Origin of the sequence: Pseudomonas peli (assembly GCF_900099645.1) — a bacterium.
GTDB classification, from domain to species: Bacteria; Pseudomonadota; Gammaproteobacteria; order Pseudomonadales; family Pseudomonadaceae; genus Aquipseudomonas; species Aquipseudomonas peli.
This window is the reverse complement of sequence record NZ_FMTL01000003.1, coordinates 170,079-227,749: the sequence shown is the minus strand read 5'-3', so window position 1 is coordinate 227,749 and position 57,671 is coordinate 170,079. Positions and strand designations below refer to the sequence as shown.

Below are 57,671 nucleotides of genomic sequence, written 5' to 3'. Positions count from 1 at the left end.
GATTGACCAAAGACTTTCACTCTTGCGGTATTAGGTCAATGCCTGCGCAGTCGGCAGTGCGCACAATGGCCAGGCTGATAAAACCTATAACAAGGAAAACCCCATGAAACGCACCCTGACTGCCCTGGCTCTGATCGTCGCGGCCTCTGCCGCCGGCGCTTACTGGTACATCGACAGCAAGCAGCCGCAACGTGACGGCGAGCTGCAACTGAGCCACCTCCAGGCCGCAGTCACGGTGGATTACGACGAACGCGGCGTGCCGCATATCCAGGCGCAGAACGAGGCCGATATGTACCGCGCGCTCGGTTATGTGCACGCCCAGGACCGTCTGTTTCAGATGGAAATCCTCCGGCGCCTGGCCCGTGGCGAGCTGGCCGAGGTGCTCGGCAGCAAGCTAGTCGACACCGACCGCCTGTTCCGCACCCTGGGCATCCGCGAACACGCCGACCGTTACGCCGCGAAGATGGACATGAACGCCCCAGCCAGCAAAGCGCTGCAGGCTTATCTGGATGGCATAAACCAATACCAGGCCAACCACCCGGCGCCGATCGAGTTCGATGTGCTGGGCATTGAAAAACGCCCGTTCAACGTCGCCGATACCCTCAGCGTCGCCGGCTATATGGCCTACAGCTTTGCTGCCGCCTTCCGCACCGAGCCAGTGCTGACGCACATCCGCGATCAGCTGGGCGCCGATTACCTCAAGGCCTTTGACCTCGACTGGCACCCGCAGGGCGTGGTCGGGCAAAACCTCGCTGCCGGCGACTGGCAGGACCTCAATGCCATCGCCGAGTTGAGCCACGCCGCGCTGCTGGATGCCGGCCTGCCGCAGTTCGAGGGCAGCAACGCCTGGGCGATCTCCGGCAGCCGCACCGCCAGCGGCAAACCGCTGCTGGCTGGCGACCCGCATATCCGCTTTGCCGTGCCGTCGGTGTGGTACGAGGCCAACCTGAGTTATCCCGGTTTCAGCCTGTACGGCCATCACCAGGCGCTTAACCCAGTGGCCTCACTGGGCCACAACCGTGACTTTGCCTGGAGCATCACCATGTTCCAGAACGACGACCTCGACCTGATCGCCGAGAAAACCAACCCGGACAACCCCAACCAGGTCTGGTACCGCGGCCAGTGGGTCGAGCTGCAAAGCCGTGAGGAGCTGATCAGCGTCAAGGATGCCGAGCCAGTGCGCCTGACCATCCGCCGCTCGCCGCACGGCCCGATCATCAACAGCGCCCTGGGTGAAACCGTCGGCAGCACGCCGATTGCCATGTGGTGGGCCTTCCTCGAGACCGAAAACCCGATCCTCGATGGCTTCTATCAGCTCAATCGCGCCACCACGCTGGAGCAAGCACGTGTCGCCGCTGAGCACATCGAAGCGCCCGGGCTTAACGTGGTATGGGCCAATGCCACAGGCGATATCGGCTGGTGGGCGGCGGCGAAACTGCCGCGCCGCCCGGCCGGGATCAACCCGAGCTTTATCCTCGACGGCAGCAACGGCGAAGCGGACAAAGACGGCTACTACCCGTTCAGCGCCAACCCGCAGGAGGAGAACCCGGAACACGGCTATATCCTCTCCGCCAACTACCAGCCCGTGTCACCGACCGGCATGGCGATTCCGGGTTACTACAACCTGGCCGATCGCGGCCAGCGCCTGGACGAACGCCTGCGCGACGACAGCGTGAAATGGGATGTGCATAACAGCCAGGCGCTGCAACTGGAGCCCGGCACCGGCTACCCGCAACGCCTGCTCGCCCCGCTGGCAGCTGACCTGCAGGCCGCCGCCACTGGCAGCGAAGAGCAGGGGCTGGTCGAGCAGCTGCTCAGCTGGGATGGCCAGCACAACCTCGACGCCACTGCCGCCACGCTGTTCAACCAACTGGTGTACCAGCTGGCACGTGAAGCCATGGCCGACGAGCTGAGCGACGCCTTCTTCGCCAACCTGCTGCAAACCCGCGCGCTCGACAGCGCCCTGCCGCGCCTGGCCGCCGATGCCAGTTCGCCCTGGTGGGACAAACGCGGCAGCGATGCCGTGGAAAGCCGCGCCGATACCGTCAAAGTCGCCTGGCAGGCCAGCCTTGCCCACCTGCGCAGCACCCTCGGAGACGATAGCGCGAAATGGGCCTGGGGCAGCGCGCACACCCTGACTCACAGCCACCCGCTGGGCCAGCAGAAACCGCTGGATAAACTGTTCAACGTCGGCGCCTTTGCCGCACCGGGCGGCCATGAAACGCCGAACAACCTCTCGCAACCGGTCGGCCCTGCGCCCTGGTCGGTGGTGTACGGCCCCTCGACCCGCCGCCTGATCGATATGGCAGACGCCAACACAGCCCTGGGCATCAACCCGGTGGGCCAGAGTGGCGTACTGTTTGATCAGCACTACAAGGACCAAGCCGAACGCTATATTCGAGGTGAGTACGTGCCGATGCACCTGGATGCCGAAGCGATCAAAGCCAACAGTCGCAGCCAGCTGATTCTGCGCCCATAAGCCAAGGAGAACGGCGATGAAACGTCTGTTACTGCTTCTTCTGCTCATCCTGCTCGGCCTGGTAGCCGTGGTGGTCGGCCGCACCCTGCTGCTACCGGCTGCCGCATTCAACAGCGCGCCGGTCAGTCTGCCCGAAGGGCTGGATGGTCAACGCGCTGCCGAAAGTCTGGCGGCTGCCATTCGTCTGCCGACCCTGTCGCATCAGATCGGCGCACCGGCCAGCAAACTGGCCACCAGCGACGCCGCGTTCGCCGAGCTGCGCGAATGGCTGGCACAGCGCTACCCACAGGTCACCGCCAACACCGAGCCGCTCGCCACTGGCAGCCCGAGCATCCTGCTGCGCTGGCCGGGCAAGGACGCTCAATTACCCGCTGCCCTGCTGATGGCGCACCAGGACGTGGTGCCCGTCGCACCGGGCACTGAAGCGCTGTGGACCCATCCGCCATTCTCCGGGGCGATTGCCGAGGGTTTTGTCTGGGGCCGTGGCGCCATCGACAGCAAAGGCTCGATGGTGGCGATTCTCGAAGCGGTGGAAACCCTGATCGCCCAGGGTTTCCAGCCACAACGCGATGTGCTACTGGCCTTCGGTCACGATGAAGAAATCGGCGGCCACCAGGGCAACCGACGCATCGCCGCGCAGTTGCAGGAACAGGGCAAACGCCTGGCTTGGGTCAGCGATGAAGGCGGCTTTGTGGTGCGCGGGCAAATCCCCGGCGTCAGCCAGGACGTAGCTGTGGTCGGCATTGCGGAAAAGGGCTACGTCAGCCTGACCCTGCAAGCCAACGCCCAGGGTGGTCATTCCTCACAGCCGCCCGCCTTTGATGAAACCGCCATCGGCCGTCTCAGCCAAGCCCTGCAACGGGTGGGCGATGCGCCCTTCCAGCGCGGCTTCGACGGCCCCACTGGCGACCTGCTGGCCAGCTTCACCCCAGCGCAATCCTTCGGCTACCGACTGATCTTCGCCAACCTCTGGCTGTTCGGCCCGCTGGTGGAACAACAACTGGCCGCCTCGCCGGCCGGTGCAGCGCAGCTGCAAACCTCACTATCGCCGACCCTGCTGCGCGCCGGGATCAAGGAAAACGTACTGCCGCCCAGCGCCCGCGCCACCCTCAACCTGCGCATCCACCCGCGCGACAGCATCGCCAGCGTGGCCGAACATGTACGCAGCGCCGTGGCGGATGAACAGATTCAGGTCAAAGTCATGCCCGGCGGGCGCGAGCCTTCGGCGGTATCCGATGTCAGAGGCGAGGCCTATCAACAGTTCGCCGAGGTGATCCGCCAGAGTTTCGGCAATACCCTGGTCAGCCCCAACCTCACCGTCGGCGGCACTGATTCGCGCTATTACGAGCCGCTGACCGACAACGTCTTCCGCTTCAGCCCACTGCTGATGGAGCGCGACGACCTACCGCGTATGCACGGCACTAACGAACGCGTGGCGATCGATACGTTGGCCAATGCCAGCGGCTTCTACTACCGCCTGCTGCAAAGCCTGAACACCTCGGCCAACTAGACCCAGACCACACGAGGGGCGCAATGCCCCTTGCACGTGCGTTAGGGCGGACAACGCGAAGCGAGTCCACCTTATGCTCACTTGAGCCCCCCAGTGGATACAGGCAGACTGCCGGCAGGACACTGCCACCCAGCGGGGCACGATATGGACGTTGTAAAAAGCCTCAAACCCGGCAAGAACGGCAGCAAACACTTTGTCGAACGCTACGACGCCGAACAGCAGTTCAGCTACACCACCGTCGAACTGATCGTCGAACGCAAACATAAACCACCCAAACCCGCACCCAACCGCCCAAATAACCAGCGGCGTTGGTATTCGTGCGCGTCGGTTTTCACGAGAAAGATATGCAATTGGCGGTAAAGCAGGCCGGTGGTAAGTGGCAGCCTGAACAGAAAGCCTGGTTGCTGAGTTACAAAGCAGCAGTCGAGCCTGGGCTACAAGAACGGATCATCAATCGCTGATGGTCAGATTTGGATACTTATTGCCAGCGGTGGAAACAGTGTGCAGATATGGTTATGTCGTCTAATTGTAGTTATGCCCTCATTTAAAAAATAACCGCCACTTAACGCACTTAAAAGGAACTCAAGTGAAATATTTAAAAATTTCTCTAATAGCAATAACAGCAAGCAGCACTCTTGGCTGCGCATCAAACAAAAACATAGATACGAGCCACTTGGTTCTTGTAAAAGAAAATCATGCGACAATAGCTAAACACGGCAATAGCTACACCCTTGACAGTTACATCATATTATTTCAGCAACCGTACTATATCACTGTCAAACGCAACGACAAAAAACCAATTTCTTTGGCCGAAGCATCCGAAATAGCAGAAGAATACATTCAGCCAAGGGGATGCACTGAGCCAATTGCTCGTCGCCCCGACCTTAATAAATCAAACGCCGATAAAACCCAATGGCTTATTGGAGTTGAATGCTAACGGATATTGAACGCATAACAAATGGTTCAAACCGTTAGCTTCGCTCACTGGGACGGGCTATAAGCCCGCCCCTTAACCAAACGTTAGACTTCATAATTATCGACACCTAGAAAACTCATGAAAATTTATCTTTTACATTTAGCCGCTCTTATTACCTCATGCACTTCAATGACAACCACAACTGGCGAGCCAGGAATTTCAATGGGGGACAGTTACGAAAAGGTGCTTGCAAGTCTCAAACCAAACAATAATATAACGAAAACCATCGAAGGCGGCGGCATTCGTGCAGAAGGCTATTCGACAATGACAAAAGACTGCAGAGTTAAATATTTTATTTTTCAAGGTGACGACGGCTTACAGCAAGTTAATTATGAGCCAGCGCAAAACCTTTCAGTGGCAAACAAATGTCGCTAACAAATAACTCTTCGTGGCCGATTGCAGAACTTACTTGCAATGCAAGCCTAACAACAGGTTAAAATCGCTCGCTTCGCTCACTGTGATCCTCTCAATTAAATACCCGCGAAGACAATGAAATTTAGCGCATCTGAAAAATACAAACAGCAAGAAAAGCGAAAGACTATTTACGCCACGATATTTGTCTTTGCTTTAATAGCAGTGTTTATATTCATGCTAACGAACAGTGACGACTTATCAAACAAGGTCATCGCTGTAATCGGCATATTCTTTCTTGCTAAACATTTACCGCACGCGTATCGAGGCTTAAAAAATAAAGATACTTCATACCCCGATGTAGAAATCCTTGAATCCCAACAGAAACTCGAAATATCGCACAAAGGCTCTGTTGTGAGCATCCCGCTAGCGGATATCGAAAGTCTTCGAGTTCAGAGCATTAAAGGCAATGTCAAATCGCTGCTGCTGACCACACGCTCTTTCAGCAACCTACGCTTTGAAGGGTATGAAAATTTAGCGAAAATGGCTGAGATTCTTAAGAAATACACGCCGGTAGGCAAAATCAAAAACGCCACGTGGTATCACCGCTAAAAACTGCATCAAACCCTTCACCGCCTCAATGAGATGATTTAAAGCTCAGCCATTGAGCAAACGTATGGGGCTGCATGCCTGACCGATCAGCAGTGCAGGCTGCAGCCACCACCACTTCCCGCCGAAAACCCGGATAATGACCGCCATTCGTTTAGTCCGTATTCTGGTAATCCCGCATGGAAATCAAGGTCAAGTTTCTCGACAACCTCCGACTTGAAGCCAAGTTCGATGACTTCACGGTGGTGGCTGACCAGCCCATCCGCTACAAGGGCGATGGCTCGGCGCCGGGGCCGTTTGATTACTTCCTGGCCTCCTCGGCGCTGTGTGCCGCTTACTTTGTGAAGCTGTATTGCGATACACGCAACATCCCCACCGACAACATCCGCCTGTCGCAGAACAACATCGTTGACCCGGAAAACCGCTACCAGCAGATCTTCAAGATTCAGGTCGAGTTGCCGGCAGATATCTCCGAGAAGGATCGCCTGGGCATTCTGCGCTCCATCGACCGTTGCACGGTGAAGAAGGTGGTGCAGGCCGGGCCAGAGTTCGTGATCGAGGAAGTGGAAAACCTCGATGCCGATGCCCAGGCATTGTTGATCCCAGCGCTGACGGCCGGTGAAGGCACGCGCATCCTCGGCAAGGACCTGCCGCTGGAAGAAACCATCGCCAATATGTCGGGCATCATGGCCAAGCTCGGCATGAAGATTGAGATCGCCTCGTGGCGCAATATCGTGCCCAACGTGTGGTCGCTGCATATCCGCGATGCGCATTCGCCGATGTGTTTTACCAACGGCAAAGGCGCGACCAAGGAAGGCGCACTGGCGTCGGCGCTGGGCGAGTTTATCGAGCGGCTGAACTGTAACTTCTTCTACAACGATCAGTTCTGGGGCGAGGAGATCGCCAATGCGGCGTTCGTGCATTACCCGGACGAGCGCTGGTTCAAACCGGGGCCCAAGGATGCGTTGCCAGCGGAGATTCTCGACGATTACTGCCTGGCGATTTACAACCCGGACGACGAGCTGCGCGGCTCGCACCTGTACGACACCAACTCGGGCAATACGCTGCGCGGCATCTGCTCGCTGCCGTTTGTACGTCAGTCCGATGGCGAGGTGGTGTACTTCCCGTCCAACCTGATCGAGAACCTGTTCCTGAGCAACGGCATGAGCGCCGGCAACACCCTTGCTGAGGCGCAGGTGCAGTGCCTGTCGGAGATTTTCGAGCGTGCAGTTAAACGCGAAATCCTCGAAGGTGAGCTGTGCCTGCCCGACGTGCCAGCCGAGGTGTTGGCCAAGTATCCGGCCATCGTCGCCGGTATTCAGGGCCTCGAAGCTCAGGGCTTCCCGGTATTGGTGAAGGACGCTTCCCTGGGCGGCGAATTCCCGGTGATGTGTGTGACCCTGATGAACCCACGCACTGGCGGCGTATTCGCCTCGTTCGGCGCGCACCCAAGCTTTGAAGTGGCGCTGGAGCGCAGCCTGACTGAATTGCTGCAGGGCCGTAGCTTCGAGGGCCTGAATGATCTGCCGCCGCCGACCTTTGAAAGCCAGGCGCTGATGGAGCCGAATAACTTCGTCGAGCATTTCATCGACTCCAGCGGCGTGGTGTCGTGGCGCTTCTTCAGCGCTAAAGCCGATTACGAATTCGTCGAGTGGGACTTCTCCAGCGAAGGCGAACAGGCCAACGCCGAGGAAGCCGCGACCCTGTTCGGTATTCTCGAGGCCATGGGCAAAGAAGCCTATATGGCGGTGTACGAACACCTGGGCGCCACGGCCTGCCGCATCCTGGTGCCAGGCTATTCCGAGATTTACCCGGTTGAGGACCTGATCTGGGACAACACCAACAAAGCGCTGCTGTTCCGCGCGGACATCCTCAACCTGCACAGCCTGAATGATCGCGGCTTGAAATCCCTGCTGCGCAATCTGGAGAACACTGATGTCGACGATTACACCGACATCACCACGCTGATCGGGGTCGAGTTCGACGACAACACGGTGTGGGGCCAGCTGACCATTCTTGAGTTGAAGCTGCTGATCCACCTGGCACTGAAGAAGTACGACGACGCCAAGGAGCTGACAGAGACCTTCCTGCAGTACAACGACAACACCGTCGAGCGCGGCCTGTTCTATCAGGCGCTGAATGCCGCGCTGGAAGTGCAGCTGGACGATGAGCTGGAGATGAGCGACTTCGAACCGAACTTCCGCCGCATGTTTGGCAATGAGCGCATCGACGCGGTACTCGGCTCGCTGGATGGCAGCGTGCGCTTCTACGGCCTGACGCCGACCAATATGCAGCTGGAAGGGCTGGACCGTCACCTGCGCTTGATCGAAAGCTACAAGAAGCTGCATGCCGCGCGGGCCCAGGCAGTGCAGGGCTGACAGCTTGAATAACCTGCAAGGTGGCGCAGCTCGCGGAGCTGCCCGACGTGCTCAGACGGATTGAGGTGCAAGATGCTGCAATCAGCAGATGAGGTGTCACGGGTGATCGAGATGGCCTGGGAAGATCGCACCCCATTCGAGGCCATTGAGGTGCAGTTTGGCCTGCCCGAAGCGCAGGTGATCGCCTTGATGCGGCGCCACCTCAAACCGAGCAGCTTCAAGCTATGGCGTGAACGGGTCAGTGGTCGGCAGACCAAGCACCTGCAGCTGCGTGACCCGCAGGTGTCACGGGCGTATTGCCCAAGCCAATACAAGCCGCGTTAACGCCTAACCAGCCGCCTTAAGGGGCCGCGGCCAGCATGGCCTGGTTACGCCCAGCGTGCTTGGCCTTGTAGAGCAGGCGATCAACCTGTTCGAGGAAGGCCTGGGGCGCGTCGACCGGGCCCGGTGTCAGGGTGCCTACACCGAGGCTCAGGGTCAGCCATGCACTGACGCGCGAATGCGCGTGGTGAATCTGCTGCTCATGAATCAGCTGGCGGCAGCGCTCGGCAACCTGGGCAGCCGCCTGGGCATCGGTTTCCGGCAGCAGCAGAACAAACTCCTCACCGCCATAGCGGGCCATCAGGTCACGCGGGCGCACAGCGGCGGCGCTCAAGGCCCGAGCAACGCCTTTCAGGCAATCATCGCCCTGGATATGCCCGTAGTGATCGTTGTATTCCTTGAAGTAGTCGATATCCAGCAGGATCAGTGACAGCGGCTGACCGGTGCGCTGCGCGTTGCTCCACTCCACCTGTAAGCGGCTGTCGAACATGCGTCGGTTGGCCACGCCGGTGAGGCCGTCGAGGTATGACAGCTCTTCCAACTGTTGCTGCAATTGCTGCAGCTGCTGTTCGGTCTGCTTACGCTCGCTGATGTCGAACATAAAGCCAATCAGCGACTCGACCTCACCCGCGTCATTACGCAGCACATGCACCACATCGCGAATCCACACATAACCGCCATCTCGGGTCAGGGCGCGGTAGTCGGCCTCATGGTCGGTGCCCGCCTGGGACTGCGACACACAAAAGGCCACAACGCTGTCGCGGTCTTCAGGATGCATACGCTCTGCCCAGTCGTTGGCACTGACCCAACTGGCCTGCGGCCAACCGAGCAGGGTTTCGATCTGCGGGCCGATATAGGCGAAGGTCATGCTGGCCCAGTCGATCTTCCAGGGGATGGCCTTGGTCGACTCCAGCAGGGTCTTGTACACCGCGCTTTCGGTGCTGTTCGAGTCGGTCATGGCAGGCAATCCGGACGGCTGATGGCTGAGGTTTTAACCAAGATCAGCGGGCGGCGCAATACTGGCCGGACTGACTGGTCAGTGCTGCCGCAGAATGCACAAGGGCCGCTAATGCGGCCCTTGTGGGTTACTCCGAGGTGCGATCAGGCATGCACCTGGGATGGGTCACGACGGCTGTCGGGGCCGTTCATCAACGCGGCACCGGTGGTTTCATCCATCGCCTGCTGCAGGGCCTTCTTGCGCTTCTCTTCGGCACGGTGGGCGAAGAACCACACCAGGAAGGTGGCGAAGGACACCGCCAGCAGGATCAGGCTGGCCACGGCGTTGATTTCCGGCTTCACGCCCAGACGCACGGCAGAGAAGACTTCCATCGGCAGGGTGGTCGAACCCGGCCCGGAAACGAAGCTGGCGAGTACCAGATCGTCCAGCGACAGGGCGAAGGACATCATGCCGCCGGCCGCCAACGAAGGCGCAATCATCGGGATGGTGATCAGGAAGAACACCTTCCACGGTTTGGCGCCCAGGTCCATGGCCGCCTCTTCGATGGACAGGTCCAGCTCACGCAAGCGCGACGACACCACCACGGCCACATAGGCAGAACAGAAGGTGGTGTGGGCGATCCAGATGGTCAGCACGCCACGCTCGGCAGGCCAGCCGATCAGCTGGGCCATCGCCACGAACAGCAGCAACAGCGACAGACCGGTGATCACCTCAGGCATTACCAGCGGCGCGGTGACCAGGCCACCGAACAGCGTGCGACCCTTGAAGCGGGTGACGCGGGTCAGCACGAAGGCGGCCATGGTGCCCAGCGCTACGGCGGCAATCGCGGTGTAGCAGGCGATTTCCAACGAGCGCATGACCGAGTTCATCAGCTGGGTGTTGTCCAGCAGCCCCATGTACCACTTCAGCGACCAGCCGCCCCACACCGTTACCAGCCGCGAGGCGTTGAACGAGTAGATGACCAGAATCAGCATGGGCAGGTAGATAAAGGTCAGGCCGGCCCACAGCATGAAGTTGGAGAAACTGAAACGCTTCATGGTCGACCCTCCATCTCTTTCGCTTGGTTACGGTTAAACAGGATGATGGGCACGATCAGGATCGCCAGCATCACCACCGCCAAGGCAGAGGCTACAGGCCAGTCGCGGTTGTTGAAGAACTCTTGCCACAGCACCTTACCAATCATCAGGGTTTCAGGGCCGCCCAGCAGTTCCGGAATCACGAACTCACCCACCACCGGGATAAACACCAGCATGCAGCCGGCGATGATGCCGTTCTTGGCCAACGGCACGGTGATTTTCCAGAAGCTGTTATAGGTGCTCGAACCCAGATCCGCGGCCGCTTCCAACAAGCTCTGGTCGTGTTTCACCAGGTTGGCGAACAACGGCAGAATCATGAAGGGTAGGTACGAATAAACGATACCGATGTACACCGCCAGATTGGTGTTGAGGATCTGCAGTGGCTCGTTGATCAACCCCAACCACATCAGGAAACCATTGAGCAGGCCGTTGTTGCTGAGAATACCCATCCAGGCGTACACGCGGATCAGGATGGCCGTCCAGGTCGGCATCATGATCAGCAGCAACAGGACCATCTGCTTGTCCTTGTCGGCGCGGGCAATCGCATACGCCATCGGGAAGCCGATGACCAAACACAACAAGGTGCTGACCGCAGCCATTTTCAGGGAGCCTAGGTAAGCAGCCAGGTACAACGCATCTTCGCTGAGGAAGATGTAGTTACCCAGGTTGAGTACCAGGGTGAATTTGTTTTCCACCCAGGTGTACACGTCGGTGTACGGCGGGATGGCCACGTCGGCTTCGGCGAAGCTGATCTTCAGAACAATGAAGAACGGCAACATAAAGAACAGGAACAGCCAGAGGAACGGCACCCCGATAACCAGGTGCCGGCCCTTGGGCATACGGCGGCTGATGCTTCGGATAATGTTCATGAGCGCAATGCCACCCCGCTATCGTCCTCCCACCAGACGAACACTTCATCGTCCCAGGTAGGTCGGGCGCCACGCCGCTCGGCGTTGGCAACGAAGGATTGCACCACTTTGCCGCTTGGCAGCAGCACGTGGAATACCGAGTGGCCGCCGAGGTAGGCGATGTCATGCACGGTGCCGCGCGACCAGTTGTATTCGCAGGTCGGTTGCTCGGTGGTGACGATCAACTTCTCCGGACGAATCGCGTAGGTGATGCTCTTATCCTGCACCGAGGTGCTGACGCCGTGGCCAACGTAGATGTTGCGTTCCAGATCCGGGCTGGCGATCAGTGCATGGCCTTCCATGTCCTCGACCACCTGGCCTTCGAACAGGTTGACGTTGCCGATAAATTCGCAGACCAGGCGGCTGGTCGGGGTTTCGTAGATGTCCACCGGGCTGCCGATTTGGGCGATCCAGCCCAGGTGCATGATGGCAATGCGCTGGGCCATGGTCATGGCCTCTTCCTGGTCGTGGGTCACCATGACGCAGGTTACGCCGACGCGCTCGATGATCTCGACAAGCTCAAGCTGCATCTGCGAGCGCAGCTTCTTGTCCAAAGCACCCATAGGTTCGTCGAGCAGCAACAGTTTCGGGCGCTTGGCCAGCGAACGGGCCAGAGCCACACGCTGACGTTGACCACCAGACAATTGGTGCGGCTTGCGCTTGGCGTACTGGGTCATGTGCACCAGTTTGAGCATCTCGTCGACGCGGGCGTCGATTTCAGCCTTAGGCAGTTTGTCCTGCTTGAGACCGAAGGCGATGTTGTCAGCCACGCTCATGTGCGGGAACAGCGCGTAGGACTGGAACATCATGTTGATTGGCCGCTCGTAGGGCGGCAGGTCGGTGATGTCGACACCGTCCAGAATGATGCGCCCTTCTGTCGGTCGCTCGAAGCCGGCGAGCATGCGCAGCAGGGTCGATTTACCCGAGCCGGAGCCGCCGAGCAGGGCGAAGATTTCGCCTTTGTTGATGGTCAGCGAAACGTCATCAACGGCGATGGTTTCATCAAATTTCTTGGTTACGCGCTCGATCTTGACCAGCACCTCTTTCGGTTGCTGATCACCCTCGAGAACCTTTTTATAGGCACTGGAAGCAACTGCCATTACCAAAACTCCCGCAAATAATGGGTCGTGGACCCGAATAAAATCTGCCGCGCATCACGCAGCGGGCCGTACGGTCAGGCAAAGCCTGCCGTACGCTGTGTTTCAGCTTCCGCTTACTGGCCTGACTTGATCTTCGACCAGGCGCGCGTCATCGCACGCTGGATCTTCGGAGGCAGCTCAGCAGAGATATAGAGACGGTCCAACACGGCTTGCGCTGGATAGACCGACGGATCATTACGCACTTCCTGGTCCATCAGTTCGCCCGCCTTGAGGTTCGGGTTGGCGTAACCCACATAGTCACTGACCTTGGCGATCACCGCAGGGTCCAGCAAGTAGTTGATGAAGGCATGCGCTTCCTTGACGTTCTTCGCATCGGTCGGAATGGCCATCAGGTCGAACCACAGGTTGGCGCCTTCCTTGGGAATACTGTAGGCAATCTCGATGCCTTTACCGGCTTCTTCAGCGCGCGCCGCTGCTTGGAATACATCGCCGGAATAACCGAACGCTACACAGATGTCGCCGTTGGCCAGGTCGCCAATGTACTTCGAGGAATGGAAGTAGGTGACGTAAGGACGCACGGCCATCAGCTTGGCTTCGGCTTTCTGATAGTCCTCAGCATTGGTGCTGCGTGGGTCAAGGCCCAGGTAGTTAAGGACGGCCGGGAACATCTCGTCGGGCGAATCCATGAAGGCCACGCCGCAGGCGTTGAGCTTCTTCAGGTTCTCTGGCTCGAAGAGCATGGACCAGGAGTCGATCTCGTCGACGCCGAGTACTTCTTTGACCTTGGCCACGTTATAGCCAATGCCATTGGTGCCCCACAGGTACGGCACCGAATACAGGTTGCCAGGATCGTTGACCTCCAGCTGCTTGAGCAGCGCGGGATCAAGATTCTGCCAGTTCGGCAGCAGACTGCGGTCGAGCTTCTGGAACGCGCCCGCCTTGATCTGCTTGCCGAGGAAATGGTTGGACGGCACCACGATGTCGTAGCCGGAACGGCCCGCCAGCAGTTTGCCTTCCAGGGTTTCATTGGAGTCGAACACGTCATACATGGCTTTGATGCCAGTAGCCTTCTGGAAGTCGGCCAGGGTGGTTTCGCCGATGTAGTCAGACCAGTTGTAGACATTGACTACGGGTTCAGCGGCTTGCACGGCGCTGATGCTGACGGCGGCGGCCAGCAGGCCAGCCAGAAGTGGGGTACGACGCATAGAAGCTTCCTTATTGTTGTGGGTGAATGCGGCGGAGCAACCCGCCGCACACCGTTAGGGCTATGGCATTACTTACCCGATTTGATCTTGGTCCAGCTGCGGTTCATCGCGCGTTGCGCGTTAGCTGGCAGATCCGGGAAGGTGTAGATCTTGGCCATGGTGGCCGCGTCCGGGTAAATGCCCGGGTCGTTGCGCAGCACTTCGTCAACCAGCGGGGTGGCCGCCGCGTTGCCGTTCGGGAACTGCACGAAGTTGGTGATGTTGGCCATCACGTCTGGCTTCATCAGGTAGTTGAGGAACACGTGAGCGGCTTCGACGTTTTTCGCATCAGCCGGGATGGCCATCATGTCGAAGAAGCTACCAGCACCTTCTTTCGGGATGCTGTAGGAGATGTTCACGCCGTTCTTGGCTTCTTCAGCACGGGACTTGGACTGGTACAGGTCGCCCGAGTAGCCGATGGCCACACAGATGTTGCCGTTGGCCAGGTCACCGATGTACTTGGAGCTGTGGAAGTAGGAGGTCGAGGAACGGATCGAAAGGAACAGTTCTTCGGCTTTCTTCAGCTCGGCAGCATTGGTGCTATCGGATTTGAAGCCCAGGTAGTTGAGGGCAGCAGGGAGGATTTCGGTCGGTGAATCGAGGAAGGACACACCGCAGTCTTTCAGCTTGGCGATGTTTTCTGGTTTGAACACCAGGTCCCAGGAATTGACCGGTGCGTCTTCGCCCAGGGCCGCTTTAACCTTGTCGACGTTGTAACCGATGCCGATGGTGCCCCACATGTAAGGGATCGAGTACTGATTGCCCGGATCGCTTGGGTCGAGGGCCTTGAGCAGGCTCTTGTCGAGGTTTTCCCAGTTTGGCAGCTTGGACTTATCCAGCTTCTGGAACACACCGGCCTTGATCTGCTTGGCCAGGAATGGGTTGGACGGTACCACGATGTCGTAACCGGAGCTGCCGGCCAGCAGTTTGGCTTCCAGGGTTTCGTTGCTGTCAAAGACGTCGTAGACGACCTTGATACCGGTTTCCTTCTGGAAGTTGTCGAGGGTGTCTTCTGCGATGTAGTCGGACCAGTTGTAAACGTGCAGGACCTTGTCATCCGCGTGTGCGGCACTCACTACGGCCCCAGCAAGGGACAACGCGAGAAGGGTTTTGCCGAATGTGTTCATGCGTACAGCTCCTGTTGTTGTAGTCGTTTTCCGGAAGATGCGCAGCCATCTGCAGCACCTTCCGGTGAGCCTGAGCTACGCATTGGCGCAGTCTGGCAAGGTCACCACCCGTTGACAACTTTCAGACGTAAGCATCTGAAACCAAAGGTAATTGAACCTTAAACCAGCACCTCTGCGGCAGTCAGGTCGAGGCATTTACGGGCCTTTTCAACCAGTTCGTCGATTTCCGCGTGGCTGATTACCAGCGGCGGCGAGATGATCATGGTGTCGCCCACGGCGCGCATGATCAGCCCGTTATTAAAGCAGTGACCGCGGCAGATCATGCCAACGCCGACATCTCCGGCAAAACGTTGACGGCTGGCCTTGTCCTGCACCAACTCAATGGCGCCCAACATGCCAACGCCACGCACTTCACCCACCAGCGGGTGATCAGCCAGTTCACGCAAACGCTTTTGCAAATACGGTGCCGTTTCTGCCTTGACGCGCTCAACAATCTTTTCTTCGCGCAGAATGCGCAGGTTTTCCAGCGCCACAGCCGCCGCAACCGGGTGCCCGGAATAAGTGAAGCCGTGGTTGAAGTCACCGCCCTGGTTGAGTACCTCGACGATATCGTCGCGCACGATCAGCCCGCCCATGGGGATGTAGCCACTGGTCAGGCCTTTGGCGATGGTCATCATGTGCGGCGTATTACCGAAGTAATCGCTACCGAACCACTCGCCGGTACGGCCAAAACCGCAGATCACTTCATCGGCAACAAACAGAATGTCGTACTTGGCGAGGATCTCGCGGATACGCGGCCAGTAGCTGTCCGGCGGGATGATCACGCCGCCCGCGCCCTGGATCGGCTCGGCAATAAAGGCGGCGACATTCTCTTCGCCGACTTCGAGGATCTTCTGCTCCAGCCGGTCAGCGGCCCAGATGCCGAACGCTTCGGGGCTCATATCGCCGCCTTCACCGAACCAGTACGGCTGCGGGATGTGCACGATGCCCGGAATCGGCAGGTCGCCCTGCTCATGCATGTACTTCATGCCGCCCAGGCTAGCGCCAGCCACGGTGGAGCCGTGGTAACCGTTAACCCGGCTGATAATGACCTTCTTGTTTGGCTGCCCCTTGATCGCCCAGTAATGGCGCACCATCCGCAGCATGGTGTCGTTGCCTTCCGAACCTGAACCGGTAAAGAACACGTGGTTCATGCCGGCCGGAGCCAGCTCAGAAATCGCCTTGGCCAGCTCCAGCGCGGGCGGCGTGGCGGTCTGGAAGAACATGTTGTAGTAGGGCAGCTCTTGCATCTGTTTCGCAGCCGCGTCTGCCAGTTCCTTGCGACCATAACCAATCGCCACACACCAGAGCCCGGCCATGGCATCGAGGATTTTGTTGCCCTCGCTGTCCCACAGGTACACCCCGTCGGCCTTGGTGATGATGCGCGGCCCATTTTCCGCCAGCTGTTTGAAATCGCTGAACGGCGCGAGGTGGTGTTCGCGGCTCATGGCCTGCCACTCGCGGGTTTTCGGGTTGGTCACTTGACTGTTCATAACAACACCTTGATTACACAGGCTGCGTATTGCCGCAGCCTCAGAAAATTCTTGGTGGCGGCTTGCACAGGGATCACCCACGCCAGCCGCCTGAGGGTTACACCGACAGCAGCAGGAACTCACGTTCCCAGGAGCTGATGACCCGCTTGTAGTTTTCGTGCTCGGCGCGCTTCACCGCGACGTAGCCGCGCATGAATTTTTCACCCAGGAACTTCTCTGCATCCTTACAGGCTTCCATACGTTCCAGCGCGTGCTCGATGGTGATCGGCAGGCGCAGGTTACGGCGCTCATAAGCGCGGCCTTTGACCGGCGCGCTTGGCTTGAAGTCGCCGACCATGCCCATGTAGCCACACAGCAGCGAAGCCGCCAGCACCAGATAAGGGTTGGCGTCGGCACCGGCCAGACGGTTTTCCACGCGACGGTTCTGCGGCGTGGCTTCCGGTACGCGCAGGCCCACGGTACGGTTCTCTTCGCCCCACTCGACGTTCACCGGCGCCGAGGTATCCGGCAGGAAGCGGCGGAACGAGTTGACGTTAGGTGCGAACAGCGGCAGCAGCTCGGGGATGTATTTCTGCAGGCCACCGATGTGCAGCATGAACAGTTCGCTCATGCTGCCATCCGGGTTGGAGAACAGATTCTTGCCGGTTTTGATGTCAACCACGCTCTGGTGGATGTGCATCGCGCTGCCTGGCTGATCAGTGATCGGCTTGGCCATAAAGGTCGCGGCCACATCGTGCTTGAGCGCCGCTTCACGCATGGTGCGCTTAAACACGGTGATCTGGTCGGCCAGGTGCAGGGCCTCGCCATGACGGAAGTTGATTTCCATCTGCGCCGGGCCGTCTTCGTGAATCAGCGTGTCGAGGTCCAGGCCTTGGATTTCACACCAGTCGTAGACGTCTTCAAACAGCGGATCGAATTCGTTAGCGGCATCGATGGAAAACGACTGACGGCCCACTTCCGGACGCCCGGAACGGCCCATCGGCGCGACCAGAGGGAAGTCCGGGTCACTGTTGCGCTTGGTCAGGTAGAACTCCATTTCCGGCGCGACGATTGGCTTCCAGCCCTTGTCCGCGTAGAGCTTGAGCACATTCTTGAGAATGTTGCGCGGCGACAGCTCGATCGGGTTGCCCTGCTTATCAAAGGTGTCGTGAATCACCATCGCAGTCGGCTCAATGGCCCAGGGCACGAGGAATACGGCGTTCTCGTCCGGGCGGCAGAACATATCGATGTCCGCTTCGTCGAGCAGGTCGTAATAGATGTCGTCCTCGACGTAGTCGCCGGTTACGGTCTGCAGCAGCACACTCTCGGGGAGGCGCATGCCCTTCTCGTCGAGGAACTTGTTGGTCGGCGAAATCTTGCCACGGGCAATGCCGGTAAGATCGCTGATCAGGCATTCAACTTCGGTGATTTTGCGTTCTTTCAGCCAGCTCGAGAGCTGGTCTAATTTGGTGCTCATAGAGACCTCAGGGTTGGTTAGAGCCGACTTATATATAGTCGGCTCAGCGTTGCCCCGCCGTCTTCCTGCAAGCCTCACCAAAGGCCTGGAAGATGGCGAGATAATTCGGGTTGGATCGTACCTGCCATTCAGGGTGCCATTGCACCCCCAATGCGAAGCTTTTGGCACCTTCGACGGAGAAGGCTTCGATCAACCCGTCAGGCGCCAGTGCTTCTACGCGAAGGCCCGGCGCCAGACGCTGAACGCCCTGGCCATGAATGGAATTGACTTGAATCTCGTCCGACAAGCCGATGCCGGCGAGCAGCCCGCCCGGCTGCACATGCAGCGCGTGACGCAGGCCATATTGCTGTTCTGCGGGCAGGTCACTCGGCTCGCGGTGATCCATAAGCCCAGCAACCTCGTGTACACGCTGGTGCAGCGCGCCACCGAAGGCCACATTCATCTCCTGAAAGCCACGGCAAATGCCGAGCACCGGGATACCGGCGGCAATTGCTGCTTTAATCAAGGGAAGGGTTGTACTGTCACGCGCCGGGTCATGGGCTGTGCCGGGTTCGCTGGCGTCGCCAGCGTAGTGGTGCGGTTCGACGTTGGATGGCGAGCCGGTAAAAACCAGGCCATCGAGGTGCTGCAGCAGGTAAGCCTGATCCAGTTGCTCACCCAGTGCAGGAATGATCACTGGCATACCGCCAACCACCTGTACGATGGCCTGCAAGTATTTATCGCCTGCGGTGTGGTAGATGTTGTGCCCGATCTGCTTGGTGCAGGCACTAACGCCGATAATCGGCTGGCGCGACATGAGACACCCGTTTTATTGCTGTTATGGGTTTCGACCGAGCTTAGCCTTGTTCATTTTTTTTCACAATAGTCATGTAAAAAATTGAACACACCCGACTGAGCACCCCGGCAGGCAAGGCTTTGAGGAGGGCTGCACTGCCCTGTAATGCCCTAAAACTGGCCATAAAGCACCCTTTTGGGGCAAAATGCGCCTCTCTTGACAGCACCAGGTGTTTAAGATTGACTCACACCTGTGCAGTTGCATGATTGATATTTTTAACAAAAAAGGTGTTGCATCATGTCGGTACCCCCGCGTGCCGTTCAGCTTAACGAAGCGAACGCGTTCCTTAAGAAACATCCTGAGGTCCTGTTCGTCGACCTTCTGATCGCAGATATGAATGGTGTGGTGCGCGGCAAGCGTATCGAGCGTGCGAGCCTGCATAAGGTTTACGAGCGCGGCATTAATCTCCCGGCGTCCCTATTCGCCCTCGATATCAACGGCTCAACAGTGGAAAGCACTGGCCTGGGTCTGGATATCGGTGACGCTGACCGGGTCTGCTTTCCCATCCCCAACACCCTGAGCAATGAGCCTTGGCAGAAGCGCCCAACTGCGCAACTGTTGATGACCATGCACGAAATGGAAGGCGAGCCGTTCTTTGCCGACCCACGGGAAGTGTTGCGTCAGGTGGTGGCGAAGTTCGACGAACTGGGCCTTACGATTTGCGCAGCCTTTGAACTTGAGTTCTACCTGATCGACCAAGCCAACGTGAACGGCCGGCCGCAGCCACCGCTGTCTCCGCTGTCAGGCAAGCGTCCACAGTCGACCCAGGTGTACCTGATTGACGACCTCGACGAATACGCCGAGTGCCTGCAGGACATCCTTGAAGGCGCCAAAGAGCAGGGCATCCCTGCTGACGCCATCGTCAAGGAAAGCGCCCCGGCGCAGTTCGAAGTGAACCTGCACCACGTGGCAGACCCGATCAAGGCCTGCGACCACGCGCTGCTGCTCAAGCGCCTGGTGAAAAACATCGCTTACGACCATGAGATGGACACCACCTTCATGGCCAAACCGTACCCCAACCAGGCGGGTAACGGTCTGCATGTGCACATTTCGATTCTCGACAAGCAGGGCAACAATATCTTCGCCTGCGATGACCCCGAGCAGAATGACGCCTTGCGCCATGCCATCGGCGGCGTATTGGAAACCATGCCAGCGTCAATGGCCTTCCTCTGCCCGAACGTCAACTCCTACCGTCGTTTCGGCGCGCAGTACTACGTGCCGAACTCACCGTGCTGGGGCATTGACAACCGTACGGTGGCCTTGCGTGTGCCGAACGACACAGCCGACGCGGTGCGCATCGAACATCGCGTTGCCGGTGCCGATGCCAACCCGTACCTGCTGATGTCAGCCGTGCTGGCGGGCGTTCACCATGGCTTGACCAACAAGATCGAGCCAAACGCCCCCGTAGAAGGCAACTCCTACGAGCAGAACGAGCAGAGCCTGCCGAATAACCTGCGCGATGCTCTGCGCGAGCTGGACGACAGTGAAGTGCTGGCCCGCTACATCGACCCGAAATACATCGACATCTTCGTCGCCTGTAAGGAAAGCGAGTTGGCCGAGTTTGAAAACTCGATCTCCGACCTCGAATACAACTGGTACTTGCACACGGTTTGATGCAACACCCAACGCCGGCCATTGAGCCGGCGTTTTTTATGGCCCTGGCCATTTTATTCCGCGCGTTGCGCAGCCCTGCCGCTTATTCACGCCCCGGCGTGATGACGGGCAGGTTGCGCCGCGCGTTTCAGCTGACGCGACATCACCCTACTCAGGAGACCTCCATGCCTCGCCTGTTTGCCGCATTGCTACTTGCCCTGACGCCTATGCTGGCCAGCGCCGAAGAGGTGATTCGCGTCTACAACTGGAACGACTACATCGCACCGCAGGTGCTGAAAGACTTCGAGGCCGAAACCGGCATCCGCGTCGACTACCACACCTACAGCACCGCTGAAGAGTTGGCGGCGGTGCTGGCAACCGGTGAAGCCATTGATGTTGCCGTGCCGTCGCACGACGCCCTGCCAGCGATGATCAAGAACGGCACCCTGCAACCGCTGGATTTCAGCCTGCTGCCCAACCGCAAACACCTCGACAAGCAGCTACTCAGCACCCTGGTCGCCCTCGACCCCGCCAATCGCCATGCAGTGCCCTACCTATGGGGCGCGGTCGGGCTGGCGATCAACACGCCGCAGGCCGAAGCAGCCTTTGGCGGCCCACTGCCCAATAGCTGGAGCCTGCTATTTGATGCGGAGCAAAGTGCGCGCCTCGCCAGTTGCGGCATCAGTGTGCTGGACGCTCCTGACGAGACCCTGACCCTGCTACTCAACTATCAGGGCCGCAGCCTGGCGCGCAGCGCGCCGAGCCGTATCGAACGTTCCAGCCGTGTCTTGGATGGTTTGCGGCCGAACCTGCGCTACGTCGACAGCGAGCGCTATATCGAGGATCTCAACCAGGGCAAGTTATGTGTGGCCATGGCCTGGGTCGGTGATGCCCTGGCCGCCGCGGATGCCGGGCAGCCCGTGCGCTTTTTAGTGCCGGATGAAGGCTCGATCCTGTTTATCGACAACCTGGTGATTCCCAGCAGCGCCACGCGCGTCGACCTGGCGCATCGCTTTATCGATTACCTGATGCAGCCCAAGGTGGCGGCACTGATCACCGCCGAAACCCTGTACCCCAGTGGCAATGCTGATTCGCGCGAGTTTCTTGACGAAGCCCTGCGCAACCAGCCCGACCTCTACCCGGACCGCGACACCAAACGCCGCTTGCATCCGCTGGAAACCCTGCCAGAAAAGCACAGCGCAACGCGCGACGCCATGTGGACGCGCTTTCGGGATGGCAGTTGAGTGATGCGAAAAGAGCCCGGGGATGATCCGGGCTCCTGAAAAAGCCGACAGCAACGCGGCCGTTACTTGACCAGCTGACGCCAGGCTTTCAGCGAACCAATGGTCAGCAGCTGCGCCTTGCGCGCCTCTAGCACGTCCGGATCGATGGACTGATTGGCCAGCTCCACCAACTTGTTGAGCTCGCCATACAGGCGATCGACCTCTGGCACCTCCAGCACACCACGCGCCAGGTGCAACCAAACCAGCAGGCGCTCGATACGTGGCAGCTGCTCGGCAAGGTCTTCCGGCTGCTGCACATAACGCCGCAGCTGCAAGGCCTCGCCTTCATCCGCAACCAGAGTCGGCAGCCAGTTGCCCAAGGGCGCTGCGCCCTGACGATTGCCCCGGTTGTTACGCTCCACCGTCCAGCTGCGCGCCAACAACCAGCGCGATAGGTTCAGCGAAAACAGCCCCCAGCGATTACCCTGCAACTCGGCAGCGAACAACGCCGGTGCATTCTTGCGCAGACTGTCATTGTCCTGCCCGGCCAGAACACGTGGGCGCCACTCCAACAACAGGGCATCCAATAGCTCGCGCAGCGCATGACTGCTGGCGCGCGGCGCCGCCTGGCCCAGACTGCCGAGCAATGCACGCAGACCGATCAGTTGCTCCAGCCAATCCGCCAGCAAACGCCAGTGGCCATTGAAGCGGTACTGTTCGGCCAGGCGTTGGCTGCTGCCCAGGAGGTGCCAGGCCAGTGCCGCAACGCTGTCATCCAGACTGGTTTGCGCAGTCAGGCACGGCGCCGGCAGATTCAGGCTATAGCTGCCGGCATCGAACAGGCGATAACCGCGCTCGGCCTTGCTGATATCGCAGGGCATCAGCGCCAAGTCGGCCGCCAACTCAGCGGCCAGCTCCAGCAATGCCTCAGGCTCACCTTGGCGCAGCTCAAGCTCCAGCTCGCAGATTTCCTCTTCGCCTTCGCCGGCAATCACCTTGCCTAGGTCCAGTGCGGCTTCGATCACCACCTTGGCTTTGCCGCGACCCCAGGCGATTTCCGCCTTCTCACGGATAAAGTCCGTGGTGAAGATCGGCATCAGCTGTTTCTTGTCCAGGTCGGCCAAGGCCGCCGGCCAGCAGCTGTCATCAAGTTTTTTCAGGTCCAGCTTGGCCTTGGCCAGGTTCCAGTCCCACTCATTGCGCTCGGACAAACCGGCCACGCTCTGCCCGCGGGTTTTCAGGGTCTGGATAAACTGCTCGCCGTCACGGCGCACGCGCAGGGCGACCTTGGCCGCCGCGAGGTCACGCTCGGGGGTATCGAAGTACTGATTGAACAGTTCGCGCTGCTCCCAACCACTCTTGTTGCGCTTCTTCAGCAACGGGTGATCACGCAGGGCGGCCAGGGTTTCACGGCTAACCCGCAGTTTGATTTCGGTTTCTTTGTTCATGATGGTGGGAATCAACGCCTACTATGAAATTGTGACAGTCCGATTACATGCGCTGGCGAGCCTGCGGACTGATCCGTATACTTGCCGCCTTCTTAACGCCGGGGTTCACCCTATGCCAGTCAATCCATTTGCCAGCCTGTTTGGCCGTTCACCGATTGGGCCGATGCAAAAACACTTTGCTAAAGCCCACGAGTGCGCAGCCAATCTTGTGCCTTTCTTCGAAGCCGTGATGGTTGAAGATTGGGCCAAGGTGGAACAGGTACAACAGGAAATGGCCAGCCTCGAACATGAGGCCGACAAGCTCAAGAAAAGCGTGCGTTTGCACCTGCCCAAGAGCCTGTTCCTGCCCGTACCGCGCTCGGATCTGCTTGAGCTGCTGAGTGTACAGGACAAAGTCGCCAACCGCGCCAAGGACATCGCCGGCCTTATGCTGGGCCGCGAAATGGCCATTCCACAGGCTCTGCAGCCGCTGATGCGGGCCTTTGTGCAGCGTACTGTAGATGCCAGCGCACAAGCGCTGAAAGCCATGAACGAGCTCGACGAGCTGCTGGAAACCGGCTTTGGTGGCCGTGAAGCGGCGCTGGTCGAATCCATGGTCATGGAGCTGGAACAGATCGAACGTGACACAGACAAGATGCAGATCGACGTCCGCCGTGCACTGTTCAAACTGGAAAAGGACCTTCCTGCTGTCGATGTGATGTTTCTCTACAAGATCATCGAATGGATCGGCGACGTAGCCGACCGTGCCGAACGTGTCGGCAACCGACTGGAACAACTGCTGGCGCGCTAAGCGCCAGTGTCCTTTCTGGAATCTACGGATTAATTATTTATGTCTCTGATTGCGGACTACGGTCTCCTTCTCTTGGTGCTCGCCTGTCTTTTTGGCTTTTTCATGGCCTGGGGCGTGGGCGCCAATGACGTGGCCAACGCCATGGGTACCTCGGTGGGCTCCAAAGCCCTAACCATCAAACAGGCGATCTGTATCGCCATGGTTTTCGAATTCTGCGGGGCCTATCTGGCCGGCGGTGAGGTAACCGAAACCATCAAGAACGGTATTGTTGATGCCGAAGCGATCACGCCTGACCTGATGGTACTGGGCATGATGTCCGCGCTGCTGGCGGCCGGCACCTGGCTACTGATTGCCACCAGCCGTGGCTGGCCTGTCTCCACCACGCACTCGATTGTCGGCGCGGTGATTGGCTTTGCTGCCGTTGGTGTATCGATGGAAGCCGTGCAGTGGGCTGCCGTCGGCCCAATCGTGGCCAGCTGGGTAGTGACTCCTGTGCTCTCGGGCCTAGTCGCGTTCGGCCTGTTTATGAGCGTGCAGAAGCTGATCATCAATACCGATAATCCCTTCCTGAATGCCAAGCGCTTCGTGCCGCTGTATATGTTCCTGACCGGTTTTATGGTCGCGATCATGACCCTGACGAAAGGCCTCAAGCACATCGGCCTGGAGCTCAACAGCAACCAGAATCTGATGCTGGCTGCCGGCGTTGGCGTACTGGTGATGCTGCTGGGTATCGCTCTGCTCAGCCGGATCACAGTCGATGAAGAAGCTGACAAAGACTTCCACTACGCCAGTGTGGAGAAAGTCTTCGCCGTATTGATGGTCTTTACCGCCTGCGCCATGGCCTTCGCTCACGGCGCCAACGATGTGGCCAACGCAGTCGGCCCACTGGCGGCAATTGTCGGGGTCATCCAATCCGGCGGCGACCTGACTATCGGCTCGAAGTCTGCCGTACCTGGCTGGGTATTGCTGCTCGGCGCTGTAGGTATCGTGATCGGTCTGGCCACCTACGGCTACAAGGTGATCGCGACCATCGGCAAGGAAATCACCGAGCTGACTCCAAGCCGCGGTTTTGCTGCTGAACTGGCCACCGCCTCTACCGTGGTCGGCGCATCGGCCATCGGCTTACCGGTGTCTACCACCCACACCCTGGTCGGTGCGGTATTGGGCATTGGTATCGCACGCGGTATCGGCGCGCTGAATCTGGGCGTGATCGGTTCGATCTTTATGTCGTGGATCATCACCCTGCCAGCGGGCGCGGCACTATCGATTTTCTTCTTCTTCATCATGCGCGGTATCTTCCTCTAAATACCCGCTGCACGGTTTTATCTGCGCAGGCGATGGCCCTATGATGGGCCTCGCTTGCGGAGATGACCGATGCCCCTGCCTTCTTTCAAAGACCAATTCGCCGCCCTGATCGCCGCTCCATCGGTGAGCTGCACGCAGGCGCATTGGGACCAGTCCAACCGCGCCGTTATTGAGCTGCTAGCAAGCTGGCTCGGCGACCTCGGTTTCGCCTGCGATGTGCAGCAAGTCGCCCACGGCAAATTCAATCTGCTTGCCAGCTATGGCAGCGGCCCAGGCGGCCTGGTGCTGGCCGGGCACAGCGACACTGTGCCATTCGACGCCGCACTGTGGCAGACCGATCCGCTCAAGCTCACCGAAATCGATGGCCGCTGGGTGGGCCTCGGCAGTTGCGACATGAAGGGCTTTTTCGCCCTGATCATCGAAGCCGTGCAACCCTTGCTGACGCAGCGTTTCCAACAGCCGCTGCTGATTCTCGCCACCTGCGATGAAGAAAGCTCGATGTCCGGGGCCCGCGCCCTGGCGCAAGCCGGACAGCCGCTGGGCCGTGCGGCAGTGATCGGCGAGCCGACCGGCCTCAAGCCCATCCGCCTGCACAAGGGCATTATGATGGAGCGCATCGATATTCTTGGGCAAAGCGGCCACTCTTCCGACCCGAGCCTCGGCCACAGCGCCCTGGAAGCCATGCAGGACGTGATGATCGAGCTGCGCGGCCTGCGTGCGCAGTGGCAGCGCGAGTACAACAATCCGCAATTCAGCGTGCCCACGCCGACCCTGAACTTCGGCTGCATCCACGGCGGCGACAACCCCAACCGCATCTGTGGTCAGTGCTCGCTGGAATTCGACCTGCGCCCGCTGCCGGGCATGCAGCCAGAAGCCCTGCGCGCGGCAATCCGGCACAAGCTGCAACCGCTGGCTGAGCAGCATCAGGTGAAGATCGATTTCGCCCCGCTGTTCCCCAGCGTGCCGCCCTTCGAGCAAAACGCCGACAGTGAGCTGGTGCGCATTGCCGAGCGCCTGACCGGACACAGCGCCACAGCGGTGGCATTTGCCACCGAAGCGCCTTATCTTCAGCAGCTTGGCTGCGAAACCCTGGTACTCGGCCCTGGCGATATCGACTGCGCCCACCAGCCTGGCGAGTACCTGGAAATGTCACGTTTGCAGCCTACTGTGCGTCTGCTGCAGCAACTGATCGAACATTACTGCCTACAAGCCAAACAACCTGAGTCATCCGGAGGAGAGAACGCGTGAAGCTGCCCCAACTGCGACGATAAAACCGCTGCTCTCGGCTGCCGCCTGGCGCGACCTTGCGCCCTTCCCATGCGTTCCGTATTCGACACAGGTTCTTCAAGCAATGCACGACCACGTCAACTGGCTCCGCCACGCTTCGCCCTATATCAATGCCCACCGCGACTGCACCTTTGTGGTGATGCTGCCGGGCGAGGGTGTTGCTCACCCGAATTTCGGCAATATCGTCCACGACCTGGTGCTGCTGCACAGCCTCGGCGTACGCCTGGTACTGGTGCATGGCTCGCGCCCGCAAATCGAGGCACGCCTGGCCAACAACGGTCTGACTCCACGCTTTCACCGCGACCTGCGGATCACCGACAGCCCGACCCTGGAATGCGTGATCGATGCCGTCGGCCAGCTGCGCATCGCCATTGAGGCACGCCTGTCGATGGACATGGCGCGCTCGCCGATGCAGGGCTCGCGCCTGCGCATCACCAGCGGCAACTTCGTCACTGCGCGGCCGATTGGCGTAGTCGATGGCGTCGACTATCACCACACCGGCGAAGTGCGTCGCATCGACCGCAAAGGCATCAATCGCCAGCTGGATGAGCGCAGCATCGTGTTGCTGTCGCCACTGGGTTATTCGCCTACCGGGGAGATCTTCAACCTCGCCTGCGAAGACGTCGCCACCCGCGCCGCCATCGACCTGGACGCCGACAAGCTGCTGCTGTTCGGCGCCGAGTGCGGCCTGCTCGACGAAGCCGGCAAGCTGGTGCGTGAACTGCGCCCGCAGCAGGTGCCCGCGCACCTGCTGCGCCTGGGCAGCAGCTACCAGGCTGAACTGCTGGATGCCGCCGCCGAAGCCTGCAAAGCCGGAGTACGCCGCAGCCATATCGTCAGTTATGCGGAAGACGGGGCATTGCTTAGCGAGCTGTTTACCCGCACCGGCAACGGCACTCTGGTGGCGCAGGAGCAGTTTGAATCGCTGCGCGAAGCGACAATCGAGGATGTTGGCGGGCTGATGGAGCTGATCACCCCGCTGGAAGACCAGGGCATTCTGGTGCGCCGCTCACGCGAGGTGCTGGAGCGTGAGATCGAGCAGTTCAGCATCGTCGAACGTGAAGGGCTGATCATCGCCTGCGCCGCGCTGTACCAGATTGCCGACTCGGATTTCGGCGAGCTGGCATGCCTGGCCGTCAACCCGGCCTACCGCCATGGCGGACGAGGGGATGAGTTGCTCGAACGCATCGAAGAACGCGCCCGCGCCCAGGGCCTGAAAACACTCTTCGTACTCACCACGCGCACCGCCCACTGGTTCCGCGAACGCGGCTTTATGCCCAGCAGCGTCGACCGCCTGCCGGCTGCGCGCGCCTCGCTGTACAACTACCAGCGCAACTCGCAGGTGTTTGAAAAGGCGCTCTGAACGAGCTGTGGTGGAAATTGAAAAGAGCGCTTAGAGCGCCCTTTTTGGTAGATGGGGTGGCAGATAGAGACTGAGATAGGCATCGAACACCCGCATGCCTTCCTCAGCCATGCGCGGGGTGATGGCGCCGTGCAGCTGCACCGAGCGGGCATACACGCGGTCGCCCAGCTCCATGGCCAGGGCGAACACATCGACATCCTCCGGCAGCTGCGGCAGCGGGAAGTGGTGATCGAACAACTGCTGCATCAACTGGCCCAGCTCGATATCGTGCTGACGATCCGCCTGGGTCACTTCCGCCAGGCCGTGCTGCGCCAAAATCAACTGGCGCGCGGCGGCATCGGCGGCATAGATCGCCAGCATGCGCTGCTCCACTAAACGCGACAGGTCACGCCAGTCGCGCAGTTGCGCATGTTCAATCGGTTCCTGCAGGCAGGCGCGAAACGCGCTGTGGATATCCGCAGTCAGCCCTTCCAGTAAGGCGGGCACACTGGCGAAGAAGTGGTACACCGAAGACGGCGGAATTTGCGCGCGCTCAGCCACGCTGTAGATCGACAGGCTGGCCACGCCCTGCTCGGCCAGCAACTCACGGGCAGCAGCCAGAATGCCGGCGATGCGACTCTGGCTACTGGCGCGGGGTTTGCGAACTACAGGGGAGCGTGACATGGCGAGACTCGGAGCTTGGAAATAGGGCGGATGACATTTCGCCGCCTACCCTACACCGAACCCATAGCCCGGATAAAATCCGGGAACGCTTTTCATGGCAAGAAATGCTGCGAATGACCTCCGGCAGAGCGGTAGCCATACGAGGTAGATCGGGGTTAGAAGGGTGGATAACGCTTTTTTCATCCACCGATGCAGCGGTGGATGGGTGGAGCGTCCGCTAGGAGCTCCGCCCACCCCAGGACTCAGGCGCGCGCGCCGCGCACCCCTTCAGCCAACGCCGCACACAGGCTCAGCACACCGTCTACAGCCTGCTCGTTGCTGCTGGCATTGGCGATCTGGTCGATCAATGCCGAACCGACCACCACGCCTTCGGCCAGACGTGCGATGGTCGCCGCATGCTCCGGGGTGCGGATGCCAAAACCGATGCACAGCGGCAGGTCAGTGTGACGACGCAGGCGGGTGACCGCTTGTTCAACGTGGTCCAGGGTGGCTGAGCCGGCACCGGTCACACCGGCAACCGACACGTAGTAGACAAAGCCAGAGCTGCCGTTCAGCACTTTCGGCAGGCGTTTGTCGTCGGTGGTCGGTGTGGTCAGACGGATAAAGTCCAGGCCCGCCGCCTGCGCTGGGTCGCACAGGTCAGCGTTATGCTCGGGCGGCAGGTCGACCACGATCAAGCCATCGACGCCGGCGTCTTTGGCTTCGGCAATAAACCGCGCCACGCCGTATTTGTGGATTGGGTTGAAGTAGCCCATCAGCACCAGCGGGGTCACCTGTTCGCCTTCGCGGAACTCACGAACCATCTGCAGGGTTTTCGCCAGGTCCTGACCGTTGTCCAAGGCGCGAATATTGGCCAGTTGTATCGCCGGGCCATCGGCCATTGGATCGGTGAAGGGCATACCCAGCTCAATCACATCCGCGCCGGCGGCAGGCAGACCCTTGAGGATGGCCAGCGAGGTGTCGTAGTTCGGGTCGCCACCGGTGACGAAGGTCACCAGGGCCGCGCGGTTCTGTTGTTTCAGCTCGGCAAAGCGGCTTTGCAGGCGGCTCATGCGTGCTTCTCCTGTTGTTCCATGTGGTGCACGATGGTTTGCATGTCCTTGTCGCCGCGGCCGGAAAGGTTAATCACCATCAGGTGATCCTTGGGCAGCTTCGGCGCGCGCTTGAACACTTCCGCCAGGGCGTGAGCGGTTTCCAGAGCGGGGATGATGCCCTCCTGACGGCAGCAGATGTGGAAGGCTTCCAGGGCTTCGGTGTCGGTCACCGAGGTGTATTCGACGCGGCCGACTTCATGCAACCAGGCGTGTTCCGGGCCGATGCCGGGGTAATCGAGGCCGGCGGAAATCGAGTGGGCGTCGATGATCTGGCCATCGTCACTCTGCAGCAGGAAGGTACGGTTGCCGTGCAGCACGCCCGGTACGCCGCCGTTGAGGCTGGCCGCGTGTTTGCCGGTTTCGATGCCATGGCCAGCTGCTTCCACGCCGATGATTTTCACGTCTTTGTCATCGAGGAAGGGGTGGAACAGGCCGATGGCATTCGAGCCACCGCCGATGCAGGCGATCAAGCTGTCCGGCAGGCGACCTTCCTGAGCGAGCATCTGGTCACGGGTTTCCTTGCCGATCACGGCCTGGAAGTCACGGACCATCGCCGGGTAAGGGTGCGGGCCGGCCACGGTGCCGATCATGTAGAAGGTGGTGTCGACGTTGGTCACCCAGTCACGCAGGGCTTCGTTCATCGCATCTTTCAAGGTGCCAGTACCGGCGACTACAGGCACCACGGTGGCGCCCATCAGCTTCATGCGCAGTACGTTGGCGTTCTGCCGGTGGATGTCGGTGCTGCCCATAAAGATCACGCACTCCATGCCGAAGCGCGCTGCGACGGTGGCAGTCGCCACACCGTGCATGCCGGCGCCAGTCTCGGCGATGATGCGTTTTTTGCCCATGCGTTTGGCCAACAGCACCTGACCGATGCAGTTGTTGATCTTGTGCGCGCCGGTGTGGTTCAGCTCTTCACGCTTGAAGTAGATCTTCGCGCCACCGCACATCTCGGTCAGGCGCTCGGCGAAATACAGCGGGCTCGGACGGCCGACGAAATCACGCTGAAAGTAGGCCAGCTCCTTCTGGAACTCGGGGTCGAGCTTGGCTTTCTCATACTCATCGGCCAGGTCGTGGATCAGCGGCATTAGGGTTTCGGCAACATATTGGCCGCCGAACGAGCCGAACAGGCCGTTGGCATCAGGACCAGCGCGGAAGGAAGTCATGGCGTTCTCCTCAGAAAATTCGGGCGCGCTTGGCAGGCCATGGGCCTGCTTCTACGGCAATGGACACAGGATAAAGCTGTGGCGTGCGTGGCAAAAGCGATAAGATTGCCGCAACCTGTTAGGAAAACTCACAGATGGTCCAAGACCTCCCGCCACTTAATGCCTTGCGCGCCTTCGAAGCGGCTGCCCGATTGAACAGCGTCAGCCAGGCAGCTAACGAACTGAACGTCACTCATGGCGCAGTCAGCCGGCAAGTGCGCAGCCTGGAAGAGCACCTGGGCGTGGCCTTGTTCAGCAAGGAAGGTCGCGGCCTTAAACTCACAGATGCGGGCATTCGTCTGCGTGATGTCAGCGCCGATCTGTTCAGCCGCCTGCGCAGCACCTGCGCCGAGCTGCAACAGGGCCAGGCCGATGCGCCGTTTGTGCTGGCCTGCCCGGGCAGCCTGTTGGCGCGCTGGTTTATTCCGCGCCTAGACCGGCTCAACCGCGAGCTGCCAGAACTGCGCCTGCAGCTGTCCGCCAGCGAAGGTGACCTGGACCCGCGCCGCAGCGGCGTGGACGCCACGCTGTGGTTCGCCGAACCGCCGTGGCCGGCGGATATGCAGGTGTTCGAGCTGACCGCCGAGCGCATCGGCCCGGTGCTCAGCCCGCGTTATGCGCAGTTCGCGGCACTGCATCAGGCCCCCGCCGCCGCCCTGCTCGGCGAGCCCTTGCTGCACACCAGCTCGCGCCCGCAAGCCTGGCCCAGCTGGGCCGTCAGTAACGGGCTGGATTCCAGCGCGCTGAAGCTCGGCCAGGGTTTCGAGCATCTTTATTACTTGCTGGAAGCCGCCGCCGCAGGCCTCGGCGTGGCCATCGCACCGCAGCAACTGGTCGCCGATGATCTGACCGCCGGTCGTCTGGTCGCGCCCTGGGGCTTTGTCGAAACCAGCGCACGCTTGGCGCTTTGGGTGCCAATACGCAGCCGCGATAACCGCGCCGAACGCCTGGCGCAGTGGCTGCGCAAGGAACTGGAGCGTTAGCAGCCGTCACCGGCAACCGGGCAGACCAAGTGCGACTAATCTGAACTTTAGCGTTCAGGGGTGGGACTCAATTAGATGACCCACCTGTTCAACCACCTGGGAGAGCTGCAATGTCCGATCATCACACCTACAAGAAAATCGAAATCGTCGGTTCCTCGAAAGTCAGCATCGAAGATGCCATCGAAAATGCCCTGGCCGAATGCGCCAAGTCGGTGCGCAACATGGACTGGTTCGAGGTAGTGGAAACTCGCGGGCACATCGTGGATGGCAAGGTCGGCCATTACCAGGTCACCCTGAAAATCGGCTTCCGCCTGAGCAATAGCTGAGTCCATACGCATGCGGTCATGCCACACATGGCCGCAGATGTAACCGCCCCACGAACCTTGTCCCTTGGAATCTGCAGAATAAGCCCCACTATCTAACTCAGGTATTGGCGCTTTGTGGCGCCCGAACGAACGGATAACCCACAGGCAGCCCGATGAGCGCACTCGCACAGAGCAAATTCTCCACCCTGGACCTCGCCCCGATTCGCGATGACGGTAACGCCGCCCAGGCCCTGCACAATTCCCTGGCGCTGGCGCAGCATGTCGAACGCCTGGGCTTCGAGCGTTTCTGGGTGGCCGAACACCACAATATGGATGGCATCGCCAGTTCAGCCACCGCCGTGCTGCTCGGCTACCTGGCAGCTGGCACGTCGAAGATTCGCTTGGGCTCCGGCGGGGTAATGCTGCCCAACCATGCGCCGCTGGTGATCGCCGAGCAGTTCGGCACCCTGGCCACGCTCTATCCCGGCCGCATCGAGCTGGGCCTGGGCCGTGCACCTGGGGCCGATCACTTCACCGCCCAGGCGCTTCGCCGCGACCGGATTGGCAACGCCGATGACTTCCCGGCGGATGTTGCAGAGCTGCAGCGCTACCTTGGGCCACGCACGCCGGATCAGCGGGTGATCGCCATGCCTGGCAGCGACACCAATGTGCCAATCTGGCTGCTCGGCTCCAGCCTGTTCAGCGCCCAGCTGGCTGGTGAGAGGGGCCTGCCTTACGCCTTCGCCTCGCACTTCGCGCCGCGCTATATGCATGAGGCGATTCGCGTCTACCGCAATCACTTCAAGCCCTCTGAGGTGCTCGACAAACCCTATGTAATGCTCGGCGTACCGCTGATCGCTGCCGACACAGATGAACAGGCTGAATACCTGGCCACCTCGGCCTACCAGCGCATCCTCGCGCTGATTCGCGGCCAGAGTCTGGTGCAGAGGCCGCCCGTTACCAGCATGCAGGGCTTGTGGTTGCCGCATGAAAAAGAAGCAGTGAGCAGCTTCCTCGGCATGGCGATGATCGGCGGCCCGGACAAGGTGCGCGCACGCCTGGAAGTGCTACTGGAACAGACCGGTGCCGATGAACTGATTTTCACCTGCGACCTGTACGACTTTGCCGACCGACTGCATGCGTTCGAGCTGGTCGCGCAACTGCGTTAACCGACTGGCGGGACTTATTTTTCGAACTTGTGCCACCTCAGCCTGCTCTCAACCTTGTAACCCATGCACTGGAGAACTCGGATGAAGAAGACAGCATCAGCCCACTGGCAAGGTGGCATCAAGGACGGCAAAGGTACGATCTCGACCCAGAGCGGCGCCCTGAAAAGCGCGCCCTATGGCTTCAACACCCGCTTCGAAGATCAGCCGGGCACCAACCCGGAGGAACTGCTGGGCGCCGCTCACGCCGGCTGCTTTTCCATGGCGCTGTCCAAGGAGCTGGGCGAAGCCGGAATGACCGCTGAGAGTATCGACACACAAGCGGAAGTCACCCTGGACAAAGCCGACGGCGGTTTTTCCATCACCGCCGTGCATCTGACGCTCAAGGCGCGCATCCCCGGCGCCGACCGCGCGGCCTTCGAGAAAGCCGTAGAAACCGCCAAGAATGGCTGTCCGGTGTCCAAGGTGCTGAACGCCGAGATCACCCTAGAAGCGGTGCTCGACAGCTGATCAGAAGGTGCCGCAGCGTAAAACCTTACCGCGCGCCAGCACATTGCGTTGCTCGTCATACAGCCAGGCCTGCGCTTTCATCTGCATAGGTCTGGCTTCCAACCGGTAGCGCTGGCCGGCCACGAAATTGTCATGCCGCACGCGAATCTCACAGGTCACCTGACGCGGCTCATAGGCGCCATCCAGGCCACCGCCGCCGTTCACCTCGAACTGAAAGCGCGCCTGCAGCTCATGAGCACCAGCAGGCACCTGAAAGTAACGACCATCGTTGAGGCGCTGGCCATCAAGGCGATCGGCCATCAACAGGGTGCCGGCATTACTGCGCAGGTCCACCCAGGCTTGGCTCGGATCAGGCGCAGGCACGGGAGAGGCGCAGGCGCTGAGCACCAGCACACCGCCAAGCAAAGCCAGGTAACGCATGGGACACCTCCATAAATCGCAACGACAGTTAGCCTACGCCGATCCCGTGCTGGAGGCAGCAGCGCCGATGCGCTAGCGTGACAGCCTGTTTACTCACGGGTACTGATCCATGTTCGACGCTCTGCTCTGGCGCTGGGTTCCGCTGGCCGCTGCGCTGCTGCTGAACGGCTGCAGCACCCTGGACTACTACAGCCATCTGGCCGGCGGGCAACTGCACCTGCTGCAGGCGCGCGAACCGATTGCCGAGCTGCTGGAGAACCCGACTGCCGACCCCGAACTCAAGCAACGCCTGGCCCTGGCTCAACAGGCGCGGGATTTCGCCAGCGCCCAGCTGAGCCTGCCCGACAATGACAGCTACCGCCTGTACGCCGATATTCAGCGGCCGTTTGTAGTGTGGAATGTGTTTGCCACCCCGGAATTTTCCCTATCGCCCGAGCTGTATTGTTTTCCCATCGCCGGTTGCGTGGCCTATCGCGGCTTCTACAGCCAAGGCCGCGCACGTGGTTCGGCAGCACTGCTGAAACAGCAGGGCCTGGACACCTACCTGGGCGGCGTCGAGGCGTATTCCACCCTCGGCTGGTTCGATGACCCGATTCTCAACACCATGCTGCGCTGGAGCGATGAGCGCCTGGTGGCGGTGATCTTCCACGAACTGGCGCACCAGCAGCTGTATGTGGCTAACGACACCGCGTTCAACGAATCATTCGCCAGCTTTGTCGAGCGTGAAGGCCTAAGCCAATGGCGCATCAAACAGGGGCTGCCGCCTAACGATCCGCAGGGCGAACAACAGCGCGAGCAATTTATCGCCCTGGTGCTGGCCAGCCGAGCTCGCCTGCAGCAGCTTTATGCCAGCGACCTGCCGCCCGCGCAGATGCGCAGTGGCAAGCAGGCCGAGATCGCCCGCCTGCGCGCCGAATACCATGCACTCAGCAAACGCGAGTGGGGCGGTAGCGGGCGTTACGACGACTGGATCAACGCGCCGATAAACAACGCCAAGCTGCTGCCGTTTGGCCTCTATGATCAATGGGTGCCGGCCTTCGCCGCGCTGTTTGAACACGTTGAGCGCGATTGGCCGCGCTTTTATCAGCGTGTCGCCGCCTTGGGCGAGTTGCCCGAACGCGAACGGCATCAGGCGCTGATGGACTTATCTGCGGGCTCTTAGAACTTACGTACCGAGTTCCCACTCCAACATCAGTAGTTTCTGTTCACGCAAAAGGAGCGATGCAATGAACAAATTCACCCTAGCCGTGCTGCTTGGCCTACTCAGCACCAGCGTGTTGGCCGCACCCAAGCCCTGCGAAGAGCTGCGTGCGGAGATCGAAGTGAAAATCCAGGCCGCCGGCGTTGCCAGCTACACCCTGGAAATCGTGCCCAACGAAGACGCCCAAGACCCCAATATGGTGGTCGGCAGCTGCGACGGCGGCACCAAGAAGATCATCTACCAGAAAAACGGCTAATCCTCGTATGCGGGCTGCCTGATCCAGGCAGCCCGCATACGACACTTACCGCACAAACGCCTGGTGCAACTCGGTCAGGCTGTGGAAGTGATAGGTCGGCGCTTCGGCCTGCAACTCGGCAAAGCTGCCAAAGCCATAGCCCACCGCTGCCGCATCCAGGCCATTACGTCGCGCGCCGATCAGGTCGTGCTTACGATCCCCGATCATCAGTGTGCTCTGCACCGGCAATTGTTCTTTTTCCAGCAGGTGGGCGATCAGCTCAACCTTGTCGGTACGCGTGCCGTCCAGTTCGCTGCCGTAGATCACCTTGAAGTGCTTCGCGAAACCAAAGTGCTTAGCAATTTGCTCGGCAAACACCGTCGGTTTGCTGGTGGCGATATACAGCGTGCGCTGCTGGTTCTGCAGCAGCTGCAACAGTTCGCCCACGCCGTCGAATAGCTGGTTTTCATACAACCCGACCTCGCGGAAGCGCTCGCGGTAATGGTTCACCGCCTGCCAGGCGGTGGCCTCGTCGAACTGGTAGGTCTGCATAAAACACTGCAGCAGCGGTGGGCCGATAAAGTGCTCCAGCGCCTGTAAGTCAGGCTCCTCAATGCCCAACTTGGCCAGCGCATGCTGTACCGAGCGGGTAATCCCCTCACGCGGATCAGTCAGTGTGCCGTCGAGGTCAAACAGGATGTTCTGGTAATGCATGACAGGTTCGCTCATCAGCCGGCATAACCTTCCAGCAGATGCTGGTCCTTTAGCCGCACGTAGTTGGCCGCGCTGTAGCCGAAGTAACTGCGCTCCTTGTCTGTCAGTGGCCGCGCCTGTTTCACCGGGCTGCCGACGTACAGGTAACCGCTTTCCAACACTTTGCCCGGCGGCACCAGGGAGCCTGCACCGATCACCACCTCATCCTGCACCACAGCACCGTCCATGATGATGCTGCCCATGCCGACCAGAATGCGGTTACCCAGGCTGCAACCGTGCAAAGTGACATTGTGGCCGATGGTCACCTCGTCGCCGATATTCAGCGGAAAACCCTGCGGGTTGAACGGCCCGGCATGGGTGATGTGCAACACGCTGCCGTCCTGCACACTGCTGCGCTCACCGATGCGGATGCTGTGCATGTCGCCACGGATCACCACCAGCGGCCACACCGAGCTGTCGGTGCCAATCTCCACATCGCCCAGCACCACCGCCGAGGCATCGACAAATACCCGCTCGCCAAGCTGCGGGGTGAACTGCTGGTAAGTACGAATCGCCACGATAGAAACCTCTTAAGCTGCGTCTGGCCTTGATTGTAATTAAGATGGCACCCATGTTCAGGACAACTGCGCTGCTTTATGACGCCCGCTGTCCATTCAAGCCTGCCCCTGGGAGCCTTTTGCGCCCGCCAGGGTCACAGCTGCAAACCCATTTCGTAACAGGTGACCTGTCGTGACTGCCACTAACCCGCTGCTGCAAGCCTTCGATCTGCCCCCCTACAGCGCCATCCGTCCGGAGCATGTCGAGCCCGCCGTCGAACAGATTCTGGCCGACAACCGCGCGGCCATGAGCCGTCTGCTGGAACAACAGGCCGCTGACCCAAGCTGGGACGGCCTGGTGCTGGCCCTGGACGAACTGGGCGCGCGCCTGGGCCAGGCCTGGAGCCCGGTCAGCCACCTGAACGCCGTGTGCAACAGCCCCGAGCTGCGCGCCGCCTACGAGGCCTGTCTGCCCAAGCTGTCCGAATACTGGACCGAAATCGGCCAGAACCAGCCGCTGTTTCAGGCCTATCAGGCGCTGGCCGAGAGCCACGCAGCCGCTGGCTTCGACGTAGCACAGCAGACCATCCTCGAACATGCCCTGCGCGATTTCCGCCTGTCCGGTATCGACCTGCCGGCCGAGCAGCAGAAGCGCTACGGCGAGATCCAGATGAAGCTCTCCGAGCTGGCCAGCAAGTTCTCCAACCAGCTGCTGGATGCCACTCAGGCCTGGACCAAGCACGTCACCGACGAGGCCGCTCTGGATGGCCTGACCGAGTCAGCCAAGGCGCAGATGAAGCAGGCTGCCGAGGCCAAGAGCCTGGACGGATGGCTGATCAGCCTAGAATTCCCCAGCTATTTTGCGGTGATGACCTACGCCAACGACCGCGCGCTGCGTGAAGAGCTATATGCCGCTTACTGCACCCGTGCCTCCGACCAGGGGCCGAATGCCGGGCAGAACGACAATGGCCCGGTGATGCAGGAGATTCTCGCCTTGCGTCAGGAACTGGCCAAGCTGCTGGGTTTCGGCAACTACGCAGAACTGAGCCTGGCCAGCAAAATGGCTGAAACCACCGATCAGGTGCTGAGCTTCCTGCGTGATCTGGGCGTACGCGGCAAGCCGTTTGCGGAACAAGACCTGCGCGAACTGCAAGCCTTCGCCGCTGAACAGGGCTGCAACGAGCTGCAAAGCTGGGACGTCGGCTACTACAGCGAGAAACTGCGCGAGCAGCGCTACAGCATTTCCCAGGAAATCCTGCGCGCCTACTTCCCCATCGACAAGGTGCTGACCGGCCTGTTCGCCATCGTCGAGAAACTCTACGGCATCCAGATCAACGAGCTGTCCGGCTTCGACACCTGGCACCCGGATGTGCGCCTGTTTGAAATCACTGAAAACGGCGCGCACGTCGGGCGTTTCTTCTTCGACCTCTACGCCCGCGCCAACAAACGCGGCGGTGCGTGGATGGACGGCGCGCGTGACAAACGCCGCACGGCCGATGGCACGCTGATCAGCCCAGTGGCCAATTTGGTGTGCAACTTCACCCCAGCCGTTGGCGGCAAGCCGGCGCTGCTGACCCACGATGAAGTCACCACCCTGTTCCACGAATTCGGCCACGGCCTCCACCACCTGCTGACCCGCGTCGAACACGCCGGAGCATCCGGCATCAACGGCGTGGCCTGGGATGCGGTGGAGCTGCCGAGCCAGTTTATGGAGAACTGGTGCTGGGAGCCGGAAGGCCTGGCGCTGATCTCCGGACACTACGAGACCGGTGAACCGCTGCCACAGGACCTGCTGGACAAGATGCTGGCGGCGAAGAACTTCCAGTCCGGGCTGATGATGGTGCGGCAAATCGAGTTCAGCCTGTTCGACTTCGAACTGCACGCCACCCACGGCGACGGCCGCAGCGTGCTGGACGTGCTCGAAGGCATCCGCCAGGAAGTCTCGGTGCTGCGTCCACCCGCCTACAACCGCTTCCCCAATAGCTTTGCGCACATCTTCGCCGGCGGTTACGCGGCCGGTTACTACAGCTACAAATGGGCCGAAGTGCTGAGCGCCGATGCCTTCTCCAAGTTTGAGGAAGAAGGCGTATTCAACAGCGCCACTGGGCAAGCCTTCCGTGAAGCCATCTTGGCGCGCGGCGGCTCGCAGGCACCGATGGTGCTGTTTGTGGATTTCCGTGGCCGCGAGCCGTCGATCGACGCGCTGCTGCGCCACCTTGGTTTGAGCCAGGAGGCCGCATGACAGATGCACCTGTGAATATCAGCGCAAAACGCTTTATCGCCGGCGCGGTCTGCCCGGCGTGCAGCGAAATGGACAAGATCCAGATGTGGAACGTGGACGGCGTGCCGCACCGCGAGTGCATTGGCTGCGGCTACGCCGACACCCTGGACGAACGCGGCAACTCGGTGCCGCGTGAACTGCCCACACGGGTCAATATCAGCGCCCTGAAACCCAAGGTTGCCGACCCCAAAGTGCAAGTCGTGCAGTTCTTTCCTAACCCCAAACTTAAGAAATAGCTGGGTGGCCGCCAGGGATGGCCGGCCATGAAGCCACTGCGCCAACTCAGGGCGCAGCGACCTCACTCTGCTGCAGGTTGCGCTCAAGCATGCGCTGATAATCGCCACTGGCGCGCAACTGCGCCAAGCCCTGATTGAACTGCGCGATGATCACCGCCGCCTGCGGGTGGCTGCGCGGTACGATCAGGTGCAGGGTGCTGCGGTTGATGGCGCTGTTGGAGCGACGAAAGCGTTCTAAAGGCACACCGCTCAATTGCAACGCGGTCTCGCCCAGGCGTCGATCCGAGATAAAAAAATCATCGCGGTCCATCAACAACAAACGGGCGCACTCATTCAATCCGGTAGGGGAATGCCGGCGTAACTGCCCATCATCCAGCAACTGCTGAATGATGGGTGGCGGCTGCCAACCCAGCGGGTAGCAGAGTCGCAACCCTTGCATACTGGGGACATCATCGAGCTCGATTACCTCACCTGCCCGGCTGAAAATATACTGCTCGGCGGTAAACAACGGCTCCGAGTAGAGAAACACCTCTTCACGCTGCGCAGTGCGGACATACGGGAATGTCGCGTCGTAATCGCCTTGCAGGGTTTTCAGGTAACCGCGCTTCCAAGGCTGCCAGTCCAGGCTGCTGGCGATGCTGCTGCGCTGCAACGCCGCACGCACCAACTGCGTCAGCATGCCACCTGCAGGCAGCGCCTTGCCGGTAAAGGGCGCGTAGTCATCGCCGGTGACTAGGCGCAACGGCGCCGCCAGGACGCTGGTGCAGAGCGCCAGGCTTAAGAACAAACAGATAAGTGTTCGAATGCGCATTGCGCCTCAACCTTAGCGGTCAGCACCGCGGCGGATCGCAAAACTCAGTAATTGCTTTCGCAGTGTAGGCGTTCAGACGGATTACACGGCAGCCTACCGCAACGTCAGCGGCGGTATTGACGGATCATGCCCAGCAGAAAAAACATCATCCCCAGCCCAAATACCAACAACGCGATGATCGGCCCCCAATGACCGACCAAAGCTTGCAAACCCTCCAGTAGCAAACTGCTCAAGTATGTCTTACGCCCTGAAGAGTTGGGTACATAAATACCCTGCAACCAGGTTTCGTAGGCACCGTATAAGGGCAGCAAACACAATGGCAACAGCAGCAGGCATAACCAGAAGCCCACATTGCTGGAACCAAATAAAGCTCTGCTACGGTAGCCTTCTTGAATCAACTTGAAGCTACAAACCGCGGCATAGGCCACGCCGGCAATAAGCAGATAACGCTGATAGCTACCGGGGCTTCTCCACAGACCAAGGCTGGCGAAACCTCCCAACGGCAAAAAAAGCACGGCCCATATCGTCAGAAAAACATACTTCATACGGTCCTTAGAAAAGCGAAAATTGAGTGGAGCCGTCTGCTGCGAATGGCTGCGGCGTTGCTATTAAAGACGTTGTGGCCAACCGCTCAGCCAAACCAGCCGCCCGCTCGGCGCGGGTGGCCACGGCTTCGCTTAAACGCGCCGGCAAACCCCAGATTTCCACCTTGTGTTTGGCGCGGGTGATGCCGGTGTAGAACAGGCTACGGGTCAGCAGGGGGCTGGGCAGTTCGGGCAGCATCAGCAGCACTTCACTGAACTCCGAGCCCTGGCTCTTGTGCACGGTCATGGCGAAGGCGCTGTCGTGGCTGGGCAGGCGGGCCGGGGCGAAGGGGCGGTAGCCGTCTTCGCCTTCAAAAAAGACGCGCAGGCCGTATTCAGTGTGCAGGCAGATGCCGATATCGCCGTTGAACAGGCCGAGGGCGTAGTCGTTCTGCCGCACCATGATCGGCCGGCCGACATACCAGCGCTCGCGGCTGGCCACCTGGCTGCGGCGTTTGATGCGGGCCTCCAGGGCTTCGTTGATGCCGGCTACGCCCCAGGCGCCTTCGCGCTGGGCGCAAAGCGCGCGGAAGGCATTGAACGCGGCGAAGGCGGCGGCGGGGTCGGCGCTTTTGGCGGCGCTGATATAGGGCGCGTAGCCCTGATCCAGACGTTCCAGCAGCTCGTTGGGCGTCGGCTGGGCATTCCAGGCCAGATCACTGCGATCTTCCTTGAGCAGGTTCAGCGTACCGCTGACATCGCCGCCGTTAATGCGCCGCGCCAGCTCACCGATGCCGCTGTCGCCGGCAAAGCGGTGGCTGTGGGTCAGCAGCACCACGGCGTCGCCGAGCTGCGAGTTAGGTTGGCTAACCGGCACCTGCTGGCCGGTGATGCGTTGCAGTTCGCTCGCCGCCTGAGCATCAAAGCCACGGCCCTCGCAGAGTTCGGCAAACACCGCACCTGCTTCCACGGCGCAGAGTTGATCCTTGTCGCCGAGCAGGATCAATCGTGCAGTGGGCGGCAGTGCATCGAGCAGTTTGGCCATCAGCGCCAGGTCGACCATCGAGGCTTCGTCCACCACCAGCACATCCAGCGCTAGGGGGTTGGCCGCGTGATGCCGCACCTGCGGGCTGTCGCCCCGACTGCCGAGCAGGCGGTGCAAGGTGCACGCCTCATCCGGCAAGGCGGCTTTGATCGCCTCGCTGACCGGCAACTCGGCTTTGGCATTACGGATCGCTTCGGCCATTCGCGCCGCGGCCTTGCCCGTAGGCGCGGCCAGGCCGATAGCCAGATTTTCGCAGCCGGGTTGCTCTAATAGCGCGGCGAGCAAACGCACTACGGTGGTGGTTTTGCCGGTGCCGGGACCGCCGGAGATCACTGCCAGCTTGCGCCGCACCGCTTGCGCAGCTGCCAGTCGCTGCCAGTCCGGTTGTTGCGCATTGAACGCAAACAGCCGGGTCAGGCTCTCGCTCAATTGCGCCTCATCCACCGCAGGCAGATCGTCGGCGCGCTGCAGCAAATGGGTCGCCAACTGGCGTTCGTAGGCCTGGTAGCGCGCCAGATAGAGGCGGCCGTGTTCAAGAATCAGCGGGGTGAAATCACCGTCGCCGCCCACCAGGAGTGAGGCTTGCAGCTGCACCTGCCAGTCGGCCAGCGCCGGCAGGCGGAAATCCTGTTCGGGCCAGGGTCGCTGCCCCGCCAGACGCACCAGCGGTAGGCAGACATCGCCCTTGTCCAGAGCCATACATAGCAGCGCAGCCGAGGCCAAAACCACAGGTGAGGCCGCCGGATCAAGGCGCTGCAGGCTGTCGACCAAAGCGCGTTCCAGCGGGCCGAAGGGCAGATCGTTAAGCATCACGCGCCCTCCGCAAACAGGTTATCCAGGGCATCCAGTAACCCATCACTGGGCCGCGAGAAATACACCCCAGCGTTCGGCATACCGCGCAGAAACAGGTAGTAGGCACCGCCCAGCTGCTCATTCTGGAAGTCATCCAGACGCTGACGCAGAAAGCGCCGCAGCGCCACCAGGTAGATCAGGTATTGCAGGTAGTAATGCTCGGCGGCCAGGGCCTGCAGCAGGCGTTCGCCGCCGTAGTAGCTGGCGTCCGGGCCGAGCCAGTTGGATTTGTAGTCGGCGATATACCAGCGCCCATCGTGTTCGAAGGTCAGGTCGATAAAGCCCTTGAGAAAGCCCTTGAGGCTGTCGAATTCCAGCCGCGCCGCCGCCTCGCGCATGGGCGCGGCCAGACCATGGGCCGGGTCGCAGAGAATCGCCCGCAGGCGCTGCACATCCAGCCCGGCCAGGGGGAAGATAAAACCCAGTTCCGGCAAGCGCCGCACCGGGTTGAGGCCGGCGAGGGTCAGGCCATTGCCATCCAGATCGGCGTCGATCACCTGTTGCAGGTGAGTCAGCGCCACCGCCTGCCAGTCGCTGCTGATGCCATGGCCGCTTAGCCCTGGCTCAATCAGCTCAGCCAGCGCAGCTTTGCCCCGCGCCCAATCTTCCAGAATCGCATGCAAGCAGGTACCAGCCCGCGCGCCACGGGGGAAGGCGAAGAAGCCGGTGCCCGGCTCGCTGGCATCCGGCAGCACCAGGCCATCGCGGTCTGGCGCTTCCATATGCATACCGGCGGCCAACCCGGAGAAGCTGCCGACACGCCAGGCGCTGTGCAGGCTGCGCTGCAGGGTGGCGAGTTGCTGCGGGGCCGGGGCGCGTTGCTCGCCGGCGGCGCTGGCCTCGCTGTCACGCAACGGCTGAAGGGTCATCTGGCCCTGGCTGCTGGCGATCAGCTGTTCGAGTTCGGCCCGTAGCCCATGCGGACTCAGGCTTTGCAGATGGCCGGCCAGCTCGGCCAGGGCATCTTCACCCGGCAATTGGCGGCCATGCAGCAGCCAGGCCAGGGCGCTGCTGTGCAGGCCGCTGTCGCCAAGGGTGCCGTCTTTTCTGGGCTTGCAGTCCACTGGGCCCCAGTGCAGCCACAGGCGATCACGGGCGCGGGTCAGGGCAACATAGGTCAGGCGCAGTTTCTCGGCGAAACGCTCATGGCGGGCGCGTTCGCGGTGCGTGTCGATCTGCTCGCCGCCCAGGTCCAGCAGCGGTGTGCCGTCGTCGGCGTGGCAGCTGATGTCTTCGCTCTGGCGCAGCAGCGCGCCGTCCCACAGGTAGGGGCAGAACACCAGCGGGTATTCCAGCCCCTTGGAGGTGTGGATGGTGACGATCTGCACCCGTTCGGCATCGCTTTCCAGGCGCAGCAGGGCGTCCTCGCCATGGGCCTCGGCGCTGCGTTGGGCGTTAAACCAGGCGAGCAACTGCTCCAGACCGGGGCGTTGCAGGCTCTCGGTTTGCAGCAGCTCGGCCAGGTGCAGCAGGTTGGTCAGGCGGCGCTCGCCATCCACCAGGGCCAGCAGGCGCTGGGCAACCTGCTGCTCATCCAGCCAGGCGCGGAAGGCACGCATAAAACCTTGTTGCTGCCAGAGCTGGTGGTAACGCTCGGCATCTTCGCGCTCGCGGTCCCAGGACTGGGCATCCTCGGCACAAGCAGCCAGCACCTGGGCACTGCGGCCCAGCAGACGGCTGGCCAGGGCATAACGCAACGCGCCTTCACGGCCCGGCTCGGCATAAGCAGCCAGCACGGCGGACAGCTCATCCGCCTCTTCGCTGTGCCAGACGTTCTCCTTGCCGCGGCGCACGCTGGGCACGCCACGGGCCGCCAGTTCTGCAGCCACCTCACTGGCCTGACGGTGGCTGGCGACCAGCACAGCAATATCGCCGCCCTTAAGTGGAATCTGTTCGCCCTGATCGTCGAAATAGGCCTGGCCCTGACTGCTGGCACTAAGCACCGCAGCGACACGCCGCGCCGTATCTCGCGCCACCAAGGTGCCCGCCTCACCTTTGCCCAGATAGTCGTTATCCAGCCAGACCAGCGCCAGCGGCGCGTCCGCCTCGCCCTCCATGGGTGGCAGCACCAGCTGCGGGCGCGGGCGATCGCTGGCCCCGACCTGCTGATAGGCCAGGCCTTTTTCGGCGAACGGCATGGGGCGGTCGAACAGCTGGTTAAGCGCGGCGATCAGCTCAGGTGTGGAGCGATGGTTGGTGGCCAGGCTGTATTGCCGCGCGGCTTCGCTGCGGGCTTTTAAATACGTGGCTAAGTCGGCACCGCGAAACGCGTAGATGGCCTGCTTGGGGTCGCCGACAAAACACAGATCGCCAGCGTCCTGATAGATGCGATGAAACACCCAGTACTGCACCGGGTCGGTGTCTTGAAATTCGTCGATCAGCGCTACCGGATATTGCGTACGCAAGGTGCCGGCCAGGTGTTCGCCCCCCTCGCCTTGCAGCGCCTGCTGCAACTTGTTGAGCAGATCATCGAAGGCCAGCAGACGCTGCGCTGCCTTGCGCGCCGGCAGTTGCTCGTTGAGCTGGCCGATCAGACGCACCTGCAGGTCGATCAGCCGTTGTTCGGCCTCGGGCTGCGCCGAATCCAGCGCATCGCAGAGTTCCTGCAGCGCAGCAGCCAGGGGATTGGCCGGTGCTTCGCAGCCCTTTTTGCTGGCCTTGTTTAACCCTTCGCGGGCCAGCCGGCGGTGCGACTCGGTCTTGCTGAACAGCGCTGCCGCATCGCTGAAATAACCATCAAGCTCAGCCTGCCAAACGCCCAGCTTGGCCGGGTTGCACATATTGCTCTTAAAGCCGTCGAAGGCCTTGAGCTGCGCCAGCCAGGCGGCGCTTTCACTCAGCCAGCAGCGCTGCGCCTGCTGCCAGGCGGCGCGCAGGGCGCTCATCTCGCTGCTGGCACCGGGTTGCGGCTCGATACGCAGATAGGGCTTGCCCAAGTGATTGCGCAGACGCTTGCGCAGGCTCTGCGGGGTGATTTTCTGCTGCACCAGAAACGCCGCCCATTCTGGCTCGGCGGCGGCCAGCTCATGCCGCCAGAGGTCGGCAAGCAGGGCGTCGATAATCTCGCGGTCGTCGTGGGTCAGCTCGTTGTCAAAATCACCACCGGCCTCGAACGCAGCATCCTGCAATGCGCGCTGACAGAAACCGTGAATGGTAAAGATCGCCGCCTCATCGAAGCCATGCACCGCCAGCAGCAAACGCCGATGGCTGGCCGCGTCCGGATACTGGGCACGCAGATCATTGAGCAACTTATCGTCGCCTGGGCCGTTGTCATACACCGCCAGCAGCTCGGCCAAGCGTTTACGAATGCGCTCGCGCAGCTCAGCGGTGGCGGCAGTGGTAAAGGTCACCACTAGAATCTGGCTGACGCTGAGCTGCTTCTCCAGCAGCAGACGGGCGTACAGCGCCGTCAGGGTCCAGGTCTTGCCAGTACCGGCACTGGCCTCGATCAGCGAGCGGCCGGTGAAGCTGTCCTGCAGCAGGTTCAGGCTAGCGCTGCTCATGCTTCGTCCTCGTCACTACCCTGCAGGGCATCCAACGCCGGGCCGTAGAGTTGTTCGGCCAGCGCCTCGAAGCGTTCGTCCAATGCCTCGCGGTCGCGAAAGGCCAGGGCATTCCAGGGGTCTTGGCCTTCGCCGGTCATATGGTCGTTGCCTTGCCACATCAACCGCGCTTCGCTGCGGGCAGCGTCAATCGGTTCCTTGCGCCCGGGGTTGCGCCATTTGCGGGCAAAACCGTGGCTGCATTTGGCAAACAGTGGCAGCGGCTCGCACAGCGCGCTTTTGTACGCCTCCAGCCAGGGTAAGAGCAGCTCACTGGCATTCGCCAACGCGCCCAGACGCCATTCGCTTTTCGGTGAGAGCAGGCGGCTGTCGCGGCTGATTTCGGGGGTGGCAGCGCAGTTGAGCAGCAGGTGACGCAACCAGAACGGCGCCAGCTCCCAGGCGCCGAGATCACGCAGGCGGTAATCAAACAACCCCCCACTGGTCACGCCATCCAGCCAGCCGTGGATGCGCACACCCGCCAGCTCGATATCGACCAACAGCGGTTGCGGCGCGTCATCCGGGCGCTCGTCAAACAGGGTTGGCGCAAAGGCGCGGATTGGCCCGCGAATCTGCCCCCAGTGCGCCTGGCCCAGTTCGCCCACTGGCAGCCAGCCGGACGCCGCAGCTACGGCGCGCTCCTGGCGTTCACTCCAACCGTTCTCGATAGCCTGCAACGCCAGCTGCCGCAGGCCATGCTGACTGGTCCACTCGACGCTAAAGGGCTCGTCGCCGGCCAGGGTTTCCTCGCTCTGCGCCAGTCGCAGGCCAAGGCGTTGTTCCAGCAGGTAGCGCGCCGGGTGTTTGAAACAGTGAATCAGCTGGCTGGGTTCGATAGAGAGCGGAACGCCGCCCGGCAAATCTTCATCCGGCTTATCCAACGGACTGGCAAAGGGTGCGGGGGCTTGCACCGCCTGACTCAAACGCTGCGCAGCGTGGAACCAGGGCGCGGCAAAGCCGGCATGGCGGTTGCCGGCGAAGTTACCCGGCGCGAAGGGTTGCAATGGATGGTGGTGAGTAACCCTTGCGCTGGCCGGGCCGTTGCCATCTACCGCCGTGAGGTCGACCACATCCAGCAATTCGCTGACCAAAACCGAAGGCGGCAGCTCGGCGTTGCTGCGCGGGTCGCGGCCGACGTAGCTCAGGTATAGGCCGCCACGGGCCGAGAGCAGGGTTTCCAGCAGCAGGTAACGGTCGTCCAGACGGCGTGCGCGGTCGCCACGGCGGGGTTTCTGGCTGATCAGGTCAAAGCCCGCTGCCGGGGTGCGGCGCGGCAAGGCGCCGTCATCCAGGCCAAGCAGGCAGACCAGTCGGAACGGCAGGCTGCGCATCGGCACCATGGTGCAGAAGGTCACCGCACCCGTGAGAAAGCCCGAGGCGGCGCTGCCCTGCTCCAAGGCGGCGGTCAGTTGCTGGCGGATCAGCGCCAGCTCAATCGGCCGCTCGAACCCCGAGGCGTCGCCCTGTTCCTTGAGCGCCGCGCTGGCCTTGGACAGCAGCAACAAGGTCTCGCCGGCCTCACGCTCATCAAACAGCTGATCGATCAGTCCTTGCAGGGATTCGGCCCATTCGCCCAGGGCGCGCGGCCGTTGCAGGCTCTGCGCCAGCGCGGCCAAACGCTCGACAAAACCGGCCAAGCGCCCGAGCAGTTGTGCGCGGCCACCTTCCAGCGCATCCAGCGGCCAACTGTCACCCAGCAACGGTGCAGCCAGACCGGCCAGCTGCGGCGGCGCGGCAAAGCCCAGCAGCAGGCGGTCCAGCCCTTGTCGCCAGGTAAAGGCTGCGTCGGCAGGCAGGCCCAGTTGCTCGCGGTGCGTTTCATCACGGCCCCAGCGCACGCCCGCGTCGCGCAGCCAGTCGCGCAGCAGCGGTAAATCTTCGGCTTCGATACCTGCGCGGCGGGCAATAGACGGCTGTTCCAGCCAGGCGAGGATTTCCTCGGCAGCAAAGCGGCTGTCCGGCAGCGCCAGCAGGTTGAGAAAGGCTTCGATCAGCGGAATTTCTGCGCGCAGGCTGCGGTCAGCCAGGCTGAACGGCACGCGAGGCACACCCTCGCGCGGGGCGAACACCGCTTCGATATAGGGCGCATACCGCTCGATATCCGGGGTCAGCACCACCACCTGATCGGGCGTCAGCGCGGGGTCGGCGGCAAAGCGGGCAAGCAGTTGGTCATGCAGGATTTCCACTTCGCGCAGCGGCGAGTGGGCGACGTGCAGCTCCAGCGAGCGGTCGTCTTCGCGCAGCAACAGGCGCTCATCGGCTTGGCGTGTACGCAGGCGCAGGATGTCGTTCTGCAGCGCCTGTAACAGGCTGGCGTCGTGCAGGTCAGCATCCTCGGAATACAGGCCGATTTCCTGACTGCCCTCGCTGGAGGCCAGGCTAAACAGGCTGTCGAAGAAATCGCGACCCTGCTTGCCCAGGCTGGCCAGCAGCGGATGGCCGACATCCAGATACCAATCGTCCGGACTGAGCTCAGACTGCCTGGCCAACTCACGAATATCGCGAATCTCGCCCCAGGCTTCGCGGCACGGGTTGAGGGCGAAAACAATCACCTGGGTATGCCGCGCCAGGCCTTCCAATACCCGCATATGGTGCGGCGGCAGCGAACTGATGCCGAACACCAGCACGCGCTCGGGCAGCCCGGCGATGGGCGTGGCGTCATACAAGCGGGTGAGCAGCTCTTCCAGCAACCGCGCGCGGTGTGGATGGCCGTCTTTGGTCAGCTCGCGCCAGAGCAGCGCCTGCCAGGCTTCATCCGGGCCGAGATCGAGCAAGTCGTTGCGCTCCCAGGCGGCCAGCCAGTCGTCGCGATACAGCAGGTATTGGTCGAATACGTCAGCGATCTTCACGGCCAATGACAGCCTGCGGCGCTCATCGCCACCGTCCAGGTAATGCGCCAGACGCGGTGCTTCAGCCAGCTGGGCCGGCTCGCACAGCCAGTCATACAAGCGCCAGCTCAGGCTGCTGGGACTGAATGCCGACTGCTCCGGCAGTTGCCCCAGGCACAGGCGCGAGAGGTCCCAGACGAACTTGGCCGGCAGCTGCACCTCCAGCTGCATGGCAATGCCCTGCTTGCGCGCCAGCTCCAGGGTCAGCCAGCGCCCCATGCCCTGACTCGGCACCACCACCAGCGCCGGCGCAAAGGGCTCACGCATCGGCGTGGCGAGCAGGGCGGTGGCCAGCTCGCCAAGGGTTTCCAGGTCAGGGGCGTGATAAAGCGTGAGCATCAGAGGGGGCGCTTCCGTTCAGTAGCGGGCAAGAACCTGCTCACGACCTGCTGCGCGTCGGCCTGGCGGCGTTAAAAACAGCCTCGGATGCTCATTTACAGCTCGTAAACTCCGCTTCCTCGGCCGTTTTTGCCTTGCCCGGCTCTAGCTCGCTAGATCGTAAACAGGTTCTAAGGTTATCAGCTCACGCAGCTTGACGGGATTACGCGACAGCCTGTGTCGCTCGCTGGCGCGCAGCGCCAACCCCAGCTAAAGCTAAACATAGGGCTTTAGCCTTCATAACAAGTAAAAACCACGCGTCACGCTGCAACCGGGCTGACGCGCCAGGGAGCAGCACCATGCTCACCCTGCTGAATCTTCTGTCTGCCGTCGCCTTGCTGATCTGGGGCACCCATATCGTCCGTACCGGCATCCTGCGGGTGTATGGCTCGCACCTGCGCAAGGTGCTTAGCCATAACGTCAGCAAGCGGCCGCTGGCCTTTGCTGCCGGCATCGGCGTGACCGCGCTGGTGCAGAGCAGCAATGCCACCGCGCTGCTGGTCACTTCGTTTGTCGCTCAGGGACTGATGGCGCTGACTCCCGCGCTGGCAATCATGCTCGGTGCGGATATCGGCACGGCGCTGATGGCGCGGGTACTGACCCTCGACCTGAGCTGGCTGAGCCCGCTGCTGATCTTTCTCGGCGTGGTGTTCTTTCTCTCGCGCAAACAGACCCGCGCCGGCCAGCTTGGCCGCGTGGCCATCGGCCTGGGGCTGATGCTGCTGGCACTCGAGTTGATCGTCGCCGCTGCCACGCCAATCACCCAGGAGCAGGGCATCCGCGTGCTGTTTGCCTCGCTGACTGGCGACCTGCTGTTGGATGCGCTGGTCGGCGCGCTGTTTGCGCTGACTTCCTATTCCAGCCTGGCAGCCGTGCTGCTCACAGCAACCCTGACTGGCGCCGGTTTGATTAGCCTGCCGGTGGCCATCGGCCTGGTGATTGGCGCCAATATCGGCAGCGGCGTGCTGGCCTTTCTCACGAGCAGCCTGCAAACCCCAGCCGGGCGACGCGTGGCCCTGGGCAGCCTGCTGTACAAACTGATCGGCCTGCTGCTGGTGATGCCGTTTCTCGATCCGCTGGCCAACTGGCTAGACAGCCTGAACTGGCGCCCCGAGGAGCTGGTGATCGGCTTTCACCTGCTCTACAACAGCCTACGCTGCCTGCTGATGCTGCCCACAGTCGGGCTAATGGCACGCTTCTGTAATTGGCTGCTGCCGGATCGCCCGGACGAAAACGGCGTCGCCCGCCCGCGCCATCTCGACCCCACCGCGCTGGCCACTCCCAGCCTGGCGCTGGCCAATGCGGTGCGCGAAACCCTGCGCATCGGCGACCTGATCGAAACCATGCTCAACCACCTGCTGGAAGTTTTGCGCGGCGGGCAAACCGCTTTGGGCAAAGAGCTGCGCCGCCTGGATGACGATGTCGATGCGCTCTATAGCGCGGTCAAACTCTACCTGGCGCAGGTGCCACGCGAGGTGCTGAGTGAGCACGACAGCCGGCGCTGGGCGGAGATCATCGAGCTGGCTGTTAACCTGGAGCAGGCCGGCGACATCATCGAACGCATGCTCGGCAAAGTGCAGGATCAGAAAACTGCGCAGCGCCATTCCTTCTCGGACAGCGGCCTGGAAGAACTCACCGCCCTGCACGCCCAGCTGCTGGCCAACCTGCGCCTAGGCCTCTCGGTGTTTCTCTCTGCCGACAAAGAAAGCGCGCGCCAGCTGCTGCGCGAAAAACGCCGCTTCCGCGCTCAGGAACGCCGCCTAGCACACGCCCATGTCAGCCGCCTGCACCATCAGGTGGTGCAAAGCATCGAAACCAGCGCCCTGCACATGGAGCTGATCGCCGACATGAAGCGCCTCAACTCACTGTTCTGCGCCAGCGCCTATGTGGTGCTGGAAAGCAGCGAGACAGGGGCCTTGCATCAGGAAGACAACGGTGCGGATTAAGACGCACAAGAAAATTGGTCTATACCACCAAACCTTAGTTGGGTTGAGGCAACCCGACGCATAGGCTTTAAGTTGGAGTGCGGCATTGCAACAGTTCTGCCATCAATGACCGCTAATACTGCTCAACTCCAACAACAAAAGAGCGCCTTCCCTATGAAAACCCTCACCTCCCTGGTCGTTGGTCTAGGCCTGGCTTTTAGTGCCAGTCACGCCAGCGCCTGGTCGCAACCTACGCACAAAAACATCGTCAAGGACGCCCTGGCCTTCCTCAACTCGGCCCATGCCACGCCCGAGATGAAACGCGCCTACCAGTTCTACGTCGGCGCAGCCGGCAGCGAAGCCCGTGCGGGGGAAATCCTCGGCCAGGCGGCCTATGACGTTGACGATTTCCAGGACACCCGCCTGGGCGGCTGGTGGGTCGGCTATGAGCACGCGCCGGTTTATGGTGCCGCCGCTTCGCTGGTCAACTACACGTCGTACTGGCACTTTATCAACATGGCCCGCCAGGGTGACGCCCACGGCAACGACCACGGTGGCTACGACTACCGCTACCGCAAGGTAGATGGCAGCTGGAGCGGCGACGTTGACTGGTACGCCATGGTTTACCTGTACAACCGCGAGCTGAAGAAAAGCGACTTCGACACCACCGAAGCGCATTACCGTCAGGGCACTTCCTCCAACTGGCAGACGCACTACGGTGACTTCCAAACGGCAGCCTTCCAGCCCATCGATAATCTGGCCAAATACTGGTTCGATCAGTTCAAGAACGCGCCCTCGCTGCAAACCATCGGTTACTCGCTGCACACCACCGGCGATGTCGCGCAGCCGCACCATGCCTGGGTTACGTCGGGCAATGGCCACTCCGGCTGGGAAGGCTGGGTGGATGATCACTACTTCAGCGAGGGCCTGAACAATATGGCGGCAGTGGCCAACCGCGTCGGCAGTTACGATCCGCAAAAGCCGATCCGCGATCTGCTGACCCAGACCGCGCAGGTTGCCTAGCAGCGTCCCGAGCCGCTGTATGACACCAGCTACGCTACGCGCCTGCGAGTGGCCAAGGAGTTGATTCCGGAGTCCATCGCCCTCACCGTCAGCGTGCTGACCAAGGGTGCCAACACCTTCTACGGCCAGGGTGGCCTGTAAGGTGCGCGCGATCATCCAGCGCAGTTTGCTGGTACTGGGGCTGACCGGCATCTGCCTGTCAGCCCTGGGCAGCCAGGACATGCGCATCAACGGTGAACGCCTGCCCGGCAAGAGCATCGGCCTGCTGGAGCAGGCCATGACCCGGGTCAAATTCAATACCGACCTGCGCCTGCTGCGCACGGGTCTGGCAGAAAACCACCTACTGGCCCGCGAGGTGGAAGCCGAGCTGAGTACCAAGTACAGCGGTGACCTGGATGCGCTGGTCGAGCGCGAAGCCGCCAACCTGATTGAGCAGGTCTACGGCCGCCAGTTCGATCACGATGTACGGCCCTTTCTGCGCCAGCCACAGGCGCTGAGCAGCGCCCGCCTGCGCCAAGTACTAACCGCGCCAACCCAAGGCATGGTGCTCGATAGCCTGCAACTGAGTCCCCAACAGCAAGCCGACGCCGCACAGGTGCAACTGATCAGTTGGCAATTCCCCGGTCAGGCCGAACAACGCCTGAACCTGCTGGAGCTGTATCAAGGCGACAACGTACAAGGCCGGGTGGAGCTGCAGCAGGGCAACCTGGTGTACCTGGCCGAACAGGTGCGTCAGCAGGCGCTGCGTGACTACCTCTGGTATCAGCTCGGAGAGAAAGGCTTCAGCGCGGACGAACAGGCCGGCATCCGCCAGTTGGTGCGCGACAAACTCGTCCGCCACAAGTACCTGCATCAACTTGGCCTGCACAACGACTTCCACCATGAAACCGCCAGCCTGCGCGAACGCGCCAGCCGAGTCAGCGATGCGGACGCCGAGGCCTACTACCAGCGCAACCTGCAGCTCTACCTCAACGTTGCCCAGGTGCAAGCCAGCCATATCCGCCTGGCTGATCAAGCCAGTGCCGACCGGGTATATGCCGAACTGCAACAGGATCTGAGCTTCGATGAAGCCGTGCGCCGTTACTCACTGGCGGATACCAAGAACAACACACCACCCGGCGACCTCGGCCTGATTCGCCCGCAGGATGCGCAGCTGGATTTTCTGCGCAAGACCGCCCTGTTGCAGAAGGCGAACAGCGTTTCCCAACCGATGCTAATCGACGGCGCCTTCGAAATCGTGCAGGTGCGTAGCCGTGAGGATAAGCAACTGCCGCTTAGTGATCCGAGCGTGCGCTATGAGGTCAACCAGGCCGTCGCCAAGGAGCAGCTGACTCAAGCCTTCCAGGCTCGCGTCGACGCCCTGCTGGCCAACGCCAAGGTAGAAGGACTATGAAGGCCTGGCTCGGCATCGGCCTGCTCGGCGTGATCACGGCGGTGGCCATCGTCGTTGTGCGCACGCCCCAGGCCGACACCGCGCCTGCCGCTGCAGCACAGGCTGCAGCGCCGATCAGCCCGCCCATCCGCTTGCCCGATATGCCCGCCGCCCTGCCGGCACAGCAACCTGTAGCAATCCCAGCGCCTGCAGAAAAATCGGTGGAAGAACCGCCCAGCGAACCACAACTGAATGCCCAGGAAGCACAGATGCTGATCCAGCTAATGGCCGACCAAGGCGACCCACGCAGCCCAGCCCTGGGCCAACTCAAACCCCGCCAACCCGCATCCGCCGCACAGCTGGCCGAACCGACGCAGTACAGCGCCTTCGAAGACCAGCAAACCCGCGACCAGATCATGGCCTACGCCAGCGGCGTGCAGCAGATCCCCACCATCCGCGAACGCATCGAACAAGCCGCGCAGTCCGGCGAACGCAACCAAACCGAACTCGACGAAGCCCGCGCCGCGTTGGAGCAATTGGAAATGCTGCAGAGCAAACTGCAGAGGGAAAGGCCGGAGTTGTTGCCTGGCGGCAATGCGAAACCGGCCTCGCCTTGAAGCAAACCACCACAGATAGCAAAGGCAGCCGGAGCTGCCTTTTTTGTTAACCGACGCTGGGCAAAGATCAGCCGCTTAGGCTTCTAGCTTACGCCGGCGACGCTGCAACCAGACCACCAGGGCGAACACCAGGAAGCCAGGAATCCACATCAGCTCTTTGGTCCAGCGATCCGTTGGCGCGCGCACCTTGAGGATTTCCTGATCGAACTCCAGGCCCGCTTCAGCCGCCGGACTGCCGAAGGTGACGCTGTCGACCAGCACCTTGCCGCCCTCTTCATAGATCAGCAGGCCGAGCTTCTCCAGGCGCTCTTCACCCGTGGCGCCTTCCGGCACCGGCAGCAGCAGGCTGAATTCGCGGGCATCGCCGACCGCATCCTCACCTTTGATGCGCAAACGCAGCTGGCTGCCATCGGCTACATCACCCAGGGCCTGGGCCAGTTGCGCGGGCGGGATGTCGCGGTAAGGGTCGTGCACCATGTCCATCCAGAAGCCCGGACGGAACAGGGTGAACGCCACCAGCAACAGCAGCAGGTTCTCGTACCAGCGGCTGCGCACCAGGAAGTAACCCTGGCTGCCGGCGGCGAAGATCAGCATGGCGACAGTGGCGATGATAAAGATCAGCACCCCGTGCCAGAAATCCACGTCGATCAGCAGCAGGTCAGTGTTGAAGATAAACAGGAACGGCAGCACCGCTGTGCGCAGGCTGTAGTAGAAGGCCTCCAGACCAGTCTTGATCGGATCACCCTTGGACACCGCGGCAGCAGCGAACGAGGCCAGGCCAACCGGCGGTGTCACGTCGGCCATGATGCCGAAGTAGAAGACGAACAGGTGCACGGCAATCAGCGGCACGATCAGGCCATTCTGCTGCCCGAGGGTCACGATCACCGGCACCAGCAGGCTGGATACCACAATGTAGTTGGCAGTGGTCGGCAAGCCCATGCCCAGCACCAGGCTGAAGATCGCCGTCAGCACCAGCATCAGCAGCAGGTTGCCCATCGACAACAGCTCGACCAGATCGGCCAGCACCAGGCCCACTCCGGTTTGCGACACCGCGCCGACGATGATGCCCGCCGCCGCCGTGGCAATACCGATACCGATCATATTGCGCGCACCAGCAATTAGGCCTTCACGCAGGTCAATCACGCCGTCCATAAACGAGCCGTGGGCATGCGTGCCATCGGTGCGCAGCCAGCTCAGCAGCGGACGCTGAGTCAGCAGGATGATCACCAGCATGACGCTGCCCCAGAAGGCCGACAGGCCGGGAGACAGACGCTCGATCATCAGGCACCAGACCAGCACCACCACCGGCAGCAGAAAGTGCAAACCGGAAAGCAGTACGGCGCGGGTTTGCGGCAGTTTGTCGAGCGGTGCGTCCGGGTCTTCCTCCGGCAGTACCGGTACGCTGGCGGCGATTTTCAGCAGGCCCAGGTAGACCAGAGCCAGCAGCGCGCCGATACCCGGCAGGGCATATTCACCCAGCGCTGGCTTGAGCCAGCCGAGGCCGTAATACACCGCCAGCGACAGGCCGCTGATCAGCGCTGCACCGAAGGCGAAGCCGGTCAGGCGGCGCAGCCAGGGCTTGGGCTGATTGCCGCCCACTGGTTGCAGGCCGAGCTTCAGCGCTTCCAGATGGACGATATACAGCAGGGCGATATAGGAAATCGTCGCCGGCAGGAAGGCGTGTTTGATGATCTCGACATAGGGCATGCCGATGTACTCGACCATCAGAAAGGCCGCCGCGCCCATCACCGGCGGCATGATCTGGCCATTCACCGACGAGGCCACTTCCACCGCGCCGGCCTTCTCAGCCGAAAAACCGGTGCGCTTCATCATCGGAATGGTGAAGGTGCCGGTGGTCACTACGTTGGCAATCGACGAGCCGGAAATCAGACCGGTCAGCCCCGACGCCACCACGGCCGCCTTGGCCGGGCCACCGCGGAAGTGACCGAGCATGCTGAAAGCCAGCTGAATAAAGTAATGCCCCGCACCTGCGCGCTCGAGCAGCGCGCCGAACAGCACAAAGAGAAATACGAAGCTGGTGGACACGCCAAGAGCAATGCCGAACACCCCTTCAGTGGTGATCCACTGGTGGTTGGCCATGGCATTGAAGCTGACCCCACGGTGCGCCAGCATCCCCGGCATATACGGCCCGGCCAGGCTGTAAACGAGGAACAGCAGGGCGATGATCGCCAAGGGCGGCCCCAGGGCGCGGCGCGTAGCTTCCAGCAACAGTGGGATGCCGATACAGGCCGTCACTAGGTCAGCCGTGGTCAGGCTGCCGGGCCGTAAAGCCAGCTGTTGATAGAAAATAAACAGGTAGGCGGCGCTGGCTGCAGCGACCAAGCCCAAGGCGATATCCAGCAGCGGCACGCGATCACGCGGCGATTTGCGAAAAGCCGGGTAGGCGAGAAACGCCAACAACAGGGCAAACGCCAGGTGGATAGCGCGGGTTTCGGTGTCGTTGAACACACCAATACCGAACACAAACGGCAGCGGCGAGGCGATCCACAGTTGAAACAGCGACCAGAGCAGAGCCAGGCCGGTGATCACCTGCGCCATGGCCCCAAGCGGGGAACGCGCACCGACATCCTGGGCAATCAGTTCTTCGGTGGACAGTTGCTTGTCATGCATGGGTTGAACCTGCATTCGAGAGTACGGAAAACGGCAAAACCCGCAGCCTTGCAGCTGCGGGTTTGCTTATCTGAAAACACTAGCCCGTTAAAGCGGGCAGCGTGGGCTGCTTACAACCAGCCGCGCTCTTTGTAATAACGCACGGCGCCTTCGTGCAGCGGGGCGCTGAGGCCGACTTTGATCATGTCTGCTTCTTTCAGGTCGGCAAATGCAGGGTGCAGACGCTTGAAGCGATCAATGTTGTCGAAGACCGATTTAACCAGCTGGTAAACCACTTCCGGGCTGGCATTGGCCGAGGTGGAAAGCACCGCCTTGCCGCCAATCGAAGGGGTTGGCGCATCGCTGCCCTTGTAAACGCCGCCTGGGATATCGGCTTTGGTGTAGTAGCTCTTCTCGGCCAGCAGCTTGTCGATTTCCGCACCGGTCACCGGCACCAGTACCGCGTCGGTGGTGGTGGTGGCTTCCTGGATCGCGCCATTCGGATGGCCAACGAAGTAGGTCATCGCGTCGATATTGTTGTCGCCCAGGGCAGAAGCCTGCTCAGCCGGCTTCAGCTCGGCGGCCAGGGAGAAGGCGGAACGATCCCAGCCCTTGACCTGCATGATCTCTTCCAGGGTGTCGCGCTGACCGGAACCTGGGTTGCCG

At 61.1% G+C, this 57,671-nt stretch carries 49 protein-coding genes (1 of these 49 only partly in view); 26 read left to right on the top strand and 23 right to left on the bottom strand.

The genetic code is table 11. The features are described from left to right. Positions 1 to 103 precede the first annotated feature (103 nt). From BLO50_RS15595 to BLO50_RS15570, 8 genes are all read left to right on the top strand, one after another. Entirely contained in the window at positions 104 to 2,479 is a 2,376-nt protein-coding gene (locus BLO50_RS15595; RefSeq protein WP_090254552.1) for a penicillin acylase family protein, read from the top strand. Between the two features lie 16 nt (positions 2,480 to 2,495). Then, entirely contained in the window at positions 2,496 to 3,989 is a 1,494-nt protein-coding gene (locus tag BLO50_RS15590) for a M20 family peptidase (RefSeq protein ID WP_090254550.1), read from the top strand. Positions 3,990 to 4,133: 144 nt separating this feature from the next. Continuing rightward, positions 4,134 to 4,349: a hypothetical protein gene (locus BLO50_RS21695; protein ID WP_143003833.1), complete on the top strand. Its 216-nt coding sequence runs from the start codon at positions 4,134 to 4,136 to the stop codon at positions 4,347 to 4,349. Between the two features lie 226 nt (positions 4,350 to 4,575). After that, positions 4,576 to 4,926 carry a hypothetical protein gene (locus BLO50_RS21690; RefSeq protein ID WP_143003832.1) on the top strand — a complete coding sequence of 117 codons (351 nt, stop codon included), beginning with the start codon at positions 4,576 to 4,578 and terminating at the stop codon, positions 4,924 to 4,926. 117 nt (positions 4,927 to 5,043) lie between these two features. Continuing rightward, positions 5,044 to 5,340: a hypothetical protein gene (locus tag BLO50_RS15585; RefSeq protein ID WP_090254547.1), complete on the top strand. Its 297-nt coding sequence runs from the start codon at positions 5,044 to 5,046 to the stop codon at positions 5,338 to 5,340. Between the two features lie 114 nt (positions 5,341 to 5,454). Then, a complete protein-coding gene (locus tag BLO50_RS15580) occupies positions 5,455 to 5,928 on the top strand; it encodes a hypothetical protein (protein ID WP_090254546.1) in 474 nt (157 codons plus the stop codon). Positions 5,929 to 6,104: 176 nt separating this feature from the next. Continuing rightward, positions 6,105 to 8,303, top strand: coding sequence for an OsmC domain/YcaO domain-containing protein (locus tag BLO50_RS15575; RefSeq protein ID WP_090254544.1), 2,199 nt, complete (start codon positions 6,105 to 6,107; stop codon positions 8,301 to 8,303). Positions 8,304 to 8,375: 72 nt separating this feature from the next. After that, positions 8,376 to 8,627 (top strand): TIGR03643 family protein, encoded by a 252-nt coding sequence (locus BLO50_RS15570; protein ID WP_090254542.1) that lies wholly within the window; start codon positions 8,376 to 8,378, stop codon positions 8,625 to 8,627. Between the two features lie 16 nt (positions 8,628 to 8,643). On the opposite strand, the gene BLO50_RS15565 is transcribed toward BLO50_RS15570, so the two are convergent. From BLO50_RS15565 to BLO50_RS15525, 9 genes are all read right to left on the bottom strand, one after another. Then, on the bottom strand, positions 8,644 to 9,582 hold the full coding sequence (locus BLO50_RS15565) for a sensor domain-containing diguanylate cyclase (protein WP_090254541.1): 939 nt from the start codon (positions 9,580 to 9,582) through the stop codon (positions 8,644 to 8,646). A gap of 143 nt (positions 9,583 to 9,725) precedes the next feature. Further along, entirely contained in the window at positions 9,726 to 10,619 is an 894-nt protein-coding gene (locus tag BLO50_RS15560; RefSeq protein ID WP_090254539.1) for an ABC transporter permease subunit, read from the bottom strand. After that, positions 10,616 to 11,497: an ABC transporter permease subunit gene (locus tag BLO50_RS15555; protein ID WP_167147075.1), complete on the bottom strand. Its 882-nt coding sequence runs from the start codon at positions 11,495 to 11,497 to the stop codon at positions 10,616 to 10,618. The genes BLO50_RS15560 and BLO50_RS15555 overlap by 4 nt, the downstream gene beginning before the upstream one ends. A 26-nt stretch (positions 11,498 to 11,523) precedes the next feature. After that, complete coding sequence (gene potA / locus BLO50_RS15550) at positions 11,524 to 12,666, bottom strand: polyamine ABC transporter ATP-binding protein (protein WP_090254534.1); 1,143 nt, start codon at positions 12,664 to 12,666, stop codon at positions 11,524 to 11,526. Between the two features lie 113 nt (positions 12,667 to 12,779). Next, positions 12,780 to 13,871: a polyamine ABC transporter substrate-binding protein gene (locus tag BLO50_RS15545; protein ID WP_090254532.1), complete on the bottom strand. Its 1,092-nt coding sequence runs from the start codon at positions 13,869 to 13,871 to the stop codon at positions 12,780 to 12,782. A 68-nt stretch (positions 13,872 to 13,939) separates the two neighbouring features. Continuing rightward, the gene (locus BLO50_RS15540) at positions 13,940 to 15,037 is read right to left on the bottom strand and encodes an extracellular solute-binding protein (protein ID WP_090254529.1); all 1,098 of its coding nucleotides are present in this window, start codon (positions 15,035 to 15,037) and stop codon (positions 13,940 to 13,942) included. Between the two features lie 158 nt (positions 15,038 to 15,195). Beyond that, positions 15,196 to 16,569 carry an aspartate aminotransferase family protein gene (locus BLO50_RS15535; RefSeq protein ID WP_090254527.1) on the bottom strand — a complete coding sequence of 458 codons (1,374 nt, stop codon included), beginning with the start codon at positions 16,567 to 16,569 and terminating at the stop codon, positions 15,196 to 15,198. 97 nt (positions 16,570 to 16,666) lie between these two features. Then, the gene (locus BLO50_RS15530; protein ID WP_090254525.1) at positions 16,667 to 18,025 is read right to left on the bottom strand and encodes a glutamine synthetase family protein; all 1,359 of its coding nucleotides are present in this window, start codon (positions 18,023 to 18,025) and stop codon (positions 16,667 to 16,669) included. 43 nt (positions 18,026 to 18,068) lie between these two features. After that, positions 18,069 to 18,821: a gamma-glutamyl-gamma-aminobutyrate hydrolase family protein gene (locus BLO50_RS15525; RefSeq protein ID WP_090254522.1), complete on the bottom strand. Its 753-nt coding sequence runs from the start codon at positions 18,819 to 18,821 to the stop codon at positions 18,069 to 18,071. Between the two features lie 276 nt (positions 18,822 to 19,097). On the opposite strand from BLO50_RS15525, the gene BLO50_RS15520 reads away from it, so the two are divergent. Together BLO50_RS15520 and BLO50_RS15515 are read left to right on the top strand one after the other, a co-directional pair. After that, a complete protein-coding gene (locus BLO50_RS15520) occupies positions 19,098 to 20,474 on the top strand; it encodes a glutamine synthetase family protein (RefSeq protein ID WP_090254520.1) in 1,377 nt (458 codons plus the stop codon). Between the two features lie 164 nt (positions 20,475 to 20,638). Next, complete coding sequence (locus tag BLO50_RS15515) at positions 20,639 to 21,697, top strand: extracellular solute-binding protein (protein WP_090254518.1); 1,059 nt, start codon at positions 20,639 to 20,641, stop codon at positions 21,695 to 21,697. Positions 21,698 to 21,759: 62 nt separating this feature from the next. On the opposite strand, the gene BLO50_RS15510 is transcribed toward BLO50_RS15515, so the two are convergent. Continuing rightward, a complete protein-coding gene (locus tag BLO50_RS15510; protein ID WP_090254516.1) occupies positions 21,760 to 23,124 on the bottom strand; it encodes a CYTH domain-containing protein in 1,365 nt (454 codons plus the stop codon). A 112-nt stretch (positions 23,125 to 23,236) separates the two neighbouring features. Between BLO50_RS15510 and BLO50_RS15505 the strand changes: the two genes are divergently transcribed. From BLO50_RS15505 to argA, 4 genes are all read left to right on the top strand, one after another. After that, positions 23,237 to 23,914, top strand: coding sequence for a TIGR00153 family protein (locus tag BLO50_RS15505; RefSeq protein WP_090254514.1), 678 nt, complete (start codon positions 23,237 to 23,239; stop codon positions 23,912 to 23,914). Positions 23,915 to 23,953: 39 nt separating this feature from the next. After that, entirely contained in the window at positions 23,954 to 25,219 is a 1,266-nt protein-coding gene (locus BLO50_RS15500; RefSeq protein WP_090254511.1) for an inorganic phosphate transporter, read from the top strand. Positions 25,220 to 25,288: 69 nt separating this feature from the next. Further along, the gene (argE, locus tag BLO50_RS15495; protein ID WP_090254510.1) at positions 25,289 to 26,467 is read left to right on the top strand and encodes an acetylornithine deacetylase; all 1,179 of its coding nucleotides are present in this window, start codon (positions 25,289 to 25,291) and stop codon (positions 26,465 to 26,467) included. Between the two features lie 103 nt (positions 26,468 to 26,570). Beyond that, positions 26,571 to 27,869: an amino-acid N-acetyltransferase gene (argA, locus tag BLO50_RS15490; protein ID WP_090254507.1), complete on the top strand. Its 1,299-nt coding sequence runs from the start codon at positions 26,571 to 26,573 to the stop codon at positions 27,867 to 27,869. Positions 27,870 to 27,899: 30 nt separating this feature from the next. Here argA and BLO50_RS15485 read toward each other — a convergent pair whose 3' ends face one another. The 3 genes from BLO50_RS15485 to trpB all read right to left on the bottom strand — a co-directional run bounded on the left by BLO50_RS15485 (position 27,900) and on the right by trpB (position 30,792). After that, a complete protein-coding gene (locus BLO50_RS15485) occupies positions 27,900 to 28,532 on the bottom strand; it encodes a TetR/AcrR family transcriptional regulator (protein ID WP_090254505.1) in 633 nt (210 codons plus the stop codon). Positions 28,533 to 28,774: 242 nt separating this feature from the next. Then, positions 28,775 to 29,584 carry a tryptophan synthase subunit alpha gene (trpA, locus tag BLO50_RS15480; RefSeq protein ID WP_090254503.1) on the bottom strand — a complete coding sequence of 270 codons (810 nt, stop codon included), beginning with the start codon at positions 29,582 to 29,584 and terminating at the stop codon, positions 28,775 to 28,777. Next, on the bottom strand, positions 29,581 to 30,792 hold the full coding sequence (gene trpB, locus BLO50_RS15475; protein WP_090254501.1) for a tryptophan synthase subunit beta: 1,212 nt from the start codon (positions 30,790 to 30,792) through the stop codon (positions 29,581 to 29,583). The genes trpA and trpB overlap by 4 nt, the downstream gene beginning before the upstream one ends. Before the next feature lie 134 nt (positions 30,793 to 30,926). Between trpB and BLO50_RS15470 the strand changes: the two genes are divergently transcribed. The 4 genes from BLO50_RS15470 (at position 30,927) to BLO50_RS15455 (ending at position 33,795) form a co-directional block, all read left to right on the top strand. Beyond that, entirely contained in the window at positions 30,927 to 31,814 is an 888-nt protein-coding gene (locus BLO50_RS15470; protein ID WP_090254499.1) for a LysR family transcriptional regulator, read from the top strand. Between the two features lie 110 nt (positions 31,815 to 31,924). Then, on the top strand, positions 31,925 to 32,140 hold the full coding sequence (locus tag BLO50_RS15465; protein WP_090254497.1) for a dodecin: 216 nt from the start codon (positions 31,925 to 31,927) through the stop codon (positions 32,138 to 32,140). Between the two features lie 152 nt (positions 32,141 to 32,292). Next, a complete protein-coding gene (locus tag BLO50_RS15460) occupies positions 32,293 to 33,288 on the top strand; it encodes an LLM class flavin-dependent oxidoreductase (RefSeq protein ID WP_090254495.1) in 996 nt (331 codons plus the stop codon). Between the two features lie 81 nt (positions 33,289 to 33,369). After that, on the top strand, positions 33,370 to 33,795 hold the full coding sequence (locus BLO50_RS15455) for an OsmC family protein (RefSeq protein ID WP_090254493.1): 426 nt from the start codon (positions 33,370 to 33,372) through the stop codon (positions 33,793 to 33,795). Here BLO50_RS15455 and BLO50_RS15450 read toward each other — a convergent pair whose 3' ends face one another. Next, positions 33,796 to 34,215 (bottom strand): PA0061/PA0062 family lipoprotein, encoded by a 420-nt coding sequence (locus tag BLO50_RS15450; RefSeq protein WP_090254491.1) that lies wholly within the window; start codon positions 34,213 to 34,215, stop codon positions 33,796 to 33,798. Positions 34,216 to 34,324: 109 nt separating this feature from the next. Here BLO50_RS15450 and BLO50_RS15445 point away from each other — a divergent pair, with 109 nt between their 5' ends. After that, complete coding sequence (locus BLO50_RS15445) at positions 34,325 to 35,377, top strand: aminopeptidase (protein WP_090254489.1); 1,053 nt, start codon at positions 34,325 to 34,327, stop codon at positions 35,375 to 35,377. A 64-nt stretch (positions 35,378 to 35,441) separates the two neighbouring features. Continuing rightward, on the top strand, positions 35,442 to 35,672 hold the full coding sequence (locus BLO50_RS15440) for a DUF1161 domain-containing protein (protein ID WP_090254486.1): 231 nt from the start codon (positions 35,442 to 35,444) through the stop codon (positions 35,670 to 35,672). A 45-nt stretch (positions 35,673 to 35,717) separates the two neighbouring features. On the opposite strand, the gene BLO50_RS15435 is transcribed toward BLO50_RS15440, so the two are convergent. Continuing rightward, the gene (locus BLO50_RS15435) at positions 35,718 to 36,365 is read right to left on the bottom strand and encodes an HAD family hydrolase (RefSeq protein WP_090255158.1); all 648 of its coding nucleotides are present in this window, start codon (positions 36,363 to 36,365) and stop codon (positions 35,718 to 35,720) included. Between the two features lie 14 nt (positions 36,366 to 36,379). Further along, positions 36,380 to 36,922, bottom strand: coding sequence for a gamma carbonic anhydrase family protein (locus tag BLO50_RS15430; protein WP_090254484.1), 543 nt, complete (start codon positions 36,920 to 36,922; stop codon positions 36,380 to 36,382). Between the two features lie 172 nt (positions 36,923 to 37,094). Here BLO50_RS15430 and prlC point away from each other — a divergent pair, with 172 nt between their 5' ends. Together prlC and BLO50_RS15420 are read left to right on the top strand one after the other, a co-directional pair. After that, positions 37,095 to 39,143: an oligopeptidase A gene (prlC, locus tag BLO50_RS15425; protein ID WP_090254481.1), complete on the top strand. Its 2,049-nt coding sequence runs from the start codon at positions 37,095 to 37,097 to the stop codon at positions 39,141 to 39,143. After that, entirely contained in the window at positions 39,140 to 39,418 is a 279-nt protein-coding gene (locus tag BLO50_RS15420) for a YheV family putative zinc ribbon protein (RefSeq protein ID WP_090254479.1), read from the top strand. The genes prlC and BLO50_RS15420 overlap by 4 nt, the downstream gene beginning before the upstream one ends. A gap of 46 nt (positions 39,419 to 39,464) precedes the next feature. Here BLO50_RS15420 and BLO50_RS15415 read toward each other — a convergent pair whose 3' ends face one another. From BLO50_RS15415 to recC, 5 genes are all read right to left on the bottom strand, one after another. Beyond that, complete coding sequence (locus tag BLO50_RS15415; RefSeq protein ID WP_090254477.1) at positions 39,465 to 40,229, bottom strand: substrate-binding periplasmic protein; 765 nt, start codon at positions 40,227 to 40,229, stop codon at positions 39,465 to 39,467. A 104-nt stretch (positions 40,230 to 40,333) separates the two neighbouring features. Beyond that, positions 40,334 to 40,774: a hypothetical protein gene (locus BLO50_RS15410; protein ID WP_090254475.1), complete on the bottom strand. Its 441-nt coding sequence runs from the start codon at positions 40,772 to 40,774 to the stop codon at positions 40,334 to 40,336. A 7-nt stretch (positions 40,775 to 40,781) separates the two neighbouring features. Then, entirely contained in the window at positions 40,782 to 42,608 is a 1,827-nt protein-coding gene (gene recD / locus BLO50_RS15405; RefSeq protein ID WP_186343781.1) for an exodeoxyribonuclease V subunit alpha, read from the bottom strand. Beyond that, positions 42,608 to 46,153: an exodeoxyribonuclease V subunit beta gene (recB, locus tag BLO50_RS15400; protein WP_090254471.1), complete on the bottom strand. Its 3,546-nt coding sequence runs from the start codon at positions 46,151 to 46,153 to the stop codon at positions 42,608 to 42,610. The genes recD and recB overlap by 1 nt, the downstream gene beginning before the upstream one ends. Beyond that, positions 46,150 to 49,419, bottom strand: a complete 3,270-nt coding sequence (recC, locus tag BLO50_RS15395) for an exodeoxyribonuclease V subunit gamma (protein ID WP_090254469.1) — start codon at positions 49,417 to 49,419, stop codon at positions 46,150 to 46,152. The genes recB and recC overlap by 4 nt, the downstream gene beginning before the upstream one ends. Positions 49,420 to 49,757: 338 nt before the next feature. Between recC and BLO50_RS15390 the strand changes: the two genes are divergently transcribed. The 4 genes from BLO50_RS15390 to BLO50_RS15375 all read left to right on the top strand — a co-directional run bounded on the left by BLO50_RS15390 (position 49,758) and on the right by BLO50_RS15375 (position 54,395). Beyond that, a complete protein-coding gene (locus BLO50_RS15390; protein ID WP_090254467.1) occupies positions 49,758 to 51,404 on the top strand; it encodes a Na/Pi cotransporter family protein in 1,647 nt (548 codons plus the stop codon). Between the two features lie 153 nt (positions 51,405 to 51,557). Next, on the top strand, positions 51,558 to 52,406 hold the full coding sequence (locus tag BLO50_RS15385) for a phospholipase C/P1 nuclease family protein (protein WP_169852807.1): 849 nt from the start codon (positions 51,558 to 51,560) through the stop codon (positions 52,404 to 52,406). A 142-nt stretch (positions 52,407 to 52,548) separates the two neighbouring features. After that, positions 52,549 to 53,799: a peptidylprolyl isomerase gene (locus tag BLO50_RS15380; protein ID WP_169852808.1), complete on the top strand. Its 1,251-nt coding sequence runs from the start codon at positions 52,549 to 52,551 to the stop codon at positions 53,797 to 53,799. Then, positions 53,796 to 54,395 carry a hypothetical protein gene (locus BLO50_RS15375; protein WP_090254465.1) on the top strand — a complete coding sequence of 200 codons (600 nt, stop codon included), beginning with the start codon at positions 53,796 to 53,798 and terminating at the stop codon, positions 54,393 to 54,395. Before BLO50_RS15380 ends, BLO50_RS15375 begins: the two co-directional genes overlap by 4 nt. Positions 54,396 to 54,470: 75 nt before the next feature. On the opposite strand, the gene BLO50_RS15370 is transcribed toward BLO50_RS15375, so the two are convergent. Beyond that, the gene (locus BLO50_RS15370; RefSeq protein WP_090254464.1) at positions 54,471 to 57,026 is read right to left on the bottom strand and encodes a TRAP transporter permease; all 2,556 of its coding nucleotides are present in this window, start codon (positions 57,024 to 57,026) and stop codon (positions 54,471 to 54,473) included. Between the two features lie 110 nt (positions 57,027 to 57,136). Beyond that, positions 57,137 to 57,671: the 3' portion of a TAXI family TRAP transporter solute-binding subunit gene (locus BLO50_RS15365; RefSeq protein WP_090254462.1), read on the bottom strand. 437 nt of this gene lie beyond the right edge of the window; only the last 535 of its 972 coding nucleotides appear in the window; its start codon lies beyond the right edge, outside the window; its stop codon occupies positions 57,137 to 57,139.

Bases quoted from the DNA above. Each gene is read 5' to 3' on its own strand.
- BLO50_RS15595 (WP_090254552.1), top strand. From the start codon at position 104: ATGAAACGCACCCTGACTGCCCTGGCTCTGATCGTCGCGGCCTCTGCC.
- BLO50_RS15590 (WP_090254550.1), top strand. From the start codon at position 2,496: ATGAAACGTCTGTTACTGCTTCTTCTGCTCATCCTGCTCGGCCTGGTA.
- BLO50_RS21695 (WP_143003833.1), top strand. From the start codon at position 4,134: ATGGACGTTGTAAAAAGCCTCAAACCCGGCAAGAACGGCAGCAAACAC.
- BLO50_RS15585 (WP_090254547.1), top strand. From the start codon at position 5,044: ATGAAAATTTATCTTTTACATTTAGCCGCTCTTATTACCTCATGCACT.
- BLO50_RS15580 (WP_090254546.1), top strand. From the start codon at position 5,455: ATGAAATTTAGCGCATCTGAAAAATACAAACAGCAAGAAAAGCGAAAG.
- BLO50_RS15575 (WP_090254544.1), top strand. From the start codon at position 6,105: ATGGAAATCAAGGTCAAGTTTCTCGACAACCTCCGACTTGAAGCCAAG.
- BLO50_RS15570 (WP_090254542.1), top strand. From the start codon at position 8,376: ATGCTGCAATCAGCAGATGAGGTGTCACGGGTGATCGAGATGGCCTGG.
- BLO50_RS15565 (WP_090254541.1), bottom strand. From the start codon at position 9,582: ATGACCGACTCGAACAGCACCGAAAGCGCGGTGTACAAGACCCTGCTG.
- BLO50_RS15560 (WP_090254539.1), bottom strand. From the start codon at position 10,619: ATGAAGCGTTTCAGTTTCTCCAACTTCATGCTGTGGGCCGGCCTGACC.
- BLO50_RS15555 (WP_167147075.1), bottom strand. From the start codon at position 11,497: ATGCCCAAGGGCCGGCACCTGGTTATCGGGGTGCCGTTCCTCTGGCTG.
- potA (WP_090254534.1), bottom strand. From the start codon at position 12,666: ATGGCAGTTGCTTCCAGTGCCTATAAAAAGGTTCTCGAGGGTGATCAG.
- BLO50_RS15545 (WP_090254532.1), bottom strand. From the start codon at position 13,871: ATGCGTCGTACCCCACTTCTGGCTGGCCTGCTGGCCGCCGCCGTCAGC.
- BLO50_RS15540 (WP_090254529.1), bottom strand. From the start codon at position 15,037: ATGAACACATTCGGCAAAACCCTTCTCGCGTTGTCCCTTGCTGGGGCC.
- BLO50_RS15535 (WP_090254527.1), bottom strand. From the start codon at position 16,569: ATGAACAGTCAAGTGACCAACCCGAAAACCCGCGAGTGGCAGGCCATG.
- BLO50_RS15530 (WP_090254525.1), bottom strand. From the start codon at position 18,025: ATGAGCACCAAATTAGACCAGCTCTCGAGCTGGCTGAAAGAACGCAAA.
- BLO50_RS15525 (WP_090254522.1), bottom strand. From the start codon at position 18,821: ATGTCGCGCCAGCCGATTATCGGCGTTAGTGCCTGCACCAAGCAGATC.
- BLO50_RS15520 (WP_090254520.1), top strand. From the start codon at position 19,098: ATGTCGGTACCCCCGCGTGCCGTTCAGCTTAACGAAGCGAACGCGTTC.
- BLO50_RS15515 (WP_090254518.1), top strand. From the start codon at position 20,639: ATGCCTCGCCTGTTTGCCGCATTGCTACTTGCCCTGACGCCTATGCTG.
- BLO50_RS15510 (WP_090254516.1), bottom strand. From the start codon at position 23,124: ATGAACAAAGAAACCGAAATCAAACTGCGGGTTAGCCGTGAAACCCTG.
- BLO50_RS15505 (WP_090254514.1), top strand. From the start codon at position 23,237: ATGCCAGTCAATCCATTTGCCAGCCTGTTTGGCCGTTCACCGATTGGG.
- BLO50_RS15500 (WP_090254511.1), top strand. From the start codon at position 23,954: ATGTCTCTGATTGCGGACTACGGTCTCCTTCTCTTGGTGCTCGCCTGT.
- argE (WP_090254510.1), top strand. From the start codon at position 25,289: ATGCCCCTGCCTTCTTTCAAAGACCAATTCGCCGCCCTGATCGCCGCT.
- argA (WP_090254507.1), top strand. From the start codon at position 26,571: ATGCACGACCACGTCAACTGGCTCCGCCACGCTTCGCCCTATATCAAT.
- BLO50_RS15485 (WP_090254505.1), bottom strand. From the start codon at position 28,532: ATGTCACGCTCCCCTGTAGTTCGCAAACCCCGCGCCAGTAGCCAGAGT.
- trpA (WP_090254503.1), bottom strand. From the start codon at position 29,584: ATGAGCCGCCTGCAAAGCCGCTTTGCCGAGCTGAAACAACAGAACCGC.
- trpB (WP_090254501.1), bottom strand. From the start codon at position 30,792: ATGACTTCCTTCCGCGCTGGTCCTGATGCCAACGGCCTGTTCGGCTCG.
- BLO50_RS15470 (WP_090254499.1), top strand. From the start codon at position 30,927: ATGGTCCAAGACCTCCCGCCACTTAATGCCTTGCGCGCCTTCGAAGCG.
- BLO50_RS15465 (WP_090254497.1), top strand. From the start codon at position 31,925: ATGTCCGATCATCACACCTACAAGAAAATCGAAATCGTCGGTTCCTCG.
- BLO50_RS15460 (WP_090254495.1), top strand. From the start codon at position 32,293: ATGAGCGCACTCGCACAGAGCAAATTCTCCACCCTGGACCTCGCCCCG.
- BLO50_RS15455 (WP_090254493.1), top strand. From the start codon at position 33,370: ATGAAGAAGACAGCATCAGCCCACTGGCAAGGTGGCATCAAGGACGGC.
- BLO50_RS15450 (WP_090254491.1), bottom strand. From the start codon at position 34,215: ATGCGTTACCTGGCTTTGCTTGGCGGTGTGCTGGTGCTCAGCGCCTGC.
- BLO50_RS15445 (WP_090254489.1), top strand. From the start codon at position 34,325: ATGTTCGACGCTCTGCTCTGGCGCTGGGTTCCGCTGGCCGCTGCGCTG.
- BLO50_RS15440 (WP_090254486.1), top strand. From the start codon at position 35,442: ATGAACAAATTCACCCTAGCCGTGCTGCTTGGCCTACTCAGCACCAGC.
- BLO50_RS15435 (WP_090255158.1), bottom strand. From the start codon at position 36,365: ATGCATTACCAGAACATCCTGTTTGACCTCGACGGCACACTGACTGAT.
- BLO50_RS15420 (WP_090254479.1), top strand. From the start codon at position 39,140: ATGACAGATGCACCTGTGAATATCAGCGCAAAACGCTTTATCGCCGGC.
- BLO50_RS15415 (WP_090254477.1), bottom strand. From the start codon at position 40,229: ATGCGCATTCGAACACTTATCTGTTTGTTCTTAAGCCTGGCGCTCTGC.
- BLO50_RS15410 (WP_090254475.1), bottom strand. From the start codon at position 40,774: ATGAAGTATGTTTTTCTGACGATATGGGCCGTGCTTTTTTTGCCGTTG.
- recD (WP_186343781.1), bottom strand. From the start codon at position 42,608: ATGCTTAACGATCTGCCCTTCGGCCCGCTGGAACGCGCTTTGGTCGAC.
- recB (WP_090254471.1), bottom strand. From the start codon at position 46,153: ATGAGCAGCGCTAGCCTGAACCTGCTGCAGGACAGCTTCACCGGCCGC.
- recC (WP_090254469.1), bottom strand. From the start codon at position 49,419: ATGCTCACGCTTTATCACGCCCCTGACCTGGAAACCCTTGGCGAGCTG.
- BLO50_RS15390 (WP_090254467.1), top strand. From the start codon at position 49,758: ATGCTCACCCTGCTGAATCTTCTGTCTGCCGTCGCCTTGCTGATCTGG.
- BLO50_RS15385 (WP_169852807.1), top strand. From the start codon at position 51,558: ATGAAAACCCTCACCTCCCTGGTCGTTGGTCTAGGCCTGGCTTTTAGT.
- BLO50_RS15375 (WP_090254465.1), top strand. From the start codon at position 53,796: ATGAAGGCCTGGCTCGGCATCGGCCTGCTCGGCGTGATCACGGCGGTG.
- BLO50_RS15370 (WP_090254464.1), bottom strand. From the start codon at position 57,026: ATGCATGACAAGCAACTGTCCACCGAAGAACTGATTGCCCAGGATGTC.